53 protein-coding genes, 3 pseudogenes and 1 riboswitch (2 of these 57 running past the window's edge) are annotated in these 57671 nt (G+C 38.6%); of the genes and pseudogenes, 12 read left to right on the top strand and 44 right to left on the bottom strand.

Going from position 1 to position 57671, the window contains the following annotated elements; all coding sequences use genetic code 11:
- The 5 genes from SMIDD28_RS09820 to SMIDD28_RS09840 all read right to left on the bottom strand — a co-directional run.
- Window positions 1-15, bottom strand: partial view of a hypothetical protein gene (locus SMIDD28_RS09820; RefSeq protein ID WP_061425801.1) — the 5' end (the start) only. Its footprint begins 189 nt before the window's first position; the window shows 15 of its 204 coding nt (coding positions 1-15); it begins with the start codon at window positions 13-15; its stop codon lies beyond the left edge, outside the window.
- A gap of 190 nt (window positions 16-205) precedes the next feature.
- Window positions 206-910: an MIP/aquaporin family protein gene (locus tag SMIDD28_RS09825; protein WP_061425802.1), complete on the bottom strand. Its 705-nt coding sequence runs from the start codon at window positions 908-910 to the stop codon at window positions 206-208.
- A 69-nt stretch (window positions 911-979) separates the two neighbouring features.
- Complete coding sequence (gene glpO / locus SMIDD28_RS09830; protein ID WP_061425803.1) at window positions 980-2806, bottom strand: type 1 glycerol-3-phosphate oxidase; 1827 nt, start codon at window positions 2804-2806, stop codon at window positions 980-982.
- Between the two features lie 41 nt (window positions 2807-2847).
- Window positions 2848-4356: a glycerol kinase GlpK gene (glpK, locus tag SMIDD28_RS09835; protein ID WP_000076788.1), complete on the bottom strand. Its 1509-nt coding sequence runs from the start codon at window positions 4354-4356 to the stop codon at window positions 2848-2850.
- Window positions 4357-4515: 159 nt separating this feature from the next.
- Complete coding sequence (locus SMIDD28_RS09840) at window positions 4516-5943, bottom strand: AcpB/EbpR/MafR family transcriptional regulator (protein WP_061425804.1); 1428 nt, start codon at window positions 5941-5943, stop codon at window positions 4516-4518.
- Between the two features lie 164 nt (window positions 5944-6107).
- Between SMIDD28_RS09840 and hslO the strand changes: the two genes are divergently transcribed.
- The 3 genes from hslO to SMIDD28_RS09855 are packed head-to-tail and all read left to right on the top strand — an operon-like array spanning window position 6108 to window position 8500.
- Window positions 6108-6980, top strand: a complete 873-nt coding sequence (hslO, locus tag SMIDD28_RS09845; protein ID WP_061425858.1) for an Hsp33 family molecular chaperone HslO — start codon at window positions 6108-6110, stop codon at window positions 6978-6980.
- The gene (dusB, locus tag SMIDD28_RS09850; RefSeq protein ID WP_000183308.1) at window positions 6967-7947 is read left to right on the top strand and encodes a tRNA dihydrouridine synthase DusB; all 981 of its coding nucleotides are present in this window, start codon (window positions 6967-6969) and stop codon (window positions 7945-7947) included. Before hslO ends, dusB begins: the two co-directional genes overlap by 14 nt.
- A gap of 1 nt (window position 7948) precedes the next feature.
- Complete coding sequence (locus SMIDD28_RS09855) at window positions 7949-8500, top strand: cysteine hydrolase family protein (protein ID WP_061425805.1); 552 nt, start codon at window positions 7949-7951, stop codon at window positions 8498-8500.
- 297 nt (window positions 8501-8797) lie between these two features.
- Here the strand turns inward: SMIDD28_RS09855 and SMIDD28_RS09860 are convergent, their stop codons facing one another.
- From SMIDD28_RS09860 to SMIDD28_RS09885, 6 genes are all read right to left on the bottom strand, one after another.
- Complete coding sequence (locus tag SMIDD28_RS09860) at window positions 8798-11065, bottom strand: ABC transporter permease (protein WP_061425806.1); 2268 nt, start codon at window positions 11063-11065, stop codon at window positions 8798-8800.
- A complete protein-coding gene (locus SMIDD28_RS09865; protein ID WP_033689553.1) occupies window positions 11062-11739 on the bottom strand; it encodes an ABC transporter ATP-binding protein in 678 nt (225 codons plus the stop codon). The genes SMIDD28_RS09860 and SMIDD28_RS09865 overlap by 4 nt, the downstream gene beginning before the upstream one ends.
- Before the next feature lie 8 nt (window positions 11740-11747).
- Window positions 11748-12524 (bottom strand): AAA family ATPase, encoded by a 777-nt coding sequence (locus tag SMIDD28_RS09870; protein ID WP_061425807.1) that lies wholly within the window; start codon window positions 12522-12524, stop codon window positions 11748-11750.
- Window positions 12524-13420 (bottom strand): AvrD family protein, encoded by an 897-nt coding sequence (locus SMIDD28_RS09875; RefSeq protein WP_155719333.1) that lies wholly within the window; start codon window positions 13418-13420, stop codon window positions 12524-12526. The genes SMIDD28_RS09870 and SMIDD28_RS09875 overlap by 1 nt, the downstream gene beginning before the upstream one ends.
- Before the next feature lie 380 nt (window positions 13421-13800).
- Window positions 13801-14406 (bottom strand): response regulator transcription factor, encoded by a 606-nt coding sequence (locus tag SMIDD28_RS09880; protein ID WP_033689555.1) that lies wholly within the window; start codon window positions 14404-14406, stop codon window positions 13801-13803.
- A complete protein-coding gene (locus SMIDD28_RS09885; RefSeq protein ID WP_061425809.1) occupies window positions 14384-16144 on the bottom strand; it encodes a sensor histidine kinase in 1761 nt (586 codons plus the stop codon). The genes SMIDD28_RS09880 and SMIDD28_RS09885 overlap by 23 nt, the downstream gene beginning before the upstream one ends.
- A 129-nt stretch (window positions 16145-16273) precedes the next feature.
- Between SMIDD28_RS09885 and SMIDD28_RS09890 the strand changes: the two are divergent.
- A pseudogene (locus SMIDD28_RS09890) lies at window positions 16274-16501 on the top strand (tRNA dihydrouridine synthase DusB); the annotation flags it as partial.
- 70 nt (window positions 16502-16571) lie between these two features.
- Here SMIDD28_RS09890 and SMIDD28_RS09895 read toward each other — a convergent pair.
- Complete coding sequence (locus SMIDD28_RS09895; RefSeq protein ID WP_061425811.1) at window positions 16572-17246, bottom strand: hypothetical protein; 675 nt, start codon at window positions 17244-17246, stop codon at window positions 16572-16574.
- Between the two features lie 278 nt (window positions 17247-17524).
- Here SMIDD28_RS09895 and SMIDD28_RS09900 point away from each other — a divergent pair, with 278 nt between their 5' ends.
- Window positions 17525-17755, top strand: a complete 231-nt coding sequence (locus SMIDD28_RS09900) for a hypothetical protein (protein WP_061425812.1) — start codon at window positions 17525-17527, stop codon at window positions 17753-17755.
- 72 nt (window positions 17756-17827) lie between these two features.
- Here the strand turns inward: SMIDD28_RS09900 and SMIDD28_RS09905 are convergent, their stop codons facing one another.
- From SMIDD28_RS09905 to SMIDD28_RS09990, 17 genes and pseudogenes are all read right to left on the bottom strand, one after another.
- Window positions 17828-18601 (bottom strand): NUDIX domain-containing protein, encoded by a 774-nt coding sequence (locus SMIDD28_RS09905; protein WP_061425813.1) that lies wholly within the window; start codon window positions 18599-18601, stop codon window positions 17828-17830.
- Window position 18602: 1 nt separating this feature from the next.
- Window positions 18603-19382: a nicotinamide riboside transporter PnuC gene (gene pnuC / locus SMIDD28_RS09910; protein ID WP_061425814.1), complete on the bottom strand. Its 780-nt coding sequence runs from the start codon at window positions 19380-19382 to the stop codon at window positions 18603-18605.
- Window positions 19383-19391: 9 nt separating this feature from the next.
- The gene (locus tag SMIDD28_RS09915) at window positions 19392-20450 is read right to left on the bottom strand and encodes an AAA family ATPase (RefSeq protein WP_061425815.1); all 1059 of its coding nucleotides are present in this window, start codon (window positions 20448-20450) and stop codon (window positions 19392-19394) included.
- 147 nt (window positions 20451-20597) lie between these two features.
- On the bottom strand, window positions 20598-23030 hold the full coding sequence (locus SMIDD28_RS09920) for an ATP-dependent Clp protease ATP-binding subunit (RefSeq protein WP_061425816.1): 2433 nt from the start codon (window positions 23028-23030) through the stop codon (window positions 20598-20600).
- Window position 23031: 1 nt separating this feature from the next.
- Window positions 23032-23490: a CtsR family transcriptional regulator gene (locus SMIDD28_RS09925; protein WP_001211277.1), complete on the bottom strand. Its 459-nt coding sequence runs from the start codon at window positions 23488-23490 to the stop codon at window positions 23032-23034.
- Window positions 23491-24278: 788 nt separating this feature from the next.
- Window positions 24279-25004, bottom strand: coding sequence for an ABC transporter ATP-binding protein (locus tag SMIDD28_RS09935; protein WP_061425818.1), 726 nt, complete (start codon window positions 25002-25004; stop codon window positions 24279-24281).
- Window positions 25004-26010: pseudogene (locus tag SMIDD28_RS09940) on the bottom strand (ABC transporter substrate-binding protein). Before SMIDD28_RS09940 ends, SMIDD28_RS09935 begins: the two are co-directional and overlap by 1 nt.
- A gap of 37 nt (window positions 26011-26047) precedes the next feature.
- On the bottom strand, window positions 26048-26806 hold the full coding sequence (locus SMIDD28_RS09945) for an ABC transporter permease (protein WP_196756377.1): 759 nt from the start codon (window positions 26804-26806) through the stop codon (window positions 26048-26050).
- Window positions 26769-27059: a thiamine-binding protein gene (locus SMIDD28_RS09950; RefSeq protein WP_004235758.1), complete on the bottom strand. Its 291-nt coding sequence runs from the start codon at window positions 27057-27059 to the stop codon at window positions 26769-26771. The genes SMIDD28_RS09945 and SMIDD28_RS09950 overlap by 38 nt, the downstream gene beginning before the upstream one ends.
- Before the next feature lie 68 nt (window positions 27060-27127).
- Window positions 27128-27230: riboswitch (TPP riboswitch) on the bottom strand.
- An 82-nt stretch (window positions 27231-27312) separates the two neighbouring features.
- Window positions 27313-28431, bottom strand: a complete 1119-nt coding sequence (gene cbpD, locus SMIDD28_RS09955) for a choline binding-anchored murein hydrolase CbpD (protein ID WP_061425819.1) — start codon at window positions 28429-28431, stop codon at window positions 27313-27315.
- Window positions 28432-28519: 88 nt separating this feature from the next.
- Window positions 28520-28786, bottom strand: coding sequence for a Veg family protein (locus SMIDD28_RS09960; RefSeq protein ID WP_001278169.1), 267 nt, complete (start codon window positions 28784-28786; stop codon window positions 28520-28522).
- A 1-nt stretch (window position 28787) separates the two neighbouring features.
- A complete protein-coding gene (dnaB, locus tag SMIDD28_RS09965) occupies window positions 28788-30140 on the bottom strand; it encodes a replicative DNA helicase (RefSeq protein WP_061425820.1) in 1353 nt (450 codons plus the stop codon).
- A 43-nt stretch (window positions 30141-30183) separates the two neighbouring features.
- Window positions 30184-30636, bottom strand: coding sequence for a 50S ribosomal protein L9 (gene rplI / locus SMIDD28_RS09970; RefSeq protein ID WP_000864214.1), 453 nt, complete (start codon window positions 30634-30636; stop codon window positions 30184-30186).
- Entirely contained in the window at window positions 30633-32606 is a 1974-nt protein-coding gene (locus tag SMIDD28_RS09975) for a GGDEF domain-containing protein (RefSeq protein ID WP_061425821.1), read from the bottom strand. Before SMIDD28_RS09975 ends, rplI begins: the two co-directional genes overlap by 4 nt.
- Window positions 32607-32741: 135 nt before the next feature.
- Entirely contained in the window at window positions 32742-33290 is a 549-nt protein-coding gene (hpf, locus tag SMIDD28_RS09980) for a ribosome hibernation-promoting factor, HPF/YfiA family (RefSeq protein WP_000599100.1), read from the bottom strand.
- Window positions 33291-33369: 79 nt separating this feature from the next.
- Window positions 33370-34032 (bottom strand): ComF family protein, encoded by a 663-nt coding sequence (locus SMIDD28_RS09985; protein WP_061425822.1) that lies wholly within the window; start codon window positions 34030-34032, stop codon window positions 33370-33372.
- On the bottom strand, window positions 34029-35327 hold the full coding sequence (locus tag SMIDD28_RS09990) for an ATP-dependent helicase ComFA (protein ID WP_061425823.1): 1299 nt from the start codon (window positions 35325-35327) through the stop codon (window positions 34029-34031). Before SMIDD28_RS09990 ends, SMIDD28_RS09985 begins: the two co-directional genes overlap by 4 nt.
- 56 nt (window positions 35328-35383) lie before the next feature.
- Here SMIDD28_RS09990 and SMIDD28_RS09995 point away from each other — a divergent pair, with 56 nt between their 5' ends.
- The 3 genes and pseudogenes from SMIDD28_RS09995 (at window position 35384) to cysK (ending at window position 37231) form a co-directional block, all read left to right on the top strand.
- Window positions 35384-36019: a YigZ family protein gene (locus tag SMIDD28_RS09995; protein WP_061425824.1), complete on the top strand. Its 636-nt coding sequence runs from the start codon at window positions 35384-35386 to the stop codon at window positions 36017-36019.
- A gap of 93 nt (window positions 36020-36112) precedes the next feature.
- Window positions 36113-36208: pseudogene (locus tag SMIDD28_RS12360) on the top strand (PH domain-containing protein); the annotation flags it as partial.
- A gap of 96 nt (window positions 36209-36304) precedes the next feature.
- Complete coding sequence (gene cysK / locus SMIDD28_RS10000) at window positions 36305-37231, top strand: cysteine synthase A (RefSeq protein ID WP_000029885.1); 927 nt, start codon at window positions 36305-36307, stop codon at window positions 37229-37231.
- A gap of 120 nt (window positions 37232-37351) precedes the next feature.
- Here the strand turns inward: cysK and tsf are convergent, their stop codons facing one another.
- From tsf to yfmF, 12 genes are all read right to left on the bottom strand, one after another.
- A complete protein-coding gene (gene tsf / locus SMIDD28_RS10005; protein WP_033689577.1) occupies window positions 37352-38392 on the bottom strand; it encodes a translation elongation factor Ts in 1041 nt (346 codons plus the stop codon).
- A 78-nt stretch (window positions 38393-38470) separates the two neighbouring features.
- Window positions 38471-39250 (bottom strand): 30S ribosomal protein S2, encoded by a 780-nt coding sequence (rpsB, locus tag SMIDD28_RS10010; protein ID WP_014017378.1) that lies wholly within the window; start codon window positions 39248-39250, stop codon window positions 38471-38473.
- Window positions 39251-39476: 226 nt separating this feature from the next.
- The gene (gene pcsB / locus SMIDD28_RS10015; RefSeq protein WP_061425825.1) at window positions 39477-40655 is read right to left on the bottom strand and encodes a peptidoglycan hydrolase PcsB; all 1179 of its coding nucleotides are present in this window, start codon (window positions 40653-40655) and stop codon (window positions 39477-39479) included.
- A 93-nt stretch (window positions 40656-40748) separates the two neighbouring features.
- Window positions 40749-41243, bottom strand: a complete 495-nt coding sequence (gene mreD / locus SMIDD28_RS10020; RefSeq protein ID WP_049511280.1) for a rod shape-determining protein MreD — start codon at window positions 41241-41243, stop codon at window positions 40749-40751.
- Window positions 41243-42061, bottom strand: a complete 819-nt coding sequence (gene mreC / locus SMIDD28_RS10025) for a rod shape-determining protein MreC (protein ID WP_061425826.1) — start codon at window positions 42059-42061, stop codon at window positions 41243-41245. Before mreC ends, mreD begins: the two co-directional genes overlap by 1 nt.
- Window positions 42062-42120: 59 nt before the next feature.
- On the bottom strand, window positions 42121-42915 hold the full coding sequence (locus SMIDD28_RS10030) for an energy-coupling factor transporter transmembrane component T family protein (RefSeq protein WP_061425827.1): 795 nt from the start codon (window positions 42913-42915) through the stop codon (window positions 42121-42123).
- Window positions 42908-43747 (bottom strand): energy-coupling factor transporter ATPase, encoded by an 840-nt coding sequence (locus SMIDD28_RS10035; RefSeq protein WP_061425828.1) that lies wholly within the window; start codon window positions 43745-43747, stop codon window positions 42908-42910. The genes SMIDD28_RS10030 and SMIDD28_RS10035 overlap by 8 nt, the downstream gene beginning before the upstream one ends.
- A complete protein-coding gene (locus SMIDD28_RS10040; RefSeq protein ID WP_061425829.1) occupies window positions 43732-44559 on the bottom strand; it encodes an energy-coupling factor ABC transporter ATP-binding protein in 828 nt (275 codons plus the stop codon). Before SMIDD28_RS10040 ends, SMIDD28_RS10035 begins: the two co-directional genes overlap by 16 nt.
- The gene (gene pgsA / locus SMIDD28_RS10045) at window positions 44556-45101 is read right to left on the bottom strand and encodes a CDP-diacylglycerol--glycerol-3-phosphate 3-phosphatidyltransferase (protein ID WP_000712127.1); all 546 of its coding nucleotides are present in this window, start codon (window positions 45099-45101) and stop codon (window positions 44556-44558) included. The genes SMIDD28_RS10040 and pgsA overlap by 4 nt, the downstream gene beginning before the upstream one ends.
- A gap of 10 nt (window positions 45102-45111) precedes the next feature.
- A complete protein-coding gene (rodZ, locus tag SMIDD28_RS10050) occupies window positions 45112-45954 on the bottom strand; it encodes a cytoskeleton protein RodZ (protein WP_061425830.1) in 843 nt (280 codons plus the stop codon).
- A gap of 41 nt (window positions 45955-45995) precedes the next feature.
- Window positions 45996-47279 (bottom strand): EF-P 5-aminopentanol modification-associated protein YfmH, encoded by a 1284-nt coding sequence (gene yfmH, locus SMIDD28_RS10055; protein WP_061425831.1) that lies wholly within the window; start codon window positions 47277-47279, stop codon window positions 45996-45998.
- On the bottom strand, window positions 47276-48526 hold the full coding sequence (gene yfmF, locus SMIDD28_RS10060) for an EF-P 5-aminopentanol modification-associated protein YfmF (protein WP_061425832.1): 1251 nt from the start codon (window positions 48524-48526) through the stop codon (window positions 47276-47278). Before yfmF ends, yfmH begins: the two co-directional genes overlap by 4 nt.
- A gap of 158 nt (window positions 48527-48684) precedes the next feature.
- On the opposite strand from yfmF, the gene yaaA reads away from it, so the two are divergent.
- A complete protein-coding gene (gene yaaA / locus SMIDD28_RS10065; protein WP_061425833.1) occupies window positions 48685-49053 on the top strand; it encodes a S4 domain-containing protein YaaA in 369 nt (122 codons plus the stop codon).
- 2 nt (window positions 49054-49055) lie between these two features.
- Window positions 49056-50153: a DNA replication/repair protein RecF gene (gene recF, locus SMIDD28_RS10070; protein ID WP_061425834.1), complete on the top strand. Its 1098-nt coding sequence runs from the start codon at window positions 49056-49058 to the stop codon at window positions 50151-50153.
- Window positions 50154-50201: 48 nt separating this feature from the next.
- Here recF and guaB read toward each other — a convergent pair whose 3' ends face one another.
- A complete protein-coding gene (gene guaB / locus SMIDD28_RS10075; RefSeq protein WP_061425835.1) occupies window positions 50202-51680 on the bottom strand; it encodes an IMP dehydrogenase in 1479 nt (492 codons plus the stop codon).
- Window positions 51681-51831: 151 nt separating this feature from the next.
- On the bottom strand, window positions 51832-52857 hold the full coding sequence (gene trpS, locus SMIDD28_RS10080) for a tryptophan--tRNA ligase (protein ID WP_061425836.1): 1026 nt from the start codon (window positions 52855-52857) through the stop codon (window positions 51832-51834).
- Between the two features lie 205 nt (window positions 52858-53062).
- Here trpS and SMIDD28_RS10085 point away from each other — a divergent pair, with 205 nt between their 5' ends.
- Window positions 53063-54685 (top strand): ATP-binding cassette domain-containing protein, encoded by a 1623-nt coding sequence (locus SMIDD28_RS10085; RefSeq protein WP_061425837.1) that lies wholly within the window; start codon window positions 53063-53065, stop codon window positions 54683-54685.
- Between the two features lie 61 nt (window positions 54686-54746).
- Complete coding sequence (locus SMIDD28_RS10090) at window positions 54747-57290, top strand: YfhO family protein (protein WP_061425838.1); 2544 nt, start codon at window positions 54747-54749, stop codon at window positions 57288-57290.
- 28 nt (window positions 57291-57318) lie between these two features.
- Here the strand turns inward: SMIDD28_RS10090 and SMIDD28_RS10095 are convergent, their stop codons facing one another.
- Window positions 57319-57671, bottom strand: the 3' end of a protein-coding gene (locus tag SMIDD28_RS10095) for a YhgE/Pip domain-containing protein (protein WP_061425839.1). 2290 nt of this gene lie beyond the right edge of the window; only the last 353 of its 2643 coding nucleotides appear in the window; its start codon lies beyond the right edge, outside the window — the gene reads right to left on this strand; it ends in the stop codon at window positions 57319-57321.

Genomic DNA, 57671 nt, shown 5'->3' on the forward strand with positions numbered 1-57671 from the left:
TGACCATTTCGGCACGTTGCTTGCAGGTGCTTGCTTTTTGCCGCCTTTTTTGAGCGTTTTGGCTTGTTGTTCAGCTTTCTGACTGTAGTTGACCTCGTGGAATTTTCGTGCTTGATATGATGCGTTTTATTATGAGAAGATTTACTTCATTTTTTGCTGAAATTGGGCTCTTGCCCAAGCTCTATCAACATAGTTGTTTTCCAAATTAGAAAAGTGAGAACACAAGCACGGCCAAGGCTGCTCCGATAACTGGTCCTACAACTGGAATCCAAGCATAAGACCAGTCTCCATCTCCCTTGTTTGGAATTGGCAAAAGGCTGTGCATGATACGAGGTCCAAGGTCACGCGCAGGGTTCAAGGCATAACCTGTTGTCCCACCTAGTGATAGACCGATACCGACAATCAAAGTCCCCACTGCGAAGGTTCCGATTCCTGCTTGAAGGTCATAAAGTCCCAAAGCAAAGATTGTTAATACCAATACAAAAGTTCCTAGGATTTCACTAATCAAGTTTGATACAGTATCCTTGATGGCTGGACCAGTACTAAAGGTTGCCAGGATATTTCCTGCATTTTCTTCTGCCTCATAATGCGGTTTGAATTGCAACCAAACCAAAATCTGACCGAGCATAGCCCCTGCGAACTGGGCTAAGATATAAGGCAAAACGGAAGCCCAAGGCAAACCACCTTTCAAGGCCACACCAATCGTCACAGCTGGGTTTAAATGAGCTGGACTGAGCTTGCCAGATATAAATACTGCAACCGCAACTGCAATCCCCCAACCCATAGTAATCACAATCCAACCTGAGCTATTGCTCTTGGTTTTAGGAAGAACCACACCAGCCACAACACCATTTCCTAGAAGAATCAGGATTAAAGTCCCCAAAAATTCTCCAAATAATTCATTCATCATCTTTCTGTCTCCATTAAAAAGAAGGGGCGGGCGATAAGGAGTCCTGCCCTCCACCTCTTTTATTTTTTCTTAATTTTTTAATTCTGCTAAATCGTTGTTAGCGAGGGCTGCTTCGACGTCAGCACGGTAAGCTGCTTTTTCTTCTTCTGACCAGTCATAGAATCGTCCCATTTCATCCAAAACTGGCTCAACGATGCTATCCAAGCTATCACGCATAAAGAGCATATGGTTGGTACGACGAAGGAGGAAGTCAACCGGGCTAAGAGCCAACTCATTGCGCATTGCATAGTGAAGGGACAAGGTATCTGCCAAGCTGAGTCCTGGTGCTTGTTCCAAGCTGTGAGCAAGGGCAAAGACCTTCGGTGCATTTGAACCGTAAAGATTTGCTAGGTAATGAGCTTCCTTGCTATCCAAACCACGTGATACTCCAAGTTGCGCAAAGGCTTCGATTTCTGAGTCCACATTTGCTGGGTTCAATTCTCCACCTGAAACAGGGTAAGTCTTAGAATTGATGAGTTTAAAGCTACGGTCAAATTCTGCTTTGAGGATGTCAACCACGCGCTCCATAGCACCTTCAGCCATCTTACGGTAGTCTGTGATTTTACCACCAGCAAGAGTCAAGAGACCATTATCATCACGGTCCAAGCTCGAACCACGAGAAACTGCAGATGGGTCCAAATGTTTCTCAGAAGTACTGCTTTCAAGCTTGCTGACAGCAGACTCAACATCTTCACGCGTTTTTTCTTTAGAGAGATAAGATTCAACAGTCGCGATCAAGTTGTTAAAGCTTTCATCACTGATTGTTCCGTTATTTCCGCCATTGTAGTCAGAAGCGCTATTGCCTGCGATCAATGGACGAAGACCTGCCCAGCTGCTTTCAATATCATCAATGGTGATGTTGGCTTCTGGGAAACGGTTGTTGACAATGCCAAGTAGGTAATCTACATCTTCTTGAGTTACTTTTGGATGTTCTAAATCACCTGTGTAGTCTGTATCCGTTGTACCAAAGTAAGTCTTGTTTTCACGTGGGAGAACAAAGACCATACGGCCATCACCCAAACCTGTGTCAAAGTAAACTGGCTGTGAAACCTTGATCTTGCTTGAATCCACTACCAAGTGAACTCCCTTAGTTGGACGCATTTGTGAGAATTGTGTTCCCTTATTAGACAAATTGCGTACCTTATCACTCCAAGGACCTGTCGTATTGATAACCAGACGGGCCTTGATTTCAAAGACTTGGTCTGTCAAGAGATCACGAGCTACAACACCTGTAATCTTGCCACTTTCGTCAAAGAGGAAGCCTTCTGCCTTAACGTGGTTGGCAATGAGAGCACCATCTTGGTTGGCACGTTTGATGTTTTCAATCACAAGACGCGCGTCGTTGTTACGGAAGTCAAGGTAAACCCCACCTCCTACCAAGCCTTCTTTCTTCAAGTTTGGCTGGCGTTCCAAGACTTCTTCCTTGCTCAATACCTTGTTTGCAGCTGGTGTGTTGTTAACTCCTGCCAAAAGGTCGTACAAATCCATAGCTACTTTCAGACGGAAGAGGCTAAAGGTCGCTCCATCTTCATCGTAAACTGGCAAAAGCATTGGGTCCGGTTTTGGAATGTGAGGTGCAATTTGTTGTACCACTGCACGTTCTGAAACAGTATCTGATACCACTTCTACGTCAAATTGTTTGAGGTAACGAAGACCTCCGTGAACCAATTTTGTTGAACGGCTGGATGTTCCTTCTGCGAAGTCCTGCATTTCAATCAAACCAGTTTCAAGACCGCTAGCTGCCGCCTGCAAGGCTACACCAGCACCAGTGATTCCTCCACCGATAATCAAGAGGTCCAGGGTACGTTCTTGCATTTTTTTAATTGACAATTCACGTGTTTTCTTTGAAAATTCCATATTTACACACTTTCTAACTAAGTCGCTCTATTCTTCCAGTATTAGTCGTCTACTTCCGCAAAGACTTGCGTTGCTTTTACAGCCTTCTTCCAGCCCTTGTAGAGTTGTTCCTTGCGAGATTCGTTCATCGATGGCTCGAAGAGCTCTCCTGTCTCGTTCAAGAGTTTCAACTCATCCAAGTCTTTCCAATAGCCCACTGACAAACCTGCTAAGAAGGCTGCCCCCAGAGCTGTTGTTTCCAAGTTTTTGGCGCGTGCGATATCGATTCCCAAAATGTCAGCTTGGAACTGCATGAGGAAGTTATTCATGGCTGCACCACCATCTACCTTCAAGACTTGGATAGCTGTCTGAGCATCCACTTGCATGGTGTCGATGATGTCACGGACTTGATAAGCGATTGACTGTAAGGTAGCCTTGATAAAGTCTTCTTTGCTTGTTCCACGAGTCAAACCAAAGACAGAACCACGAGCATTTTGGTTCCAGTATGGGGCACCTAGACCTGTAAAGGCTGGCACGACATAAACTTCATCGTTGTTGTGCGAATCACGAGCGTATTTTTCAGACTCTGGTGAATTTTCAACCATGCGAAGTCCGTCACGAAGCCATTGAATGGCACTTCCTGCGATGAAGATAGAACCTTCTAAGGCATAATAAACCTTGCCGTTGATTCCGTAACCAATGGTTGTCAAGAGGTTGTTCTCAGACAACTGCATTTCTTCACCAGTATTCATGATGATGAAAGATCCTGTTCCATAAGTATTCTTGACCATACCTGGTTCAAAGGCCAACTGTCCAAAGAGGGCCGCTTGTTGGTCCCCAGCCATACCTGAGATTGGCACTTGTCCACCGTAGAAATGGAATGGAGCTGTCTTACCATAGATTTCAGAGTTAGAACGAACTTCTGGCAGCATAGCCTTAGGAATGTTGAGAATTTCCAAAATCTCATCATCCCATTTGAGTTCTTTAATGTTATAAAGCATGGTACGAGCTGCGTTTGAGTAGTCAGTCACGTGAGCCGCACCGTCAGTCAATTTCCAAACCAACCAAGTATCAATGGTACCAAAGAGCAATTCTCCTTTTTCTGCTCGCTCTTGAGCGCCTTCTACATGGTCCAAAATCCAACGAACCTTGGTAGCTGAGAAGTAAGCATCGATGATCAAACCAGTCTTTTCATGGAATTTTTCCACATAACCTTGGCTTTTTAGTTGTTCAGCCAGAGGTGCTGTCTGGCGTGACTGCCAAACGATAGCATTGTAGATAGGAAGTCCTGTTTTCTTATCCCAGACAACAGTTGTTTCACGCTGGTTGGTAATCCCGATTGCTTCGATTTGATTTGGCTTGACACCACTTTCGATGAAAGCTCCAGCAATAACTGACTGGACGGAGTTCCAAATTTCATTGGCATTGTGCTCAACCCAACCTGCCTGAGGGAAAATCTGGGTAAACTCTTTTTGACTCGAGCTGACCTTTTCTCCTTTTTTGTTAAAAATAATGGCACGAGAGCTTGTAGTCCCCTGGTCAATGGCCATGATGTATTTTTCTTGTGACATGTGCTGTCCTCCTGATAAAGATCTTGAGGTTGTTTCCTCTTTACACTTACTAGTATACAAAATAAAGCGCTTTCTTGTTCATCAACTTTTTTTAATTTTTTAAAAAATGTGAGGAGATTGTGTGAATTTCACAAAAAAGGCCTGGAACCACCAAGCCTTTTAACTAAATAATAACTGGCGAATCGCTACCAAATCTTCCAAATCCAAGTCGTTTTTTAAATAATAAACTGGGGTCTGTTCCTTCTTATGAATCGGGTTATTAGTAACCAGCAAATCATAATGTCGAGTTCGGTCATAGGCTTCAATGGTAATAAAACGATTGTATTCCAAATACCGTTTCAAAATGGCTGCCATCCTTGAAAAAACAAGAAAACCAGATGTCAAATCCAGACCAATCCGCATATGCTGACCGCCATTTTCAGCCATATATTCGATTAACTGGAGCCATTCCCAGAGAATTTTCTTATCCAAATCCGTCCCCTGCTGAAAGGCAGGTAGAGCATGAAAAATCTCCTCTGCCGTTCCCCTAAAATCATGTTCCATCAACAAATAAGGATGACGATTCTCTAACTGATACTTGTAGCGATCCTGTAAAATATAGCCCTTATAGAGATAGGCTTGAGCACAAAGCTGACTAAGTTCATAGGTGACATGGTCCTCTGTATAGTCCCCCAATAGTTCCTCCTTCTTCATTTCTTGAATCAACTGCGTCAGCAAATCTGCCAACTGCCCTCCAAATCCAAGAATATACTCCATAGTATGAAGAGGAAGAATACGATGAGATAGGAGGAAGGAGAAGAAAATCATCATCTCGCCATCCTCAGTTCCGAGAGGGATGTGTTGCCCAGCGAAAAAGGACGGAGCCTTTCTCAGCAAACGAAGGTAGAAAATATTGTCAAAATACCCTCGCATTTTTTCTTCTATGACTTGAAACTGACAGGCATTAACCCGAAGACGTTGTTGACTGATGTGAGCCCAGAGAATCAAATCTAATTTCTGCCCCGAAGACAAACTTGCACCGCAGATTTCTTCTAGTGTAGCAATTTCCTGTTTTCTCTCTGATTTCTGCATGTGACCTTCCCATTCCTGACTAGACCAGACCTTGCGAAAAAGACAGAAATAGAAATAGCGAATCTGATGCTCTGGACCTCGCCACCGTCCATTTTGGATAGATAAATCAAATTCTGACAAAATCTGATTTAAACCAGCCAAGTGGCGGCCAAGCGTAGCCTCGCTAATCATCAATTCTTGAGCCAACTGATGGGCTAAAAACTGTTGGTGGTAAAGAAGATAGACCAAAATCTGGTATTTAACAGCATTCTCCAAAAACAAGCTCCGAATATCTCTCCCCTTGGTAGCTGCACCGATTGACAGGCGCAGATTTTCATCTTCTAAGTGAATAGTCAGCTCTAAGCCACTATCCAAAGCCTTTTCATTAAGCAGGGTGACATATTTGGTTAGAGTTGCTTTTGAAAATCCTGTTTCCTCCATTACAGCCTTGACGGTCGTCTGAGACTCTTGTAATAAAAAGGAAAGGATTGAAAATTGGCCAGATTCAGCCTTTTCCATCAAGTCTCCTAAATACATTTGTTACCCCTTTCATTTTCTACCTTAAGCATAGCATAAATCTTACAAATGCTGAAATAATCTGTTTCTCTTTTTATTTTCCTGCTAATTTCCTAGTCCATTATCCTGAAAATCAGCAAACACACGGCTCCCCCTTTGGGCATTTTTATGCTAAAATAGTAGCTATGGATAAAATTATTAAAACAATATCAGAAAGCGGAGCCTTTCGTGCTTTTGTCCTTGACAGCACAGAAACCGTCCGCACTGCTCAAGAAAAACATCAAACCCAAGCCAGCTCAACTGTAGCACTTGGTCGAACTCTTATCGCCAGCCAGATTCTCGCAGCCAATGAAAAAGGAAATACTAAACTAACAGTGAAGGTACTGGGATCTAGCTCTCTAGGTGCTATCATCACCGTCGCTGATACCAAGGGGAACGTCAAAGGATACGTTCAAAATCCTGGTGTTGACATCAAAAAGACTGCAACTGGTGAAGTTCTAGTCGGACCTTTTGTTGGAAATGGTCAATTTCTCGTTATTACAGACTACGGCACTGGAAATCCTTACAACTCTATGACTCCCCTCATTTCTGGGGAAATCGGTGAAGACCTTGCCTTTTACCTGACTGAAAGCCAACAAACGCCTTCAGCAGTCGGCCTCAATGTCCTTTTGGACGAGGAAGACAAGGTCAAGGTTGCAGGTGGTTTCCTAGTCCAAGTCTTACCAGGAGCCAAGGAAGAAGAGATTGCTCGCTTTGAAAAACGCATCCAAGAAATGCCAGCTATCTCAACCCTTCTGGAAAGCGACGACCATATCGAAGCCCTCCTAAAGGCTATCTACGGTGACGAGGCCTACAAGCGTCTTTCTGAAGAAAAAATCCGTTTCCAATGTGACTGTAGCCATGAACGCTTTATGAACGCTCTTGCCAGCCTTCCAAGCTCAGACTTACAAGAAATGAAAGAGGAAGACCACGGGGCAGAAATCACTTGTCAATTCTGCCAAACGACTTACAACTTTGATGAAAACGACCTGGAGGAACTCATTCGTGACAAATCTTAATACACCTTTTATGATTGGCAATGTTGAGATTCCCAATCGTACCGTTTTAGCGCCTATGGCTGGCGTGACTAACTCAGCCTTTCGTACTATTGCAAAAGAGCTCGGAGCTGGACTCGTTGTCATGGAAATGGTCTCTGACAAGGGAATCCAATACAACAACGAAAAAACCCTGCACATGCTTCATATCGATGAAGGCGAAAACCCTGTTTCTATCCAACTTTTTGGCAGCGATGAAGACAGCCTAGCACGCGCAGCAGAATTTATCCAAGAAAACACTAAAACCGATATCGTAGATATCAACATGGGTTGCCCAGTTAATAAAATCGTGAAGAACGAAGCTGGCGCTATGTGGCTCAAGGATCCTGACAAGATCTACTCTATCATCAACAAGGTCCAGTCTGTCCTTGATATTCCACTTACTGTCAAGATGCGTACCGGCTGGGCTGACCCATCTCTAGCAGTAGAAAATGCCCTCGCTGCTGAAGCTGCAGGTGTTTCTGCCCTCGCTATGCACGGCCGTACCCGTGAGCAAATGTATACAGGTCACGCAGACCTTGAGACCCTGCACAAGGTTGCCCAAGCTCTGACCAAGATTCCCTTCATCGCAAATGGTGACATCCGTACAGTTCAAGAAGCCAAGCAACGCATAGAAGAAGTTGGTGCTGACGCAGTCATGATTGGCCGCGCTGCCATGGGAAATCCTTACCTCTTCAACCAAATCAACCATTACTTTGAAACAGGAGAAATCCTACCTGATTTGACCTTTGAAGACAAGATGAAAATCGCCTACGAACACTTGAAACGATTGATTAACCTCAAAGGAGAAAACGTAGCAGTTCGTGAATTCCGTGGACTCGCTCCTCACTACCTCCGTGGAACATCTGGCGCTGCCAAACTCCGTGGAGCTATTTCACAAGCTAGCACCCTAGCAGAGATTGAAGCACTCTTGCAGTTGGATAAGGCTTAAAATGGTTCATACTGCTCTACTGATTATCGATATGCAAAAAGCATTTGATAGACCTATTTGGGGAGAACGAAACAACCCTCAAGCTGAACATCAAGCACTGAGAGTACTGGAATACTTTCGTAAACACGGTCTTCCAGTCTTACACATTCAACATATTTCTGACAATCCCCAATCACAATTTCATAACAAACAAAATCAGGTGTTTAAAAGTGGATTTGAGCCAGTCACCTCAGAACCTGTCTTTCAAAAAACGGTTAATAGCGCCTTTATTGGGACAAATCTTGAAACATATTTACGAAAAAATCAGATTGGTCATTTAGTCATTGTTGGTTTGACCCTGCCTCATTGTGTATCTACTACGACACGAATGGCAGCAAATCTTGGTTTTGAAGTCACTTTACTAGCAGATGCTACTGCCAGTTTTACCCTATCTAACAAAAACGGTCAAACCATCTCTCCTGAGACTATCCATGAGATTAATCTCCTTTCTCTACAAGATGAGTTTGCTCAAATTCTTACTACAGAAGAATTTTTAACCCAAGTACAAGTATAAAATAATCCGTCAACTCTTATTTGAGCTGACGGATTTTGAATGCAGTAATGCAGTGAACCGAAACACAAATAGGTAAATTTGGAGCTTATACTCTTCGAAAATCTCTTCAAACCACGTCAGCGTCGCCTTACCGTATATAGGTCACTGACTTCGTCAGTTCTATCTACAACCTCAAAGCAATGCTTTGAGCAGCCCACGGCTAGCTTCCTAGTTTGCTCTTTGATTTTCATTGAGTATTAGAACCGATGATTAACAATTATTTATAAATGTCTATAGATTCAGTCAGAACTAACTCTACTAGTCTACCCCCTTTAGAGCACTAATCATGTCAATCTTTCTCATACGAAGACTAATAAAATAAGCAGTCCCTAAAGATGTAAACCAAACCAATAACGTAGCAAAAGCAAGAACATACATACTGACATAAGCGGTATACTCAATTCGAATCGTCGAAAATGTTGCTACATATTCCTTCAAAAACCATATGCCTAAAGGAATTCCTACTAGCCACCCAATAAAGGTAGTTAGTATAGCCTCAAAAAGAGTTAGCTTCTGTAGATATTGATTAGAAAATCCTAATACTTGCAATGTAGCATAGTCTCTCATTCTCTCTACAAAGTTTAAAGAACCCAGATTATAGAGAACAATAATAACAAGTAATAAGGCAAAGCCAATAATCATTAGAAATACACTCATCAAACTAGATACAAAATCATAGGCATTTTTTTCTTGGCTCCCTTTTTCAATGACAGATAGAACACCTTTGTCTTGCTTAATAGTATCTTCGTCCACCTCCGGCCCAACTAATAAAGTATGTGGAGTAAAATCTCCCCCTGCTTTTGCAAAGACTCTAGCATGAAGATAAGCCCCTTGATTGGTTTCACTTGTGACAATCCCTTTTACTTCAAACTTGTAAGTATGACCATCTTGATAGGGAGTCACATTTAAAAAATCTCCGACTTTAATACCTGCTAAACGGGCAAATGATCTAGTTACATACAAACCATCATCTTTCAAAGAATCAGCACTCTCTGTTTTTGCTTGGATCATATCTCCATCATCAAATATAATCAATAAATGATTGTAGCCATCATCTGGATTAAAATGTGCTTGTGAAATTTGTACACCTTGCCCACCATATCTGGACTTAGAAGTGGTATAATCCGCTACGGTCAGTCGTTTTGAATAAGAAAAATCTTCATTGTATGCCTTATCAACAAGATGATTCATAGATACAGGCATACCAATTCCAGCAATCAGTAACATCATACTTCCTGCAACTCCCACGATTCCCATCAAAACTCGAATACGATTAAACGAGGCATCCCGAATTGCCCATCTTGAAGGATAAGAAATTCGTTGCCAGATAGAGGAAAATCTTTCCACAAAGACAGATTTAGTAAGTTTTTCTTTACCTCTTAAAAATATTGCTGGTAAGCCTCTAGCTGACTCTCTAGAAGCTAAATAGGCAGCTAAAACACAAATAATAATGACTACAATACCAACGACTATTGATGAATATGAATAAGAGATTTGCCAATTTGGAAGTGTAAACATTGACTTTTGAGTTTCTAGTACAAACCATGACATCAATGGAGAAATAGCAAAGCCTGCGAAACTTCCTAATAAACTTACTACTAAGCCAAATAAAATATAATGTAAACTGATGGCTTGATTTGAAAAGCCTAAAGCCTTTAATACAGCAATCTCTTTTGTTTGGCCATCAATCAAACGCTGAATAGTTGTAAACATAGCCAAAATAGCTAACAGAATAAAGATAAAAGAAAATAAGTAAGATAAGTTTCTAATTTGCCCCACTCGATCAGTAGCTTCTGATATTTCAGTTAAACTTTTTTGATCTTGATAAGAAACTAAATCGCTCCCTAAAATAGACTCTAAATCTCCTCGCAAATCTACCTTAGAACCATAAATTTCTAAGGCATTATCTGACGATAAACCCAGAATTCCTTTTGCAATTTCATTATCGGCAATATAACCGTAGGCATCATTGTCAGGATTTGGAGCGATATATTCCATGCTACCTGTAAAATAAATCTTATCTGTCGCCTGAACAAATCCTACAATTTCTAAATCTATCTGTTTCCCCCTTGATGAAATAGAAATTGAATCTCCAATCTGTAAATGATTCTTCTTCGCATAATTCCCATCAATCCAAATCGAATCTTGTTTTCCCTCAGAAAAAGGACTTCCTTCTGTTACTGTAACCAGTTGATTATCTGTAATCGTTTCAAGATTGATTCGTCCGTCAGTCTTGTCTAAACGAACAATATTAGCAAAGCCTTTCTTTTTACTGACAACTTTTTCAACAGAAGATAAGAGTTCAACCTGCTTAATTTTTGATTCATCAATTTGTCTCGCTTGAACCCAAACAACAGGAAGTTCAGATTGTTTCAAATAACTCTCTAGACTCTTTTCAAGTCCATGCCAAGCTCCTTGTAGCCCTACAAAGATTAATACACTTAATAGAGACATCAGAAAAACAGAGAAAAATTGTTGCCAATTTTGCCGAAGATCTCTTAATAATTTTATATGAAGATACCTCATCCCAGCACCTCTTCATTATTCTCTATTTTTTCAATACTTCCATCTTTCAAATATATAACTCGATCTGCAAATTTAGCAAACTCTCTATTATGTGTAACCATTACAACTGCAGCATTCCCATTTCTAGAAACTTCCTTCAATAAAGTTAAAATACTATCACCTGTCTTTGAATCTAACGCTCCTGTAGGTTCATCACACAATAATAGACTAGGCTCTTTAGCCAATGCCCGTGCAATTGATACACGTTGCATTTCACCTCCAGAAAGTTGATTAGGAAAATTATTTTTTCTATGAAGTAAACCAACTTGATCTAAATACATATCAATTTCTTTATTGTTTTTCACTAAATTGGCTGCAATACCTATATTCTCCTTGGCCGTTAAACTTGGAACTAAGTTATAAAATTGAAAAACAAAACCAATCTTATCTTTTCGATAAGCAGATAATTCCTTATCCGTAAACTTTGTTACTAGTTCCTCATCAAATATAAAGGTTCCTGATGTCGCACGATCCATCCCACCAAGTAAATTTAGTAACGTACTTTTCCCTGAACCTGATGGACCTAAAATAACTGTAAATTTCCCTTTCTCAATGGAAAAACTAACTTGATCTAAAGCACGAACTTCTTGCTCCCCCACCTTATAAATCTTACTAACATTTTGAAACTGAATCATACATACTCCTAATATCTTGTCATAAATTTTATTTTTTCCTTTAATGTAGGCTCTTCATACTGCTCTATGATACGTTTAGATACTGCTTCCCTGTTTTCTCGTATAACCTTTTCAGCTAAGGAAATAGCCTCATCTACTGGAACAACTATTGGCAACTCATAATGTTGAATGATCTGATTTAACCGTTCTTTCTGACTACCTTTGACACAATAAGGTGTCAGACCCAAATTCCTATAAGCTTCATATAATTCCTCATCTGATAAATTTCGATACTCTTCAGATACTGGTCTATGCCCATCTGGATCCATTTCAAACTCTACTGGTAGATGGACAACATCTGTATACCACAATTTCGCATGATTCTTAGAGACAACTCCATAAGCAGTCAAATATTTTTTGAAAAATGTTCGACCAGGAAGACCTAAAATAGATTTCATCAATCGATGAATGAATGCTGATCCTGGGTTAATTCCTACCCTCATTCGAACAGTCCCGTAAATCCATTCATTCAATACTGACCCATCTGATAGAAAACTTCCATGTTCCTTGTATAAAATTCCTTCTGTACGAATTCTCTCTTCAAAACGCTTTAACCCCAGTGCCATTAACTCAGTTGATGACATATCCTGAAATCTTCTTCCAGGATATAAATCTGTCAAAATTTCCCTCGCAGATAAAGCGTCGATTAAGGGAAGTCCCGTTGCAATCGAAAGAGCTGTAGCAGTTGTTGTCTTACCTGTAGAATAAGTGCCTGATATGACTAACCTTAATTCTCTATTTCCCATCACTGTCCCCCTCCATCAGGTAATTTTTGAGCTATTTTACTTTTAAAGACTACCTTATGATCTACATCATACCCAGACATTTCGTAGACTTTCCAATGCTCTTCTCTAATTTTTAATAATCTATTTTTTGAAACACTACCACTAAGCTCTACTACTCCGTTCAAAATTGGTGAATTCAAGTCTGCACTCACTTGCTTCATCCACATGGTATTGCTCTCTTCTCGAGATATCTCTTCTATATGGTAGGCTAACATCTCTGCCATTTGAGAAAAAATAATCAGAAGTTCTAACAAACTATAATACTTCTTTTCTAGACTACCTACACCACTATATTCAATATCTTTGATCAGTACTTGCTCTGCCTTACAAGATATACTATTATCTGAAAACTCAACATCGTATATATCATGTTGTCTATCTCTCAAATGAGTTGATAAAAAATCTCTACCTTGTTCTCCTATAGTAACTACATTTTCCTTATATTCTAATAATTGATAGCCTAAACAAACTTTCATATCCATTACCAAGCAATCAAATTCAATTACTTGGTTCGTCATTTTGAAATTTTGTAATTCTAATTTTAAATTTACCAATTCTTCTATAGCTTTTATCCCTGACTTTATCTCAAAATGGCTTAACCTATACTGATTTAAGCTCACTCCCATTCTTTTCAGTATTTCACTTCCAAATAAATGAGCTAATACTATTCCATTTAATGTACTCAGGTGCTGCTGTATCATTTCAGATTGTTTACTAGACCATAAACCTTCCTGATGAAGAGACCCAACCCCTTCTAAAATATTTTTCAACTTAACTTCATAAGTCGTTCTCTTATGTCCTCTACCAAAATAGCGATTTTTATTGTCTCCAAGTAAATAATCTACTGTTATACTCAATGAAAATCAAAGAGCAAACTAGGAAACTAGCCGCAGGCTGTACTTGAGTACGGCAAGGCGACGTTGACGTGGTTTGAAGAGATTTTCGAAGAGTATTAACATCATAAGTCGTTCTCTTATGTCCTCTACCAAAATAGCGATTTTTATTGTCTCCAAGTAAATAATCTACTGTTATACTCAATGAAAATCAAAGAGCAAACTAGGAAACTAGCCGCAGGCTGTACTTGAGTACGGCAAGGCGACGTTGACGTGGTTTGAAGAGATTTTTGAAGAGTGTTAGCATATCCTTCTCCAATCTTTTAAACTGATTCTATCTTAAACAAAAAAAGACAAGAAAGAATCCGTAATTTACGAAAACCTTCTTGCCTTTTTAGGATAAATTATAAAGATACTAGATTTAATCGAATAGCCTCACGTACAGCTCCAACTCTACTCGTCACTCCCAACTTTGAACAAATATTTGAAACATGGGTATCTACTGTTCTCCTGCTGACAAATAAACTATTTGCTATCTTTTCATTAGAATATTCTTTTACAATAAGTTCCAATACACTTAACTCCGTATCTGTCAATAGATTATTTTCTTGCTTTTCTAACAAACCATCTGGGATAACATGATTGCCCTTATAAACAGCATAAATTGCACTTTTAACATCCAAATAAGAACTTTCTTTGGGTAAAAAAGCTTGAATCCCAAAGTCCATCGCTCTCTTATGTAACAAAGTATCATAAAATCCTGATAAAAGAACTATCTTGGGAACTGTATTCAGAAATCTATTTATTTGACTAATAACATCAAATGCCGTTACTCCTTTCAGCATAAAATCCATAACTAGCACATCTACCTTTTCATGCTTGAGACAAAGAAGTAAATCTGCTACTTCTGTATAGGAACCAACAATTTTAAAATCATCTTCCTTTAAAAAATAGTTCTCCAATCCTTGTAATACTAAACTGTGATCATCAATCAAAACCAAACGAATCATTTTTCTTCCCTTCTATAGGTATTCGTATCTTCACACTTGTAGGTTCTATATTTATCTGAACAGTTCCCCCCAATAAATGAACCTTCTCTACAATTCTATTTAAACCAAAATGATGTTCATTAGACTGATGGTTTTCCTTAAAAATACCATCATCTATAACTTCAATTGATAAAATCTTTTCTTTTGTAGATAAATCTACAGTAATTTCTCTAGCATTCCCATGAAGAATACTATTATTTACTAGTTCTTTAACTGTCCTTAATACAAACGTGCCCACTTTATCATTAACTTTTTCTTCATCTATTGAAAAAGTTGTCATAATCGAAACAGTTTCCATCTTCATGAATTGGTTTAATATGCTAGTAATAGATTCTTTCAGCCCTAATTCATGCACCATTAAAGGATAGATATTGGAACATAAATCTCTTAATTCAAAGACAATATCATCCAACATCTCTAATAAAGCTCCCCTATTAATTTGTTCACTAATTTCTAACTGCTTTTTATAATAAATAACCTTCTGAATTGTAGTATCATGTATAAACGTTGCAATTTCTTCCCTCTCCAATTCACTAGCTACAAAAGTATGAAAACTACTAAAGATTCCCTCCATTTTATGGCTAATCAACATCATTTTCCTTATTTCAGGTAACAAAGCTAGCGAAAAGAGAAAAGTGTAAAGAACGAAAAAAATTGGAGAAAATTCTCTTAATAACAGACTAAAAAGAATAATTATACTAGTGAAAAAAACGGCAAATATCAAGTTATATATGAATGGATTCCACTTCCAAGCAACATATATCAGTCGCTCTAGTATCAAGTTATTTACAATAGAGAACAAAATAAGCAACAATAAAGGAATACTATAAATAAACGAAACTTCCTTACCAATCGGAAAAATATATCCAAAAAATAAAGGAAATAAAGCCAGAACTGCTAAAAATAAGGTATGAATTGGCAACATTTCTCTTATCTGAGAGTAATTTATAAGCATCTTTAACAGTAGGATAACTAAAAAGAAAAATACTAAATAAAATACCCCCCTAGAAAAAAAGATGGTCAAAAAATCAATGGGCTGTATAAGATTATAAACAAACAAAAGTTGAGTGATGAGTGAATAGCCCAGTATAATACGAGAAAAGTTAGAAATTGTTGAACCTTTTATCTTTAAGACTAACACTCTAATGAAGATATCCATGAATAATGGAAATAAAGTCAAGTATGAAATTAATAGACTACGACCAAATACATCTCCTATACTTGATGGAATAATCGATAATAACATCAGACTAGTATAAATAATAAAATAAAAATATCGTTTCCCAGTTTTTCCTCTACTTCTGCCTTTTATGTATAAGCAAAATAACAGTAGAATCAGAAAAGCAATGATTGATAAAACAAGAAAGATAATTTGGCTTGTTCTTTCAGATTCTACTATTAAAATCTTTGAGATTCCTTGATTTAACACTGTCACAGAATGAAGAGGCTCAACAATTAAAAATCGAGATAACAAGAAATCACTATCTGGACTCTGACCGTCTATTTGTATAATTGATGACCCTATTATCTCTTGATGATTCGCAAAGCTTCCCAGATCATGGACTTGTCTAACTATCCACTCATTATCATGTTTATCTACGGTGATTCCACTGTACGTTCGGTTAAATATTGAAAACGAAAAATAAAAAAAGAAAATAAATAACAAAACAAAAGAAAATCGAAACATTTTTGACTTCATTATTTGTAACAATCCATATTTCACTTGATATTGATGTTTATTCTACCATTTTTTCATTCAATAAGATAGGTTTTATAGTTAAATTCATTCTTTTTTCTTTCGAGATATAACTAATACAATCTTCTGCCAGGAGAAATCCTACCTGATTTGACCTTTGAGGACTAGATGAAAATCGCCTACGAACACTTGAAACGCTTGATTAACCTCAAAGAGGAAAACGTCGCAGTTCGTGAATTCCGTGGCCTCGCTCCTCACTACCTCCGTGGAACATCTGGCGCTGCCAAACTCCGTGGAGCTATTTCACAAGCTAGCACCCTAGCAGAGATTGAAGCCCTCTTGCAATTGGAGAAAGCTTAATAGACAAAAACCCGTAACTATCTTAAAGGTTACGGGTTTTTGATTGTAAAAATTCAAATACTGAGAGCTATTATTGATTCAAAGCAACACTAGAAACCTTACCATCCGCTCCTGTTGTAATTTGGATGACTTTTCCTCCACCAATTTTGGCATTATACTTACCATCGTCAAGAGTATAAGAATAGCCTTTGATAGAGTAATTTTCTTTCTTTCCATCAGCAGATTCTACTGTAAATTGACCACCTGATGAAACTGTAATGGTTTCGCCATTAGCTCCCTTCCAGTTACCCGCTGCAGCTGAGAAATCTCCGTCTACCATGGTTAAAACACCCTTGTAGCGTTTATTTTGCTCTGCTTGCTTATCTTGAAGTTTGCGGTCAGTTGTAGAATCATAGCTTGATTGGTTAGACTGGGCTTGAGAAGCCTGTTGAGTTGACGGAGCCTGAGCAGGAGTTTGTTGACTAGCTGCCTGTTGATTAGACACTTCTTGACCTTGTCTTTGCTCAGGTGTCGCACTTGCTGAAGACTGATCAGTAGACGCCTTGGCCTTTTCAGATGAAGCTGAACTTGAGGACTTCTGAGTCTTGCTTTCTTTGCTAGCAGAAGCTGCTGAGCTTGATGATTGGCTTGTCTTAGCAGAACTACTTGCTTGAATTGTTTCCTTTTTATTTCCACAAGCTCCTAATAGCAAGGTAGAAGCCAATACAGTTGCTGCCATCAATTTGATATAGGTTTTCTTTTTCATTTTTCTACTCCTTTGTAATGTTTTAGAAATATAATGAAATCTTTTTGTAATATAATTGTAACATTGAGATTTAGATATGTCAACAATTTATCTAAACTATTTTAAAAATCTCACATAATTTAGATACATTTACTCCTCCTACTCTTCTATTCGTAATAAAACAGAAAAACAGGAGATTTTCCTATTAAAAATTTGAATTTGTTTTTGTGTAATCGCTTGCAATTTTAAGTACAAAGGAATATAATAACAGTGAAATAGAATATAGGAGGTGCACTCTTATGCTAAATAAGTATTATAAGTATCTTCCTTGGTTGATTTTAGATGCTTTCGCTTCTTACGGGGCAGCTACTCATTACGCTCAAACAACATTTGATTTTTTCTTCTTAACTATCGTTTTTATGATTGTCTACGTGGCTTTATTGTATTTACACGAAACCTATTTAAAATATAAATACAAAGATTTATTCATTCACATCATGAGCAACTCTAAGAAAGATATCCATCCCTAAAAACATTCGCAACAGCAAAGCCATCTCATGATGGTACATAAAGAGGTCGGGAAATTTTCCCGACCTCGCTTTTTATTTCAATCGATAGGTTTTTCTTGGTTTCTTTTTAGGCACTCGTTTGAGTCCAACTTCTTCTACATATTCTCCATATTTTACAAGAAAGTTATTGCTGACGATTGGACGACCGGGGTTGATAAGATTGACCAGTTCAGTTCCTTCGTAGACAGTGAACTCCTCCTCCAGCAGATAAAGGAAGGTCGGATTCCAGTCGAGACGACCTTTGATCCGTTTGATAGACTCTTGGATAATGGCATAATGGTCAAAAGCGAAGGCTTGCTCCTCCAACTCCACTCCCTCTAGGTAGCATTTGCCTGTCTGAAAATCGACATCTACGAAAACAACATCCTTGGCATCGTCTCCTGCTTGAACAAGTTCTAATGCACGACTAGGCAAATAAACCAAGTGGGCAATGGTCACTGTCCAGCCCCGTGGGTCACGGCCTGGGGTCGATACGGTCATCAATTGCTCGATTTTTTCCAAAGGAAGATCGAGATTGACTTCTTCTCTTACCTCACGCTGACAAGCATGCGCAGCATCTTCGCCCTTGTCCATAAATCCTCCAACTAAGGCCAAACAGTTTTGATAAGGGTGAGCCTTGCGGCGAATTAATAAGAGCTTGATCTTTCCTTCGACAAAGCAGTAGGCTACCATATCCACCGTCACACTTGGTTTTTCGTATTGAGGAAGTTCCTGCTTGTAGTACCAATCCAAAAACTCCTCCTGACTTGCATGAATTTCAAAATATTCTCTCTCTGTCATCCCTGCTGGAATCATCGTGTCCGCCATTTTATGCCTCCTTACGAACTGCCTTGGTCCATTGGTACCAACCTACTAGACTATTGAGTGTGTAAACCCAGTACATCCCTTGGATATGGATATTTTCACCCCACCAGAGGTAGATACTAAAAAGATTGGTTGCAATCCAGAAAATCCATTGCTCACGGTAGAGACGTGTCATCAAGAGTTGACCTACACCATTGGTCGCATCGGTAACACTATCGCGGAAGGGGCGAGCACTATGGATACTTTGGTAAGCTAAGCCCATACCAATCCAAATGATAGCAGTCAAGGCTAAGTACTTGAGCCAGTCAAGCACAGATAATTTCTTGGCTTCAAAGTGAGATTCTTCTGCTTTTCCTTGGTCATTGATACGGTTGGACAGCCAAGCATAGAGACCAATCGGCTGCATGACAAAGAAGTAAACGGTCGTCAAAACTTCGCCATAAAAAGTCGCATTCATGGCCAAAATCAAATAGATAGCAGAGTTAATAGCTCCAAAGAGATAATTGCTTGCACGCCCTTCTGCTACCAAGATAACACAGACAATCCCAGTCCAAGATGCAAACAAGCTCATCCAGTCATGACTTTCTGTATTTTGCGTGAATTCCAAGATCAAGGGAACACTTGACAGGACGATGAGATACAACCACTGGAAGAGGCTACGGCCGACAAATAGATCTTTCCAGAGCAAGTGCATGATTCCTACAAAACCGATCTTACGAGCTTCCGCATGGACGTTTTTAAAGTTTTCGATAAATTGTGTGATTTTTTCAGTTAGTTTTTTCATATTTTTCTCCTAATCTGCTTGGTAAATGGCATCAATAGCCACTTTTGCTGCTTCATAATTTCCTAGATAATCCTCAGCTAGATAAACTAGTGGAATGTTTGCTAAGTAGCGCTCCCTCATCTGATCCAAATGCTGGGAAAAACTATGACGAATATGGTCTTCTGCCATGGTCATATCTCTAAAACCGTCATTGACATAGGAGCCGACAGGTTGCACAAAGAGAATCAAGTCCCATTTTTCCTTAGCCAAGATCGAGGCAAAGAGATTGTCAAAGGTTTCTCCTGATAAGTCCCCTTGGTCCTCAGTCTCCATGTAATAATCATAGTAGCCCTTGGTTACTAAGGAGTTGGTGTCTGCTATCACCAGTCCCCTATTAGCATTGCTATCGATTAACTTAGAGGTCTGGTCATACTGCCCCAACAGGAGATAATAGTAATCCTTTGGAGTCAATTCATCGTCGCGGACATTGTTTTTGATCTGGTACTCACGTGCGTATTCCAGACTGACGGGTGCATCGTAATACCTTGCCAAATCCTTGGCTAGAGTGGTCTTCCCATTGCTAGCACTTCCCATAATCAACACTTTCTTTGTAAACTGACGTCGGAAGGGTTGAGCAATATATTTCCAATATTTGCTTGGATTTTCTCGAATCATAGTCGCTGAAATACCAAACTTTCTTTCTTGCAAGACAGTCTCAAAGCCACGATTTGATAATTCTTGCTGGTAGTCTGCTTCTCCCACAAAGAAGATTAGTTCTTGCTGGGTTTCATCATAGGAAATCTCCGCTAACATTTGGTCCAACCACTCCTGCCAGCCCATAGGGTAACGGGGAAGATTGGTCTCATCTAACTTGCAAACGGAGGTCAACTCGTCATCACGAAAGGCCTCTCGGATATAGCGGAATCTTTTTTGAAGCGTTAAGCCTACCTGCTCCCCTCGGTCTCCCTCATAGCCTGAAACGACAACCCAGACCTGGTCACACTGCCGCTTCGCTCGCTGGATCAGATCGATATGACCTTGATGAAGCGGAGCAAAGGTTCCAAATACCACTGCTGTTTTCTTTTTCATAAACGCATTGCCTTTTTATAGTTTTTGATATTTTTGTTATACATGTTTTTATTGTAAACTATATTTTTGTTTTGTCAATAGTTTTTTATTGTTTTTTATAAAAAAGTAGCAAAAAAGAGAATCAAGATTGCTCCTGATTCTCCATTTTTATGCAATATCAAATTTTAACTGGCCTGCTTTAACACCAATCTTAAGTGTGCTGCCTGCCACCAAATCTCCCTTAAGAAGAAGTTCTGCCAACTTGTCTTCCACTTCTGTTTGTAGGGTTCTGCGAAGTGGACGAGCTCCCATCTCTGGGTCATATCCTTGATTTGCTAACAATTTCAGAGCTGAAGCTTGTAATTTCAAGTCAATGCCTTTTTCAGCCAAACTTGCCACTAAAGGTTTGACCATAATCTTCACCACTTCCTGCATATGGTCACTAGACAGGCTATGGAAGACCAACTTTTCATCAATACGGTTAATAAACTCAGGTCTATAAGCTTTTTTCAGCTCTTCAAACATGCGTTTTTCCATATTTTCCTGATCAAAACGAATGTCCTTTGCCCCAAAACCAACTGTCTTGTCATCACGAAGGGCTGTCGCACCAAGATTTGACGTCATGATGATAATGGTATTTGAAAAGTCAACCTTGCGGCCCTTGCTATCGGTCAAGACACCGTCATCCAATACCTGCAAGAGAACATTAAAGATGTCTGGGTGAGCCTTCTCTACTTCGTCAAAGAGGAGAACGGAATAGGGTTTGTTGCGAACCTTCTCGGTCAACTCCCCACCTTCTTCATAACCCACATAGCCTGGAGGAGCTCCATTGAGACGGCTAGCTGCAAATTTCTCCATATACTCACTCATATCAAAGCGGATAAGGGCTGATTCGTCGTCAAAAAGAACTTCTGCCAGAGCCTTGGCCAATTCAGTCTTCCCAACACCTGTCGGTCCTAGGAACATAAAGGAACCAATCGGACGCTTGTGACTGCGAATCCCTGACTGGTTGCGGCGAATCGCACGGCTAATACTTGAAACAGCTTGATCTTGACCGATGACACGTTTGTGCAGTTCAGCTTCCAAGTTTAAGTATTTCTTGGCATCAGTCTGAGTCAGTTTTTGAACGGGGATACCTGACAAGCGACTCAAGGTGGTCAAAATATCAGACTCTGTCACCAAGTCTTTATAGACAGGTACTTCCTCTTCTTTTGCGATTAGCTGGGCTGCCTGTTTCCACTTGCCATCCATCAAGGCCTTGTCAGCTGGACTCAAACCTGAATCGTCTGCTTTTACATGCTTTGCCTTATTTTGCACTGTTGCTGCTGCCTCATCCAAGAGATCGATAGCAGAGTCTGGCAAATGGCGACTAGTCAAGTAACGATGGGCCATCTTAACGGCTGTTTCAACCGCTTCATCTGTGATTTGCACACGGTGATGTTTCTCATAAGTCGCCTTCAAGCCTTGCAAAATGGTCATGCTGTCTGCTACACTTGGCTCTTCAATCGTCACTTTGGCGAAACGACGAGAAAGAGCTGCGTCTTTTTCAATGTGTTTTTGGTATTCTTCCTGAGTTGTAGCACCAACCGTTCTCAAAGTTCCACGCGCCAAGGCTGGTTTCAAGATATTGGCCGCATCCAGAGTTGAGTCAATCCCACTACCAGAACCCATGATAGTGTGGAGTTCGTCGATAAAGAGGATGACTTGACCATCTTCTTCAATATCCTTGATGATATTGTTCATGCGCTCTTCAAAGTCACCACGGAAACGTGTCCCTGCAACGACATTCATCAAATCAAGCTCTAACACGCGCATCTTAGCCATTTCCGCAGGCACATCACCGCTAGCAATACGCTGAGCGAGCCCAAGCGCCAAGGCTGTTTTCCCGACACCAGCATCCCCAACCAAGACAGGGTTGTTCTTAGTCTTCCGACTCAAGATTTGAATCATACGCGAGATTTCCTTGTCCCGACCGATGACTGGTTCTAACTTGCCAAAACGCGCTTGCTCTGTCAAATCATGCGTATAGTCCTCGAGACCACCACTCGGAGTCTGCGGCATGCCCATCATATTGGCCATGGAATTTTGCTTGTCAGCTACTGTACGATGGCGTTGGCGTAAAGCCTTGAGATCTTCACGAGTCCAGCCTGCACGCTCTTCTAGATTTCGACGAAGAGCAGCAATCTTGACCTGATCTTTCTTGTCTTCATAAGAAAAACCAGCCCTCTCCAAGATACGAGTCGCCAAGGCATTGCCATCATGCAAAATCGCATAGAGGACATGCTCTGTCCCCAGCACCTTAGCATGAACCACTGACGCCACATATTCCGCTTCATCAAAAAGGACCTGCAAACGATGAGAAAACGGCAATTCCATAAAGGTTTCATCCTGGCTATAGTCCGTTTCAGTCAGTTCCAAAGCGACCTCTTCTAAACGGTCCATTTCATATGGATAATCATTTAAAGTTGCCCCTGCCACACTATAACTGTGATTGGACATGGCAATCAACAAGTGCCAAGACTCTAGATAAGCAGCTCCAAAATGGCCAGCAACCATGTAGGCACTTTCGATACATTCATTCAATGCTTTTGAATAGTTCATCTTACTTCCCTTTTCTATCTACCTCTTGTATGACCTGTCGTAGCATATTAGCTCGAAGGACTGGAGCTTCTTCTCCTAGAACGCGATCCAAAGCTACTGATACTAGCAAATTCATCTCCTGCTTGGTCATCAATTCCTGCTCAACCAAAAGCTGCAGAATATCTTCATAAATTTCTTGACTGACCCGCTCACCAATCGAATAAAGCAGCTCTCGGAGCATTTCATGATGACTAGAAAACTCAATCCGTCCTATACGAATGTAGCCTCCGCCACCACGCTTACTTTCAACCAAGTAGCCTCTACTTTCCGTAAAGCGTGTCTTGATCACGTAGTTAATCTGACTAGGAACAACCTGAAAAGTATCTGCCAACTGACTCCGTTGCAACTCCACAATTCCAGATTGATCTAAAATCGCCTTGATGTAGGCCTCAATATGATCCGATGTATTTTTAAATCTCATTACAAACCCACCTCTCTCTTTAAACCTTGACTATCTTTGACTATACTATCATTTAACACTCTATAAGTCAAATTTTTAAGGCTTAACCATTGGAAATACTGACTTTTTTAAAAAATACTTTGGCATTAATTCGCCTTAGTTTTTCTTGAAAATTCCACAAAAAAACTCAAAAGTTAGATACTATAATCCGACTTTTGAGTTGTAGCTTATTACGGTCTATTTTTAATTTCGTATAGAAACGCTAACACTAGGACCACTATACCCAGAACGGCAATCATTCCAAATCCCAGAATAGCTAGTGAAATCGAAGAACTTACATAAAGTACAAACAAAGCAGTTAGGAGACCAATTATTAAAACTGCTTTTACAATGCCTTTTATATATATTAAATTCATATATCACCTCTAAAAAAATAATAGAAGTCATTTTCTAAAATAGTAACATCTCTTAAAGCAATTGATTAAAAATATTTTTAGTTTTTAAGTTCATTAATTTACTTTTTTCTGGTTTTGTTTTTGTCGCTACTCTATTTTCTATAGGCACTGTGCTATTAATTTTTTGTGAGATATTATTATTTTTATTACTAATCTAATTTTTGATGATATATTGCTTTTAAATATGATTTATAGTTTTTTGAATAGAATTATTGATTCTTAATTATTACGTTTAACAGAGTTGTTAAGATTATAGATAGTATAACTTCTCTTTTCATTATAAATGAATTATTTTCAAAATGCAAATACGATATCTGATTTTTTATCCTTCATTTACTCTCCCTATTTCTCTACTTATTCTAAGCCTAATTCCGCTAAAATTTGACGTTTGTAGGCAATCTTTTGGACTTCCTTGTCCTCATCTTCAGACCAATCTAGTTTAATTTCTGAAACAATCTGGCCAGGGCGATTGTTCAAGATATAGATGCGGTCGCTGAGATTCAGCGCCTCCTCGATACTATGTGTGATGATCAGGGTCGTTAGTTGCAACTGCTTATGAATCTCAAGGTACCAGGCGTGGAGTTCCATCTTGGTCATCTCATCTAAGGCGCTAAAGGCCTCATCCAAGAGAAAGAGCTTGTGCCCGAAAAGGTAGGTCCGAAGCAAGGCCACACGCTGACGCATCCCACCACTCAACTCATGAGGATACTTATCCCGCACGGCCGTCAACTGGAAGGTAGCAAGTATTTCATCTGCGCGAGCAATGGCTTCTGCCTTATCCACCTTTTGAATCAAAAGAGGCAGTATGATATTGCCAAGCACCGTCTTATGCTCCAAGAGCAGATCCTTTTGTAGCATATAACTCACGCGCCCCTTGGGATTTTCCTCACCGTCCAGAACGATTCGCCCTGACTGGACTTCTAAAATCCCAGCGATTAGGTTAAAGAGAGTGGTCTTTCCAACACCGCTTGGGCCTAGGATAGAAACCACTTCACCTGAAGTCACCTGCAGGTTGATGTCCTCTAAAATCCCTTCCTGACCATAGGCATAGCTGACCTGTTCTAATCTAATTTCTGTCATTATTTCACAAATTCATTAGTGAAGCCTTTGTCTGTCAAGTCTTCTTTAAGGATACCATTTTCTTTATCCCATTTGTAGAAGGCGTTCCAGCGAGCTGCATCAAATTGACCCCATTTTTCCTTGTCGCTTGCGTATTCTTTTGACAAGTATTTTTGAGATTCGATGACAAAGTCACGTTTTTCCTTGAGTTCAGGTGCATTCTTGATGAGGATATCGGCTGCTTCCTCTGGATGCTCCATGGCATATTGGTAGCCTTTTTTAATGGCTTGGATGACTTTGCGAGCTTCTTCTTTGTTACCTTTCAAATAGTCGTTGTTTGCAATGATAACTGGTGAGTAGTAGTCAAACTCCTTAACGTAGTCTTTCAAGTACATGAAGTTAGCGTCTAGGCCTTGAGATTTGGCAAGGATACCATCCCAACCATAGTAGATCCAGGCAGTGTCAAAGACGCCATTGGCAATCGGTGTGATAGAGTTTGAATCGTTATTTGGTACCTTTTCGACCTTCTCAAAGTCTCCACCTTGTGATTCTACCAAGGTTTTCAACATAGCAAGTCCGTTGGGTCATTCCAAGTTCCGTATTTCTTACCAACCAAGTCCTTTGGACTGCTTACATTGTCAGATTTACGAGAGATGATTCCTGATGTATTGTGCTCTACGATAGCTGCAACAGCAGTAATTCCTGCACCTTTTTCTAACTTCTTAGCCATGTAATCTTGGAAATACACTGCAAATGGTGCCTTGCCATTGATAACCAAGTCAGAAGAACTTTCTTCTGGTGGCAATTTCAAGTCAACATCCACTCCAGCTTCTTTGAAATAACCTTTTTCCTTGGCAACATAAAGCCCTGTGTGGTTGGTATTTGGTGTCCAGTCTAGGATAAAGTCAATTTTCTTGACTTCTGCTTCTTTGTTGTCCTTAGAAGCAGTTCCTTGACCACAGGCCACAAGCACAACAGCTACAAGAGCTGTTAAAACAGTTAAAAACACTTTCCATGTTTTCTTCATTTCAATTTCCTCTTTTCTTTTTTGAAACATTCTTATCTCACGAACGTTTCCATTTAATAACATATTTTTCACTAATATCGACCAACTTCATACCAAGAAGACTGATAACCGATACCAGAATAATAATCGCGAACATGGTATCATACTGAAACAGTTTCTTGGACTGAATCATGTAGACACCTAGTCCTTCAAAGCCTCCCAACCACTCAGATACCACTGTTGTGATAAAGGCGTAGGAGACACTGACCCTCAGACCTGCATAAAAGTAAGGCAGGCTGACTGGAATTTTAAAATGCCACAGGATTTGCCAAGGCTTGGCCCGCATCAGACTAAACAAGGTCAGCATATCCTTGTCACAATGCCTAAAACCGTCCAAAATGCTGACGATGATGGGGAAGGTTGTCGTCAAGATAATCAAGACAATCTTGGGCAAAATCCCATAACCGAGCCACAATACCAGGATAGGAGCTATGGCAATGGTCGGGATAGTCTGAACGACCACCATCATAGGGTAAATCAGGTCATTGAGCCAAGTCAAACTATCCATGAGCACAGCCATGAGACAGGCAATCAAGACTCCCAAAATCAGTCCCAATAAAGCCACTCTCAAGGTCGCCCAGCTATGGTGCCAGAGAAATTCTCTATCACGCACAAAGGACTGGAGAATTTCAAAAGGTGTCGGCAGGATAAACTTGGGGAGAAGTTTAAGAAAACCTGCTAACTGCCAGATTGACAAGACCCCTAGAAAACCCAATAGACTAATGTGTCGTCTCAGTATACTTTTCAAGTTTCTCATCAATACTTAAAATCTCTCCTACATTTATTTTGACATTGGCAAAGACATTATCTGCCTCCTGCCCTGCCACTTCCAGCGCTTCTTTGAGAATGCGCATGAGCTCATCAAACTCCCCTTCCAAGACCGTTTCAAATGGTGTCACCACCATGGTCACTTCTTGAGCTTGCAGATAAGCAATGACCTGATCGATAACAGCTATCCGATCAATCCCCTGCGATAGGGGTAAAACTTGCAAGGCAATGCTTGCTTTCATAAAAACCTCCTCTTCTCATTTTCCTTTGACAAAAAGAAAAACCTTTACCATATATGGAAAAGGTGCAGAATAGACTAAGTATCGTTCCCTACGCTGGCATTACCCAGATCAGGTGCGGTCGAAGTTTAACACTTCCTCTCAGACTGTACACAGACTCCCATATATTACATAGATATATGATAGCGCAAAATAAGAAAAATGTCAAGGAAACTGCTTACAGAAAAGAGCAGGAAAAATTTCCTACTCCAATTTTCTATACTCGTTCTCCATCACTGTTTACTCTGTAGCCATCCACCGTCGTATTGACAGCTAAGGCGCCTGAAGAGTAAGAATAATACCACTTACCAGAAACTTGATACCAGCCTGTTTTCATTGCCCCTGAACTATCCAGATAATACCACGAGCCATTTTCCTTTAACCATCCTGTCTGCATTTCGCCAGATGATTTCAAATAATACCAGCTAGAACCATCTTTCAGCCATCCCGTTGATTTAGAACCATTTGATTTGAAGTGATACCAACTACCATTTATTTTTTTCCAACCAACAGTCAATCCATTATTTGAGCTATAATTAGAGCTATTCCCTGATTGGTTCTGATAATTTTGTGAAGAAGCCACTCCTTCTAGCTGGATATAACGACGACTTCCGTTATAAGATGTATAACTCAACCACTTGTATCCATCTTTTTCGAGAATTTGATCATAATGAACAGTCTCCCCAGGATAATAGTAATCAATCGCAGTTGCGCTAGCTAGAGGCTGATTTTTGATAGCAGCCTTAGACTTGAAATAATGTGTTCCTCCTGTTGAAGCTGAGGTTTGACTATTCCCAACACTGCCACCAGCCAAATCTTTAAAATGAATAAATCCTGTCATCGTATTTGCTTTTATAATTCGTTTATTATAGGCTTCTGTATAACCATAGTTATATTCCTCGATCTCAATCTGATCTCCCATTACATTTGACACCCAGGCAACATGCCCATAAGTTCCTGCAGTAGACCAAGCAATGGAGCCAATCGTCGGTGTATTATCTACACGATAGCCTTCACGACGAGCACGATGCCCCCATTCATTCGCATTTCCATAAGCCCTTGGAATCTCAAAACCATTGACATTACTCAAACGAAAGGCTGCAAAAGAAGTACACTGACGAGAATACATGCGCCACTGATCAATCTCCTGACTCCCATTTTTATAGTAAGCAGGATAATCATCCCCACGCGCAATCGATCCATTTCCTCCAGAATAGGCATATACACTATCACTCGCTGCTAGCATCAATCCTACTACTAAAAAAGGAACAACCTTTTTAACTGATTTTCTCAAAGAAAATCCTGTCTCTGTTACTTTGAATGGTAAAACTTTCATTCTTCCTCCTTGAAAAATAATATAAATCGAAGATTACCTTCACTTAAACTATTCGGAAAAAAAAGAAAAAGTGAGAAAATTTCTCACTTTAGTCCAGATAATGAATCAAATTCTTTTCAGTAAGGATATCTGAGTAAGTAAAGGATTCAACGTAAACATTAGCTTGTTTATCTCCTTCCACATTCCCAAATTCCACGATAAATAGGGATGGATAAACTTCAATTAGCTTACCTAATCTATTTTTTTGGCGCTTACGACCATTCTCCAAAGTCATTTCTACGACTTGTCCCTCATGTGCCTTGATTTCTTCTTTGATTTTTTTCATCTTGGCTACATCTGTAAATGCATCTGACATCTTATGCCTCCCTCTTTGAGATACTTGAAAATTTATTGTATTCTTTTTGGAAAATTAATTCCACCGTTCCACGAGCTCCACTACGGTTTTTCTCGATAATAACTTCTACCTTATTATTTGGTATGCCTTCCTCTTCTGCACCACCACGCTCATAGTAATCGTCACGATAGAGAAAAGCTACGATATCAGCATCCTGCTCAATAGACCCAGATTCACGAATATCAGACAAGACCGGTCTCTTGTCCTGACGTTGTTCTACACCACGAGAAAGCTGACTTAGAGCAATTACTGGAACTTTCAGTTCCTTGGCTAGGATTTTCAACTGACGTGAAATTTCTGAAACCTCTTGTTGACGATTTTCCCGACCAGTTCCCGTGATAAGCTGCAAGTAATCTATCAAAATCAAACCAAGATTACCCGTTTCTTGAGCAAGTTTGCGTGAGCGAGAACGAATCTCTGTAATCCGAATCCCTGGCGTATCATCGATATAGATACTTGCATTCGCTAGATTCCCTTGAGCAATGGTATATTTTTGCCACTCCTCATCAGTCAATTGACCCGTACGGATAGAATGCGATTCTACCAAACCTTCTGCCGCCAACATACGATCCACTAGACTTTCCGCACCCATTTCGAGTGAAAAAATAGCAACCGTTTTGTCCAACTTGGTCCCAATATTCTGAGCGATATTCAAGGCAAAGGCTGTCTTACCAACCGCCGGACGGGCTGCTAGGATAATCAACTCCTCCTCATGAAATCCAGTCGTCATACGATCCAAGTCACGATAGCCTGTCGCAATACCTGTAATATCGGTCGTTTGTTGCGAGCGAGCTTCCAGATTTCCAAAGTTGACATTCAACACATCTCGAATATTCTTAAATCCACTTCGATTAGCATTTTCGCTGACATCAATCAGACCTTTTTCTGCCTGAGCAATAATTTCATCAGCTGGTTGCGAAGCCTCGTAAGCTTGATTGACAGACTCTGTCAACTTGGAGATTAATCGCCGTAGCATAGCCTTTTCTGCAACAATTTTAGCATAATACTCCGCATTAGCAGAAGTTGGCACAGAATTGACAATTTCAACCAGGTAAGACAAGCCACCAATATTCTGTAAATCGCCTTGATTATCAAGAATAGTACGAACCGTTGTTGCATCTATGGCATCGCCACGATCGGATAAATCAACCATGGCTTGGAAAATCAAGCGATGGGCATACTTAAAAAAGTCCCGAGACTCAATATATTCTCGCACAAAAACAAGCTTACTCTCATCAATAAAGATAGCCCCTAAAACGGATTGCTCAGCTAAGATATCTTGAGGTTGTACTCGTAACTCTTCTACTTCTGCCATCAGACTTCCCTTCCTTTTACAATCTTGTCAAGAAGATGTAAATTTATCCTTCTTTCACACGAAGATTGATTACACTTGTGATATCTTGATAGATTTTCACTGGCACATCAATCAAACCAACCGCTCGAATCGGAGCTTGTACTTGAATATGACGTTTATCAATTTTAATTCCAAATTGCTTTTGCAATTCTTCTGCAATCTTCTTATTCGTAATTGAACCAAAAGTACGGCCATCTGGACCAACTTTTTCAACAAATTCTACAACAGTTTCTTCTGCTTCAAGTTGTGCTTTAATTGCTTTTGCTTCTGCAATCATCTCAGCGTGAGCTTTTTCTTCAGATTTTTGTTTACCACGAAGCTCACCTACCGCTTGAGCAGTCGCTTCTTTAGCTAGGTTCTTTTTGATAAGAAAGTTTTGTGCATATCCTGTTGGTACTTCCTTAATTTCGCCTTTTTTACCTTTTCCTTTAACATCTGCTAAAAAGATGACTTTCATTCTTCTTTCTCCTTTTCCTTTATTTCGTTTAATACAATTTCTGTCAGTTTTTCACCTGCTTTCGACAAGGTTAAATCCTTAATTTGAGCTGCTGCTAAATTAAAGTGGCCTCCACCTCCCAGCTCTTCCATAATTCGTTGTACATTCAGTTTACTACGACTTCGAGCTGAGATAGAGATAAATCCTTGTGTATTCTTCGCAAGAACAAAACTCGCTTCAATACCTGACATAGCTAACATGGCATCTGCTGCCTTACTAATAACAACTGTGTCATAGCATTTCGAGTCCTTAGCCTCTGCTATTAGTACATCTGAACCTAATTTACGCCCCTGTAAAATAAGTTCATTTACCTCACGATATTCTTCAAAATCTGTCGCAGCCATTTCCTGGATAGCAATACTATCACTTCCTCTCGTTCTAAGATAGCTAGCAACATCAAATGTCCGACTAGTCACCCGTGAGGTGAAATTTTTAGTATCTAACATCATACCAGCCATCAAGACGCTTGCTTGCATACGACTCAAACGATTTTTCTTAGAATTCTGGAACTGTAGCAATTCCGTTACCAACTCACTAGCACTACTTGCACCACTTTCAATATAAGTAATAACTGCATTATCTGGGAAATCCTGATCCCTTCTATGGTGGTCAATAACAATAGTTTGGGTAAACAAATCATAAAAATCTTTTGATAAAGTTAAAGCTGTCTTTGAATGGTCTACAAGAATCAACAAAGAACGATTGGTCACCATCCCCATTGCATCCTTAACAGACAACAACTTCGTAACTCCTTCTTTTTCTAAGAATGAAACAGCTCGTTCAATATCTGGTGACATTTGTTCTTCGTCATAAATAGCATAGCTATTTTCAGTCACATTGCTGGCAAACAACTGCATACCTACAGCAGAGCCCAAAGCATCCATATCTAGATTTTTGTGGCCAACTACAAAAACCTGATCCACACTCCGAATCTTATCTGAAATAGCTGTCATCATAGCGCGCGTACGAGTCCGTGTACGCTTGATTGAGGCAGCAGACCCACCACCAAAATAAACTGGATTTTTCGTTTCGTCATTCTCCTTGACAACCACCTGGTCTCCACCACGCACTTCAGCCAAGTTCAGGTTGAGCAATGCAACTTTCCCTATCTCATCATGATTTCCATCACCATAAGAAAATCCCATACTTAAGGTCAAAGGCAGCTGTCTCTGTTTCGCCTCTTCTCTGAAAGCATCAATAACAGAAAATTTATCATTCATCAATCCCTCAAGTACCGTATAATCCGTAAATAGATAAAAACGGTCCATACTCACTCGACGGGAGAACATGGCATGTTTTCCAGCAAATTCTGAAACAAAATTGGCTACAAAACTATTAATATGACTGATATCAGACTCCGATGTTTCATCTTCTAAGTCATCGTAGTTGTCAACAGAAACAATCCCAATCACAGGTCGACTTGTCACTAACTCAACAGTCGCTTCGTATTCTCCAGACACATCAAAGAAATAAAGAACTCCAGATACCTTGTCCATATGAACCGAATAACGGATTTCACCTAAGGTGGCATAAGAACCTGGATTCCCCACAGACGCCTTTATAATTGTTTGAATTAATGCAACATCAATCTCGCCCACTTCATTAGTCAAAATCAATTCAGCATAAGGATTATACCATTCAACTTCACCTGACGACAAGTCTAATTTAATAACTCCAACAGGCATCTGTTCTAACAAGGTTGTCAAACTTTCTTCAGCTTGGTGGTTTACATACTGGATTTGTTCTACTTCACTCCTTGAGTAGTAGTCTCTCTGATGAATGAATAATAAACTATATGAACCCAAAATAAGTAGGAAAAGAAATAGCGTTACCAGTGTATTCGTTACAAAAACAAGTTGCACAGATAGCACTCCGAACGCCACTATTCCTAATATTAAGGGGAAAATAGGACTTACATAAAATTTTTTCATTCCAAACCTCTTGGCACCCATTATACCATAATAACCACCAAAAAGCGACTTTTTAAAAGTGTAATCAGTAATTCTATCAATTATAAGAAAAAGGAGGTTTACAATTCAGTAAACCTCCCTTTACACATATTGAAATTAAGATTCTTTAACTTCTAACAAACCAATTTCGCCATCTTCACGACGATAAATCACATTAGTTGTTTGATCTTCAACATCCACATAGATAAAGAAATCATGTCCCAACAAATCCATCTGTAGAATAGCTTCTTCCAAATCCATTGGTTTTAAATCAATTTGTTTTGAACGAACAACTCTAGATTGGACAACATTTGGATCTTCCACCAAAGCATCTGTAAATAATTGACTAGTTGCTACCTTATTTTTATTTTTACGCTCGATTTTTGTTTTATTTTTACGAATCTGACGTTCAATTTTATCGGTTACAAGGTCAATTGAACCATACATATCTTGAGACACATCTTCTGCACGAAGAGTAATTGAACCAAGTGGAATCGTCACCTCCACTTTAGCAGTTTTTTCACGATACACCTTCAAGTTAACTCGAGCATCCAACTCTTGTTCAGCTTGAAAATACTTTTCGATCTTTTCGAGTTTAGAAACTACATAATCACGAATTGCTTCTGTTACTTCTAGGTTTTCACCACGGATACTATATTTAATCATATGAGTACCTTCTTTCTAAACATTTTTGTTTTTCTGATTTCATTATAACGCTTTCATTTTATTTTTGCAAATTTTTTCCTCATCTTACAAGGGAAAATGTTTTTACATCCTTAGCACCAGCTTCTTCCAACAGTTTCTTAACACGATTTATAGTTGCTCCTGTAGTATAGATATCATCTATAAGTAGGATTTTTTTAGGAATAGTGACTCCACTTTTAATAAAGAAAGGAAGTTCTGTCCCCAAGCGCTCTGAGCGACTTTTAGAAGAACTGGCTCTCTCTTCTCTTTTCTCTAATAAATCCAGATACTCAAAGCCTGCTGCCTCTACCAAGCTCTCAACCTGATTAAATCCTCTGTTAGCATATCTATCAGGACTTAGGGGAATTACAACAAATTGATACTCTTTGTACTTTTTCAACTCCTCACTTAAAAATGAAGCGAAAACTTTTCTTAACAGGAAATCCCCATCAAACTTATACCGACTGAAAAAATCCTTCATAGCTTGATTGTAAGTAAAAATCGCTCTATGACTGACTTCAACTCCTTCTTTACACCAAAGTTGACAATCTTGACACTTTGTTGACAAACCTGTTTTCATACAATTTGGACAGTTCTCTTCCCCAATTCTTTCAAAAGTAGAATCACAGTCTGAACAAAGACAAGAATCATCATTCCTCAGAAGTAATAGACTACTAAAAGTTAAAACAGTCTTCATAATCTGCCCACATAACAAGCACTTCATAGACCAGCCTCCTTATTCATCATCTGAATTTCCTTAATCGCCTTCTTGATTGAAGCATTTAACCCATCATGGAAGAAAAGCAAATCTCCTGTCGGTCTATCCATACTTCGCCCAACTCGTCCACCAATCTGAATCAAGCTAGACTTGGTAAAAAGGCGATGATTGGCCTCTACTACGAAAACATCCACACAAGGGAAGGTAACCCCACGCTCCAAGATTGTCGTACTGATAAGTATTGTCAGTGCTCCATCTCGAAAAGCTTGTACCTGCTCTAATCGATCTTCTGTGATAGAAGAGACAAATCCAATTTTCTCATTTGGAAATTGCTCCTGTAAGATTTCTTTTAACTGCTCCCCTTTCTTAATTTCTGAAGCAAAAATGAGTAACGGATAAGCTGTCTTTCTCTGCTTATCAATATAGGACTTTAACTTTGGCGACAAACACTTCTTATCTAAATAGCGATTAAAATCCGATAACCAAACTGGCTTAGGAATAATCAATGGATTCCCATGGAACCGTCTCGGTAAACTCAGTCTTTTTAGTTCTCCTAAACGGACCTTTTTATCTAACTCATCGGTAGAAGTTGCTGTTAAAAAGATTCTCAAGCCATTCTCCTTTACACTATTCTTGACAGCATGGTAAAGCGTAGAATTGTCAACATAAGGAAAGGCATCCACTTCATCCACTATCAGCAAATCAAAAGCTTGATAAAACTTCAATAACTGATGGGTCGTCGCAACAACTAGTGGTGTTCGAAAATACGGCTCTGATTCTCCGTGTAGTAAAGATATCTTGCAAGCAAAATCCTGCTGCAGGCGCTTGTACAGCTCCAAACAAACATCTATGCGAGGACTAGCCAAACAAACTGCACCACCCCTATTAATCACCTTAGCCACAACTTGATAAATCATTTCTGTCTTTCCAGCCCCTGTCACCGCATGAACTAAAGTTGGCTCTTGCTTGTCTACTGCTTGAATCAGTCCCTCTGATACCTTCTCTTGAAAAGGAGTTAATTGACCACGCCACTTAAGAACATCTTGCTTCGGAAAATCCTCCTGCGGAAAATAGTATAAAGATTGATCACTCCTAACTCTCTTCATCAGTAAACACTCCCTACAATAGTAAGCACCGATGGGCAAATACCATTCATCTAAAATAGCACTATCACAACGTTGACAGAAAAGTTTCCCCTTCTCCTTTCTCATTGCTGGAAGTTTCTCTGCTAACTGACATTCCTCTTTAGTTAATTCATTCTCAGTAAACAAACGACCGAGATAATTTGGATTTACTTTCATACTTCTTTATTCGTAAAAACCTAGCGCTTTAGATGATTTTTTAGTACAATTAAATCATGGAATTTAGAACAATTATAGAGGACGGACAAGTCCAAGAAGAAATCAAAAAATCCCGCTTTATCTGTCATGCCAAGCGTGTTTATAGCGAAGAAGAGGCTCGTGACTTCATTACTGCCATCAAGAAAGAGCACTACAAAGCTACGCATAACTGCTCTGCCTTCATTATTGGGGAACGTAGTGAAATCAAACGGACAAGTGATGATGGTGAACCTAGTGGTACTGCTGGCGTTCCCATGCTTGGGGTACTAGAAAATCACAATCTCACCAATATCTGTGTGGTAGTGACACGCTACTTTGGTGGTATTAAACTAGGCGCTGGAGGACTGATTCGTGCTTACGCCGGCAGTGTCGCCTTAGCTGTCAAAGAAATTGGCATCATTGAAATAAAAGAACAAGCTGGCATTGCTATTCAAATGTCTTACGCTCAGTACCAAGAATACAGTAACTTCCTTAAAGAACATGATCTCATGGAACTGGATACAAACTTTACAGATCAAGTCTATACGATGATTTATGTTGATAAAGAAGAAACAGAAACTATTAAAGCTGCACTTGTAGAGTTTTTTAATGGAAAAGTCACTTTAACTGATCAAGGTTTACGAGAAGTTGAAGTTCCTGTAAACTTAGTGTAAATAATAGATAATGCAGTGTTTCACTGACATTCTCACCACTACTTTAATTAGCAACATAAAAAGATACTTGCCAAGACCCACTAGAAAATGAAGCAATTCAAAAAGAAAACAGATATCGTTCCACTTTACACCTATTTACTAGAATTAGCTTATCACAATCGCTTGAAAATTAACTGCTTAGACCTATGATATAAAAAAATCCTATCACTTCGATAGGATTTCTATATTTTACAAATGGTATAGATAGCGTTATACTAGAAATATCTTATACAAAGAGGTATTCATATGTCTATTTATAACAACATTACTGAATTAATCGGTCAAACTCCGATTGTTAAACTCAACAACATCGTGCCAGAAGGGGCTGCAGACGTCTATGTAAAACTTGAAGCATTCAACCCTGGTTCTTCTGTAAAAGATCGTATTGCTCTTAGCATGATTGAAAAAGCTGAACAAGACGGTATTCTGAAACCAGGTTCTACAATTGTTGAAGCAACAAGTGGAAACACTGGTATTGGACTTTCATGGGTAGGTGCTGCTAAAGGATATAAAGTTGTCATCGTTATGCCTGAAACTATGAGTGTAGAACGACGTAAGATTATCCAAGCTTATGGAGCTGAACTCGTCCTAACTCCTGGTAGCGAAGGAATGAAAGGTGCTATTGCTAAAGCTCAAGAAATCGCTGCTGAACGTGATGGTTTCCTTCCTCTTCAATTTGACAATCCAGCTAATCCAGAAGTACACGAAAGAACAACAGGAGCTGAGATATTAGCTGCTTTCGGTAAAGATGGATTAGATGCCTTTGTTGCTGGAGTTGGTACTGGTGGAACGATTTCTGGTGTTTCTCATGCACTCAAATCAGCAAATTCAAGCATTCAAGTTTTTGCAGTAGAGGCAGACGAATCTGCTATTCTATCTGGTGAAAAACCTGGACCACACAAAATTCAAGGTATCTCAGCTGGATTTATTCCTGATACACTGGATACAAAGGCTTATGATGGTATCGTTCGTGTAACATCAGACGATGCACTAGCACTCGGCCGTGAAATTGGTGGAAAAGAAGGATTCCTTGTAGGTATCTCTTCAGCTGCAGCTATCTACGGAGCCATCGAGGTTGCCAAAAAATTAGGTACAGGTAAAAAAGTTCTTGCTCTAGCACCAGATAACGGTGAACGTTATCTCTCTACAGCACTCTATGAATTTGAAGTGTAGTCTCCTAAATACACTTAGCCCTTATTATAGGGCTTTTTATTTATACCTTAAAAATAGGAACATCTCCCTATAAAAAGCGACTGCATAGAAAAAGGAAGCAATTTGGCTTCCTTTTTCTTATTAGTTATTCAAGGCTGCTGCCATTGTAGCTGCAACTTCAGCTTCGAAGTCATTTGCAGCTTTTTCGATACCTTCACCAACTTCAAAGCGAGCGAACTCAACTACTGAAGCGTTAACTGATTCAAGGTATGCTTCAACTGTTTTGCTGTCATCCATGATGTATACTTGTGCAAGAAGTGTGTAAGCTTGGTCAACTTTAGTGTTGTCAAGCATGAAGCGATCCATTTTACCTGGGATGATTTTGTCCCAGATTTTTTCTGGTTTACCTTCTGCAGCCAATTCAGCTTTGACGTCAGCTTCAGCTTGCGCAATCACTTCATCAGTCAATTGAGCTTTTGATCCATACTTCAAGTGTGGAAGAGCTGGTTTGTTAACCATTGCACGACTTTCATTGTCTTGGTCGATTACGTGGTTCAATTGTGCCAACTCATCTTTAACGAATTGCTCATCCAATTCTTTGTAAGAAAGAACTGTTGGTTTCATCGCTGCGATGTGCATTGACAATTGTTTAGCAAGTGCTTCGTCTCCACCTTCAACAACTGAAATAACACCGATACGTCCACCGTTATGTTGGTATGCTCCAAAGTGTTGTGCATCTGTTTTTTCAATCAATGCAAAGCGACGGAATGAGATTTTTTCTCCGATAGTTGCTGTTGCAGATACGTATGCAGCTTCAAGAGTTTCACCTGAAGGCATTGTCAAAGCAAGTGCTTCTTCATTATTAGCAGGTTTTCCTTCAGCAATAACTTTAGCTGTAGTATTTACCAATTCAACGAATTGAGCATTTTTCGCAACGAAGTCAGTTTCAGCGTTTACTTCAATAACTGCTGCAACATTACCGTTAACGTAAACACCAGTCAAACCTTCTGCAGCAACACGGTCAGCTTTCTTAGCTGCCTTAGCCATACCTTTTTCACGAAGCAATTCAATCGCTTTTTCGATGTCACCGTCTGTTTCTACAAGCGCTTTTTTAGCGTCCATAACACCGGCACCAGATTTTTCACGCAACTCTTTTACAAGTTTAGCTGTAATTTCTGCCATTTTGATTCTCCTATATTTTTTAAAAATAGGAGAGCCGGGCTAAGCCCCGCCCTCCTAGGTAATTACTATTTACATGAATTAAGCGTTGTCGCCTTCTACAACTTCAACGATTTCTTCAATTGAATCTGCTTGAGTTTCTGAAGCTGCAAATTCTGCTTCAACCGCTGCTGCATCTTCACCTTGACGTCCTTCGATGATAGCGTCAGCCAATTTAGCTGTAATCAATTTAACAGCTCGGATAGCGTCATCGTTAGCTGGGATGATTACATCGATATCATCTGGATCAGTGTTGGTGTCAACCATCGCTACAACTGGGATTCCCAATTTCTTAGCTTCTTTAACAGCGATTTGCTCTTTATGTGGGTCAACTACGTACATAACATCTGGGATACGAGGCATATCTTCGATACCACCCAAGAATTTTTCAAGACGTGCACGTTGTTTGTTAAGAAGTGCAACTTCTTTCTTAGGAAGAACTTCGAAAGTTCCATCTTCTTCCATACGTTTGATCTCTTTCAAACGAGCGATACGTTTTTGGATTGTTCCCCAGTTTGTAAGAGTTCCACCCAACCAACGGTGGTTAATAAAGTATTGACCTGAACGTACTGCTTCTTCAGCAACTGCATCAGCTGCTTGTTTCTTAGTACCAACGAACAATACAACTGCATCGTTAGCTGCCGCATCACGCATGAAGTCGTATGCTTGGTCAGCGTATTTTACAGTTTGTTGCAAGTCGATAACGTGGATTCCGTTACGCTCTGTAAAGATGTATTTAGCCATCTTAGGGTTCCAGCGACGAGTTTGGTGACCAAAGTGTACACCAGCCTCAAGAAGTTGTTTCATTGAAATTACTGCCATGAGTATTTCTCCTTTTTGTTTTTTTCCTCTTCTTGACTTCAACTTGCAAAACGACCCAAGGGCAACTGCTTCACAATTCATCAAGAATGAGTATTATCGTTCACACGACAATTTTCATTTTACCATACTTTTCCAACATTTTCAAGCTATTTTGATATAATTTTTAATAGGGATTGTCCCTAGTAAAATCTGAAAAAGAGGGCTCTATTCGAGTCCCTCTCTCTAATTAGTCTGCATAAATATATGTCACAAAACCTTCAGAAGTCGTTGTTGGATTGAACCATCCACGGTGATTTCCAATTGTACGATTCCCAGCATAATTTGATTCAGATACTTGGATACGTGTTGTTGATTCAACAGCTGTAACAACCGCTACGTGACCATATCCACCATCATTCCAACATGCAATTGCTCCGACTTGAGGTGTTGAACCTGTACGGAAGCCTGCTGCTGCTGCACTTGTAGCCCACTGTGCTCCATTACCCCAGTAGTCTCCAGCCCAAGGTGCCAAGGTTTTTACTCCCCATGTACATTCACCAATTGGATAAGTTGAGGCATTTGTGTTATATGTTGGACGTACTTTAGCCTGAACAGGTGCTACTGCAGATTCAGATACTGCTTGTACCTGTGCTGTTAGGTTTGTATTACCTGAAGCAAGTACTGATTGTTGTTGGCTAGCTTGTTTTTCTTTATAAGCCGCTTCTGCTGCTGCTGCTGCACGAGCCTCTGCCTCAGCAGCTGCTTTTTGTTCTAATAGACTTGCTTTTTCCCCTTCAGCTGTCGCTTTCTCAGCAGCAAGACTCAATTCAGCAGCCTTTAGTTCTGCCTGTTTCGTAGTCAATGCTTGAGCATCATCAGCTAATTTTTGTTGATTAGCAATTACAGTATTGATAGCATCATTATTTGCTACTTGTTTTTCAGAAATAGCTTTTTTATCTGCCTTTTGTTGTTCTAACATTTTGTTATTCGCAGATACGATTTCACTCATTGCAGCAACACGTGAAATAGCTTCTGTAATTGATTTTGAGTTTACGATTGTATTGATGTAGCTAGTTGCGGCTCCATTTGTTTGAGCACTACGAGCTTGTTTTTCCAAAGATTGGTTACGAGAAACAATGTTTTTAGAAAGTTCTGTAATCTCACCCTCGAGTTTCTTAGATTCTGCTTGTAATCTATCATTTTCAGCTTGCAAGTTAGATTGCTCAGCTTGAATAGCTGATACTTGCTCCTGAATTTGGTCAACTTGTTTTTGGGCTTCTTGTTGTTGTGCTGTTAAGTTACTAATTTTATTATCTTGAGCAGCAATTTTGTCATCAGTAGTTTCTGCATGCGCAGTCGTCAATACTGCTGCCTGGGAAACCATTACTGTACTTAATAAAAGTGACGCTAAGATTTTTTTCTTCATATTACGTAGATACTCCTTCTTTTAAAGACAATACTAGTATACCAAAAAAAACTCCAATAAATATTACGCCTTTGTTACATTTATATGTCGTTCTTATAGATAATATTTTTCAAAAATAAATTGAAAAACAGTAATCCATAAAAAATTTAAAATCATCGTCGGTACCAAGCTATAGACTATAAAAATCGACATGTTATCCACTGTCAGCCCTACCATAAAAGCCAAAAGATAACTACCCATTTCAAACAGGAATGTCAGGACAATCATGGCTAGCATTCGTGTCCAACGATTCAACAAAATAACACTATTCAATTTATGAAGAAAGGCTCCCAACAAGATAAATAAGAGAGTTGCAATCCCTATTAAATGGAAAAAGTAAACATCGTAAACCAAGCCTATCACAAAACAATAGACTAGGTAGAGATACTCTGATACTTCTATCGTCTCAAATAAGAGAAATAAAAACAGAAAATGACTAGCCAAATGTACATGGGGGAAAAATGAGCCCAGAAGCTGGCTAATATGGGCGTCAATTAGAACAAAGAAAGGAAGTAATAAAAACACTCCAACCCGCTTCAACTGTCTCATCATGAATTCCCCACTAATTCTATCACATCCACATTATGAGTATCTGCACTCAATTTAACAGTTACTTCTCGCGTCAAATAGTCTGTACTATGCGTTGTGGCAACCACTTCACCAACAGGAATATCCGCAACGTTAAAGTTTCCTAATCCACCCGTTGTCACCTTATCGCCTGTACTAATATCGCTATTGCTATTTAATTGGCTAATTTTAAGAACTTCATTTTCCTTGTCGTAGCCAACAATAATTCCATAAATTGTGGTAGTGCCGTGTTGAATTTTAACAGAAATCTTATCAGCATTTTCCGTATTTGTCAGAAGGTTGACTATAGTAGAGTTGTCCTCTACTTTTGAAACACTCCCAATCAAGCCACCATTTGCAATAGCTAACATATTCTCAGAAGCCCCTTTTGATTTCCCTGCATCTAAGGTCAACTCCTGCTTCCAAGATACTGGAGAACGCATAATAACATCTGCTGCTAAAGTCTTTGTGGCTTGCAATTTAGACTTCATATCAAGCAATTGACGCAATTGTTCATTTTCCGTCTTTAAACTTTCCGCCTCATTTGATTTAACTTCTAATTGGTAAATCTGTTTCTTCAAACTTTCATTTTCATTATATGTTCGTGTCAAATGTGCCAAATCTGATTTGACAGAATCAAACCACCGAAAAGGTTTTTGCACAACTCTATCAACCAATGAAATTCCATCTCCTAATTTTGTCACAATTGTACTTGAATAAGTCGTAGCTAAGAGAGCTGAGACAAGCAGAACAGTGACAAAAATAATAATGACATATTTTGATTTTTTAAAACGGTTCATATCCCTACCTTTATATCAAAAACTGTTACAGTAACTTTTTTATCAATTCCTGAAATCTACTAAGATTTTAAGAAAAATAAACAACAACCAAGTACGAGAACAACAAGAATTGCTAGCGTATCCTTTCGAGTCCATTTCAATTGTCTGTATTGACTTCTACCTTTTCCACTCTGATAACCACGCGCTTCCATGGCGATAGCCAAGGAATCTGCACGTTTTAAACTTGTCGCAAAAAGAGGAATCAAAATAGGAATCATAGCCTTTACTTTTTGAACGATACTTCCTTCACCAAAATCCACTCCACGCGCTTTCTGTGCATTCATAATCCGCGTCGTATCATCCATCAAGGTTGGGACAAAACGTAGACTCATGGACAGCATCAATCCAATTTCATGAACTGGAACTTTCACACGCTTTAAAGGTGCTAATAAAGCTTCGACAGCTGAGGCCAAACTTAAGGGCATGGTCGTTAAGGTTAACAAAGTTGAAAAGAAAATGATCAATACAAAGCGACAAAAAATAATTCCAGCTTGTTGCAAAGCATAATCCGTGATTCTCACAAACGAAAACTCAAATAAAACATTCCCATTAGAAATGAAAAAAAGTTGAAAAAAAGTTGTGAAGGCAATCAAGAAAAACATAGATTTCAAGCCCTGAATAAAAAATGAAAGAGATACTCCTGACAAGGCAATAAATATCCCTGTTGCTATAAAAAGAATCAAATTCGTCAAGGGATTATTAGCCCAAAAAACGATCAAAATCAGTAGCATCATAGCCAGCAATTTGCTACGTGGATCCAACCGGTGAACAATCGAATCCCCTGGGATATAACGCCCCAAAATCATACTATCCATTTAGCGACTCCTTGAACTCCTCTATCTTAATCGGTAATCGTTTAAATGATACGCCTCTATCAGCCAATCGTTTACAAAAGGCCGTAATTTTAGGTACTCCCAACTGCACTTCTTCCATAAAGACAACATCTTGAAAGATATCACTTGGCTTACCACCCTTAACTAGACGTCCCTTTTCCATCACATAGACTTGGTTCGCATATTCGGCAACATCATCCATCAAATGCGTTACCAAAACAATAGTCATCCCTGACTGGTGGAGTTTTTTGAACAGAGTCATCAACTCTTTTCTCCCTAGAGGATCTAGGCCTGCTGTGGGCTCATCTAAAACTAATATAGCTGGCTCCATGGCAAGTATGCCTGCAATGGCGACACGTCTCATTTGTCCACCTGACAGCTCAAATGGGCTGCGATTAAAAAGTGATTCATCAATTCCAACCAGAGCCAGTTTCTCACGCGCAATCCGCTCCGCATCTTCTTCAGAAACTCCAAAATTTTGCGGTCCAAAAGCAACGTCCTTCAAAACCGTTTCTTCAAAGATCTGATTTTCAGCAAACTGAAACACCAAGCCAACCTGTTTTCTAATTTGACGAATATCTTTATTTTTAGAAGTCGAAGTGATTAAGGTATCAAAAACTCGTACACTCCCTTGACTTGGCACCAATAAACCATTTAAGAGTTGTAAAATAGTTGATTTACCACTACCTGTGTGCCCGATTAAAGCTGTATAAGAACCATCTTCAATCGTCAAAGAAACATCCGACAAAGCTGCTGAAGCTAAGGGAGTACCTTCTTGATATGTAAAACTCACATTTTCTAGAGCAATTCCCATAGCTTATCCTCTAGCTCACTTTCTGTCAAATAATTTTCAGGTAAATCATAGCCATTCTGGCTCAAAGAATATTTTAATTGATTAGCAAAAGGATTGTCTAATCCAATTTGATCCAAATCATTTCGAGAGAAAAGTTCTCTTGGGCTACTGGTTGATTCAATTTCCCCTTTTTTCATGACCAACACACGATCACTCATGGCAACTTCTTCCAAATCATGGGTAATGGAAATGACCGTCATATCATAGTCTTTCCGAATTCCTTTTACTGTCTCAATCAGTTCTCTACGTCCCTCAGGATCCAACATACTTGTTGCTTCATCTAAGATTAAAATAGCTGGTCTTAGGGCTACAACACCTGCAATGGCCACACGTTGCTTTTGGCCACCTGATAGACGCGCCGGCTCTCTCTTTTTAAAGTCCAACATGCCAACTAAAGCCAGAGCTTCTTCCACTCTCTTTTTCATTTCTTGACGAGAAAGTCCCTGATTTTCCAAACCAAAGGCAACATCATCTTCAACAGTCGCTCCAACAAATTGATTGTCTGGATTTTGAAAAACCATACCGATTTGACGACGTATATCCCAAACATTTTCCTCAGTCAACCGTTGGCCATCTATTACAATCTCTCCAGATTTCGCTTCCAGTAAGCCATCAATCAATCGAACCGTCGTTGATTTGCCACTACCATTATGTCCTACAATCGAAAGCCATTCTCCACGTTTCACGTGAAACGTAATATCCTTCACATCATAGTATTCTTGACTTTCCTTATAACGAAAAGAAAGATTTTTTACATCAACTACTGATTTCATTTCGAACCAAATGTCCCTTTAAATACATAGGCACTACCCTTGAAATAATCATAGCCAGAGTAGATAGTGAAAAACAAGGCTACATAAAGTAGAACTTGACCAAGCAAAGTCCAGTGTAATAGCAAGAAAATAATCGCAAACATCTGACTGAAAGTTTTAATTTTTCCAGGCATTGCTGCTGCTAAGACTGTTCCGCCAGTTTCAACCAGTAAAAGCCTTAAACCTGTCACAGCCAACTCACGACAGATGATCACTGCAACAATCCAAGCCGGAGCCATACCTAGCTCAATCAACATAATAAAAGCCGACATAACTAGTAGTTTATCCGCCATAGGATCTGCAAATTTACCGAAATTACTGACTACATTCCATTTACGAGCTAAATATCCATCTAAATAGTCGGTAATACTGGCAATAGCAAAGATAATAGCTGCCACTATATGACTCTCTATCGAATTTCCTATCGTTAAAATAAAGATAAAAATAGGTATAAAGAGAATTCGACCTATTGTTAAGAGATTGGGAATTTGTTCTTTTTTCATTCGTTTTTCCTTAATTTTTAGTAAAGGTTACAGTGATTTGTCCAGTCTGCGCTGTTAACTTCGATAAATCAACAGTCTGATTATCTACTGTCAAAGCAACACCTTTTACAACACCTAACGTAATTGTTACAGGACTTTTAGTTGCAACTGTTGCTTCTGCACTTTTATTATCCGGTGATAAGGTTACACCGCCCTCAAGTTCGCTTTCTGAAACGCTGACCCAACTTGTAACATCTGAAACTGCCAATTGAAATTTAACTGTTTCCTTACTTGTCTTATAAGCGATTTCTACATGATTTCCTTCGCCTGATACACTTATAGCTGATTCTATACTAGAAGAACTGCTAGATGAACTACTACTTGATGAGTGAGGAACAGAGCTAGTTGAACTTATTGAACTTGTTGATTGAACCACACTGTAATTAGAAAGAGAAGGCCCCTCTGGTTGAGTTTGAATATAGTTCCAAACATAATAGGTCACAAAAATTAAAATCGATAAAGCAAAAAGGATAAAATAAAATAAAGGTAAAAAGGATGTTTTTTTCTTCTTTTTCTTACTTGAACGTCTACGACCTGTCAACTCATCTTCATCAACATCTACTTCCTCATAAGTAATCATACTCCCAGAATCATAAGCATCCAAAACAATTTGATCATCTAATTCAACAGCCCATGCATATTTTTTCAAGAAAGAACGCGTGTAAAAAGGACTTGGAAGTTGATCGAAATCGTCTGCTTCCATTGCTTCCAACATATCTAACTGGATGTCTGTCTTTTTCTGCAATTCATCTAAACTCAATCCCTGATTGATTCTAGCTAATCGTAAAACCTCTCCAATTGTTTTTTTTCTCATACTTGTCATCCCTTCTTTCTAGTGTCTATTATGATAGGTTACTACGATGGGAATATTGTAAAATCAACTATGTCACCATCATCTATTAAATGATGTCCAGCATCAAGGACATCCTCTAAAGTAATTTCCTGTAAAATTTTCGGCAAATCAAAAATTGTCTCACCATTTTCAAAAGCATCATATTGCGTTGCAATAAATTCAAGAGAGTTCACGCTACTGAAAAATTCTCCAAACATCTCTCTTTTTATAATATCTAAATGATCCTCTGTAATATCTAAATCCTTTGTAAAATTACGAATATCCTTCCTAAACTGATGAGATAAAGCAACTGGCTCTTTTGTATCCATTGTCAGCATGACAAAATGAAAACGACTTGTTACTTCAATTTCAGGAGATAAGGAAGCATCTATTTTACCTGATTCATATAACTTTTGAAAACGATCCGAAGTCCAACCAAACATCATTGCAAACAATAATTTTAATAAAACATGATGTCGATAGCAATCCGCCTCAGCAACTTCTCGATTACCTCTAATCCCAATCGCTAGTTTGGGAGAAGATACTTTCATTCTCATACTGTCTGTTTGCTTTACAGGCTGTAAAAGAAGCTTTTCTCTTGCTACTTCCTGAACATCTAAATCTTTCAGCTCTTTTCTTTCAAAGTAACCCTGAACTAGCTCTACATCAAAATCACCAACTAAAAACAGAGACATGTTTACAGGTTTGTAAAACCTTGTAAAATTTTCTTGCAAATTAGTTAGATTGACTTGGGAAATGGACTCCTCACTTCCAACTATATCCGTTGCTAAAGGTGTGCCAGGATATAAATTTGCTAAAGTTGAAAAGAACAAACACGAATCTGGATCATCTTGATACATTTCTCGTTCTTGCTGAATAATATCCTGCTCTCTTAAAATGGAATCTTCAGTAAAATGTGCTGATGTTACCAATTCATCAAGTAACTCTAAATTTTCTAAAAAATGATCCGTTGCTGAAAAAAGATAGCTTGTTTTTGTAAAGCTTGTAAAGGCATTACTATCTGCACCTAGACTCGTAAAAGCCGACATCAAGTCGCTAGAATCTTCTCTCTCAAATAATTTATGTTCAAGAAAATGAGCAATTCCTGCAGGATATTCTTTTACATCTCCGTCAACTTCTGTGACAAGCGTATCTACCGAACCAAACTGTACAGTTACACTCCCGTAAACCTCTTTAAATTCCTTTTTAGGCAAAAGAGCAACTGTCAATCCATTTGACAAACGAGTTCGATAAATCATTTCTTTTACAGCTGGATAGTATTTTTCTTCAAAAACAACCTTTGTCATTCTATTCCTTCCATAAAGTAAATCGCCTGTAGTTTCACATTAGTAGCTGCTCTACAAATAGCATCTTTGTCAACTTGCTCGAGTTTTGCAATCCAACCTTTAAAGTCTGCTGAGGATTTTCCAAGTAAGGCATTTTGATAAGTACGTTCAATCAATGAACCTTGATTATCTTGAGAAAGTAATAAAGACCGACGAATCATTTCTTTGGTCTGCTCTAACTCAAGTTCTGTAAAATATCCTTTTTTTAAATCAAGCAGTTGATTATTCATCATTTTACGAGCCTGGTTCCGATTTTCTCGATCGATACCAGCATATATCCTCAAGAATCCACTAAATAAATCGAGCTGACTTGAAATAGTATAAGCCAATCCAGCATTTTCACGGACATTTGTAAATAGTTTAGAGTGAGCAAATCCACCCAGTAAACCATTCATTACAATCATGGGTAAATGTTGCTCATCGCCATATTCAGAAGGGCAATGATAACCTAATTCCAAAATGGATTGTCCCACATTTTTCCGAACCATACCTTCTTGCAGGATATTGGAATAAGGCTGACAATACTGAACCGTCACATCTCCTTCTCGACCTTTAAAGCCAAATGATTCTAATACATTTTGAATTTCAACTTCATTAAAATCACCTAGGAAAAAGAAATCGATTCGATCATTGGCCAAAAATTCTTGGAAACAAGAATAAGAACTTTGTGGAGTTTCATCTAAAATACGATTTCGTAAATCACTATATTCCAATTGGAGACGTTCATCATGAAAAAACAATTTATCCAATTCTTTATGTGCAAAATAAAAAGAATCATCCATATCAGCTGCTAAACTTGCTAGCAATTGCTTTTTCTCAATTTCAAATAAGGACGGATCAAATCCATTATCAACTAGCATGGGTGAAAAAAGAGTTTCTTTTACTAGTTCCAAAATCTGAGAAGTTAGCACATTTTTCCTACTTAAAAACTCATCACGAACATAGGTAAATGTCAATTCTACAATATGACTTTGCCCTCTTCTGAAACAATTAGTTGACATATCTGTGCCGTATAGACTGGCTAAATGTCTCCTCAAATCTTGAGAAGTGGGGTACATCTGATTAGCAGTCTCTAGCATACTCGCACTCAACATGCGACCTGCAATCGTATCAAGGGATAATGGAGCGGTAAAACGCACGGCGATTTTGTTCGTTTTAAACTTTTTTGATTGGATAAAATGTGTTGAAATTCCATGCACTAACTCCATGATTTACCTCCTTATATACAGACTTCTATTATACCACGAAAACCTGAAATTTTCTTGTTCTCTGTAACACTTTTGAAATAAAAATCGCTTACATTTCTCCCTATTTCTCTCACTATTTTTAGGAAAATATGGTATAATACCAAAGATTGAGGTGAATTATGGAATACAAATTATTTGAAGAATTTATTACCCTCCAAGCACTACTCAAAGAACTTGGAATTACACATAGCGGAGGAGCTATCAAATCATTTCTCTCTGAACATTCTGTTTACTTTAATGGGGAATTAGAGAGTCGTCGCGGTAAAAAACTTCGTATTGGCGATAAAATTGACATCCCTGACATGAATATTGACATCTTGTTGACACGACCTACTTCTGAGGAGCAAGATGAATACCAAGCTGATAAAGTTGAAAAAGAACGAATCACTAAACTCGTCAAAGAGATGAATAAGGGAGTAAAAAAAGACAAATCGAAACCTGCTTCATCACCAAAAAGCAAACAAGCTCCGCGATTCCCTGGTAGATAATCATGTGGCTACAACACCTATCTCTCAAGACTTTTCGTAACTATAAAGAGACGAAAATAGACTTTAATCCTAAATTAAATGTCTTTTTAGGACGCAATGCGCAAGGTAAAACAAATATGTTAGAGGCTATCTATTTTTTAGCCTTAACACGTAGTCATCGAACTCGAACAGATAAAAATCTCATTCATTTTGATGAGGAACAACTCCATCTTTCAGGTCTTGTTCAGAAAAAAACTGGATCTATTCCTCTCGAAATCGAACTAACACAAAAAGGACGTGTGACAAAAGTGAATCACTTAAAGCAGGCACGACTTTCAGATTACGTAGGACACATGAATGTTGTCTTATTTGCTCCGGAAGATTTACAACTAATTAAAGGAGCACCTTCGATTCGACGAAAATTCATTGATATGGAGCTTGGGCAAATTAAACCAATCTATTTATCAGATTTAACCAATTATAACCATATCCTAAAACAAAGAAACACTTACCTAAAATCAGCTCAAAAAATAGATGAAACCTTCCTTTCAGTCTTAGATGATCAGCTAATTGATTATGGATGTCGTGTAATGAATCACCGCTTAGATTTCATAAAAAAACTAGAATCATTTGGGCGTAAGAAACATTTTGAACTCTCTAATCAGATTGAAGAGTTGTCAATATCCTATCAATCTTCTGTCAAGCTAATTGACAAAGAAGACTTATCAGAATCTTTCAAAATTGCTTTAGAAAAAAGTAGGTCCAGAGATTTATTTAAAAAGAATACTGGTGTTGGGCCTCATCGAGATGATATTTCTTTTTATATAAATGAGATGGATGCTAGTTTCGGAAGTCAAGGCCAACATCGTAGTCTCGTCCTTTCTATAAAATTAGCAGAAATCGAATTAATGGAAAGTATTACTACAGAATCTCCGATATTATTGCTTGACGATGTTATGAGTGAACTTGACAACACTAGACAGTTAAAATTATTAGAAACGATTTCTCATTCAATCCAAACCTTTATCACAACAACAAGCTTAGATCATCTTCAAAATCTGCCAGAAAATCTAAGTATCTTCACTATTCAGGATGGTAAAGTTACTGTAAATGAAAATTGACAACATTGTAAAAGAACTCCTGTTTTTACTGGAGTTCTTTTCATTTTTTTACATAGAATAATTTGGTGCCTCATTCGTAATTTGTACATCATGAGGATGGCTCTCTTTCAAACCAGCACCAGACATTTCAATAAATTGAGCATTATCGTGTAGTTCTTTAAGGTTAGCTGCACCACAGTAACCCATACCAGAACGAATACCACCAATCATTTGGAAGACAATATCAGCTGCAGCACCTTTATAAGCAACACGACCTTCAATTCCTTCTGGAACGAGTTTGTTTGCTTCATTGACAGAACCTTGGAAGTAACGATCGCTTGAACCTTTCTTCATAGCAGCAATTGATCCCATACCACGGTAAGTCTTAAACTTACGTCCTTGGAAGATTTCAGTTTCGCCTGGAGCTTCATCAGTTCCAGCAAACATTGATCCAAGCATAACTGCATTTCCACCTGCAGCAAGGGCTTTTACAATATCTCCAGAATACTTGATTCCACCGTCAGCAATGATCGTTTTACCATATTCACGCGCAACAGCTGCAGCATCATAGATAGCTGTTACTTGCGGAACACCGACACCAGCAATCACACGAGTTGTACAGATTGAACCTGGCCCAATACCAACCTTGACAACGTCTACACCTGCTTCATAAAGGGCACGTGCACCTTCAGCAGTAGCAATATTTCCAGCAATCAAAGTACGATCTGGGAAATGAGAACGAATCTCAGCAATTTTACGCAAGACACCTGCAGAATGACCATGTGCAGTATCAATAACAATCGCATCCGCTCCTGCTTCAAAAAGAGCCTCTGCACGTTCAAATGTATCTGAAGTAACACCTACTGCACCTGCAACTAGTAGACGACCAAACTCATCTTTAGCAGCATTTGGAAACTCAATAACTTTTTCAATATCTTTGATAGTAATCAAACCAGAAAGACGACCTTCTTCATCTACCAAAGGAAGCTTTTCAATACGGTGTTCTTGAAGAATACTCTCAGCTGTTGCAAGCTTTGTACCCACAGGAGCAGTAACAAGATTTTCACTGGTCATATGATTTGAGATTGGTTGGTTATAGTCTGAAATAAAACGAAGATCTCGGTTTGTCAAAATACCAACCAATTTACGATTTTCAAGTGTTTCAACAACTGGAACACCACTAATACGGTAACGACCCATAAGCTCATCTGCTTCAGCAATTGTATGTTCAGGTGTCAAAAAGAACGGATCAATAATAACTCCATTTTCAGAACGTTTTACCTTACGAACCTCGTCTGCTTGTTGAGCAATTGACATGTTTTTATGGATAACTCCGAGACCGCCTGCACGAGCAATAGCAATAGCCATTTGACTCTCTGTTACTGTGTCCATAGCAGCGGTAATAATTGGGATATTTAAAGTCAAATTATCTGCCAATTTAGTTGTTAAATCTGCATCGTTAGGCAACACATGACTTTCAGCTGGAATAAGCAATACATCATCAAAGGTAAAACCTTTTTTCAAAAATTTAGTGTCCCAATTAGACATTCGAAGTTTCCTCTTTTCTTTCTTTTTGAGCTTGACTCTTTTTATATTGTATCTATCATACCATTCTATAAAAATTTGTCAATTGTTACAGGGGTAAATAAAAAACTATCTTTTCTTCGAAATAGAAATGATAGTTTCTTATAATATAAAATTAATTAAAATATTGAAGCCCCATTGCTCCCTTGACTTCAGATAATGTTTTTCCTGCAACTTCTCGTGCATGTTGACTACCTTTTTGAAGCATATTATAAACTTCCCCCATATCCTTGGCAAACTCAATACGGCGCTCACGAATCGGACCTAGTTCTCTTTCTAAAATTTCAAGTAGATAACGCTTGGTCCTCACATCACCAAGACCTCCTCGTTGATAGTGTTCTTTCATATCTGCTATTTCTTTAGCATCCTCAGGGCGACTAAAAACATCTAGATAATGGAAAACCATATTCCCTTCGATTTTTCCTGGATCCTCAACTTTAACATGATTTGGATCTGTATACATGCTCATTACTTTCTTACGTAAAGTATCCGCATCATCAGCTAGATAAATACCATTATTGAGAGACTTAGACATTTTAGCATTCCCATCTAGGCCAGGTAGACGACCTGCTCCCTCATTTTCTGGATAAATACCTTCCGGTTCTACCAAGACATCACAGTTATATGCATTGTTAAAAGAACGAACAATTTCACGAGTCTGCTCAATCATTGGTTTCTGATCTGTCCCAACAGGAACATAATTAGCCTTGAAAGCTGTGATATCAGCTGCTTGAGCTATTGGATAGACCAAGAATCCTGTCGGAATACTTTCTCCAAATCCTTTCTGTGCAATTTCTGTCTTGACAGTTGGATTACGCTCCAGACGTGCTAATGAAACTAGATTCATATAGTACATAGATAGTTCAGCCAACTCTGGAATCTGGCTTTGAATAAAGATTGTCGATTTACTTGGATCCAATCCAACTGCAAGATAATCCAAAGCCACATTTCCGATAGACTCTACAATGGTTTGAGGATCTTTGGCATGATCTGTCAAAGCTTGTTGGTCAGCCAAGAACACAAACATGTCATACTTATCCTCTTCCTGTAATAATACTCGATTTTTGAGACTTCCAACATAATGCCCAATATGCAATTTTCCTGTTGGACGGTCTCCTGTTAAAATAATGGGTTTAGTCATTTTATTCTCCTTCGATATAGTCCCTTCAATTATAGCATTTTTTTAATGAAATAACTGCAATTTATTAAAATAAATCAACCTTGCTATTTACGGATTCGTGTAAAGCATAATGTAAATGTAATTTACACAAAATTGACAGATAAAAATTTGAATATTTCCGTATTTTCTAGTAGAATAAATATATTACACATATAGGAGAAAAACGTTGCTTACAGTATCTGATGTTTCACTACGTTTTAGTGATCGCAAACTTTTTGATGATGTCAATATCAAATTTACAGAAGGAAATACTTATGGATTAATCGGTGCTAATGGTGCCGGAAAATCAACCTTTTTAAAAATTTTAGCTGGAGATATCGAACCTACTACTGGTCACATCTCTCTTGGTCCAGATGAACGTCTCTCTGTTCTTCGTCAAAATCACTTTGACTATGAAGATGAACGTGCCATTGATGTTGTTATCATGGGAAATGAAAAACTTTATAGCATCATGAAAGAGAAAGATGCCATCTACATGAAGGAAGATTTCTCAGACGAAGATGGAGTGCGTGCTGCCGAACTCGAAGGAGAGTTTGCCGAGCTTGGAGGCTGGGAAGCAGAGAGTGAAGCCTCTCAACTCCTTCAAAACCTAAATATCCCAGAAGAATTGCACTATCAAAATATGAGTGAATTGGCTAACGGTGAGAAAGTAAAGGTTCTCCTCGCCAAAGCACTTTTTGGTAAACCAGATGTTCTTCTCTTGGACGAGCCAACTAACGGTTTGGATATCCAATCTATTACTTGGCTAGAAGACTTCTTGATTGACTTTGATAACACGGTTATCGTGGTGTCCCATGACCGTCACTTCTTAAATAAAGTATGTACACACATGGCCGATCTTGATTTTGGAAAAATCAAACTCTATGTTGGAAACTATGACTTCTGGAAAGAATCCTCAGAACTTGCTGCTAAATTGCTAGCAGACCGTAATGCTAAAGCAGAAGAAAAAATTAAACAATTGCAAGAATTCGTTGCTCGTTTCTCTGCAAATGCTTCTAAATCAAGACAAGCAACATCACGTAAGAAAATGCTTGATAAAATTGAACTTGAAGAAATTGTGCCATCTAGTCGTAAATATCCATTTATCAACTTTAAAGCGGAACGTGAAATTGGTAATGACCTCTTGACAGTGGAAAATCTAACTGTAAAGATTGATGGTGAGACTATTTTAGATAACATCAACTTTATCTTGCGTCCAGGTGATAAGACAGCGCTTATTGGACAAAATGACATCCAAACGACTGCATTAATTCGTGCAATCATGGGGGACATTGACTATGAAGGAACTGTCAAGTGGGGAGTAACTACTAGCCGTTCTTACTTGCCAAAAGATAACTCGGCCGATTTTGCAGGGGGAGAATCGATTCTTGACTGGTTGCGTCAATTCGCAAGTAAAGAAGAAGATGACAATACTTTCCTACGTGGCTTCCTCGGCCGTATGCTCTTCTCTGGAGATGAGGTTAACAAACCTGTCAACGTCTTGTCAGGGGGGGAAAAAGTTCGTGTCATGCTTTCAAAACTCATGCTCTTAAAATCAAATGTTCTTGTCCTCGATGATCCAACCAATCACTTGGACTTAGAATCTATCTCAAGCTTGAATGATGGATTGAAAAACTTTAAAGAATCAATCATCTTTGCCAGTCATGACCACGAGTTTATTCAAACTCTAGCTAACCATATCATTGTCTTATCTAAAAATGGCGTCATTGACCGTATCGATGAAACCTACGATGAATTCCTAGAAAATGCAGAAGTACAAGCAAAAGTTAAAGAACTTTGGAAAGACTAAATAAAACTTCAAAACTCAGTTGGGTTAACCAGCTGAGTTTTCTAACATTTTATGAGGTAACATGAAATTATTTTTTAAAACATATTGGACCTATTTTGTTTCTTTCATCATTCCCGTAATCATTATGATAGGAGTATACCTATCTCAAGGTATCTACTGGAATAGTGACACCTCTCCTCTATTAGGAGATGGGTTTCATCAATACGTTATTTTTGATGTAGCTTTACGAAATATCCTATATGGAAATGGTAGTTTGTTTTACACCTTTACAAGTGGCCTCGGATTGAATTTCTATGCCCTATCTAGTTATTACTTAGGTAGTTTCTTTTCACCACTAGTTTACTTTTTTGATCTAACTAATATGCCAGATGCTGTCTATATGACAACTCTCTTAAAATTTGGATTGATTGGACTGTCAACTTACTTTAGTTTAAATAATTTATTTCAATCGATTCCTAAGCCTTTAAAACTAGCCTTATCTACTTCATATGCTCTGATGAGTTTCTCTGTCAGTCAATTAGAGATAAAAACCTGGCTAGATGTTTTTATCTTGATTCCTTTAATTATCACTGGTTTACATCTACTGATAACTGAAAAGAAATTCCTATTGTACTTTACAAGTCTGTCAATTTTGTTTATTCAAAATTATTATTTTGGCTATATGACAGCATTGTTTCTTATTTTCTGGTATCTCTGTCAAATTTCGTGGGACTTTAAAACCCGAAAATCATCTTTTCTTGATTTCATAATCATCTCCATTTTAGCTGGTATGGCTAGTTTGATTATGACTCTTCCCACTCTGTTTGATTTACAGACACATGGGGAAAAATTAACTGAAGTTACAAAGTTTCAAACTGAAAGTAGCTGGTATCTTGATCTCTTTGCTAAGCAATTCATCGGTTCCTTTGATACAACCAAGTATGGGGCTATTCCAATGATTTTTGTTGGACTACTTCCCTTTATTTTGACCATTTTATTTTTTACGCTGAAATCCATTAAGTTTCACGTGAAACTTATCTATGCAATTTTCTTTGCATTTCTAATTGCTAGCTTTTATATTGAAGCTCTTGATTTATTTTGGCAAGGCATGCATACTCCAAATATGTTTTTACATCGCTATGCTTGGATTTTCTCTACCTTGTTAATTTACACAACATCGGAAGTCTTAAATCGTCTGAAAGAACTTAAAGTCTGGAATTTTTTAGTTTCGCTTTTTCTCCTAGTAACAGGATTTTTAGCTACCATCTATCTAAAATCACATTATTCTTTTTTAACAGATTTGAATATTCTGCTGACTCTTGAATTTTTAGTTGTCTATTCTCTTTTACTCCTTGCAGTTATCAAAAAGTTTATCTCTGTAAAACTGTTTGCCTTTCTAATCTCTTTATTTATAATGGTTGAAATGAGTTTAAATGCTTTATCTCAAATAGACGGAATTGCTAAGGAATGGGGATTTGCTTCTCGAAGTGCATATAGTAGAGATATCCCAGCTATGGAATCTTTCTCAACATATATCGGGAATCAATTTACTCGTAGTGAGAAACTAGAAACTCAAACAGGAAATGACAGTATGAAATTCAACTACAATGGAATCTCTCAATTTTCATCTGTTCGAAATCGTTCAGCAAGCTCTACTTTGGATAAACTTGGGTTTAAATCATCTGGGACCAATCTCAATCTCCGTTATGCCAATAATAGTATTTTGGCTGATAGTTTATTTGGTATCCAGTACAATATCTCAGAAAACCCTATTGATAAGTATGGTTTCCAAGTTGTATATCAAAAAGATAATCTTACCCTATATGAAAATCAATACTCTCTTCCAATTGCATTTGCTAGTCAATCTGTTTACAATGATGTCAAGTTCAATGAACACACTTTGGATAATCAAGCCTCGTTTTTAAATCAACTTGCTAACGTCGATTTTGATTATTTTTCTCCAATCCCTTATGACAAAACAGAAAATACTGATGATTTGATTAGTGTTACAAGTTCTTCAAATGAGGATGCAGCAATCCAGTATCAAATTGAAGTACCAGAAAACAGCCAAGTTTATCTTTCTTTCACAAATCTTCACTTTTCTAATGATAAACAAAAGAAGGTTGACATCCTTGTAAATGGTGAAAAAAAGACTTTTACAACTGATAATGTCTTCTCCTTCTTTAGTATAGGCTATACAAAAGAGAAAAAAACGTTCAATATCAATGTTAGTTCCCCTGGAAATTCACAAGTATCATTTGAATCTCCTACCTTCTATCGTTTAGATACCAAAACTTTCACCGAGGCAATTCAAAAAATTAAAGAACAGCCTGTAACAGTATCAACTTCTAAAAACAAGGTTTTTGCTACATATGATGTTCAACAAGATACATCTATTTTCTTCACCATTCCTTATGACAAAGGTTGGTCTGCCTACCAAGATGGTAAAAAAATAGAAATTAAACAAGCTCAAACTGGCTTTATGAAAGTTGATATTCCTAAGGGGAAAGGAACTATTACACTTTCCTTTATTCCCAATGGTTTTATTACTGGAGCAATTTGTTCCTTTACTTCTCTCTTACTATTTGGAACCTATAATCACAGACGAAAGTCATCTAAGGCATAAAAAATCGACCAATTAATCGGTCGATTTTTTAATCTTCTTCCATTTTCTTAGGTTGATAGGCTAGCATACCTAAACCAATAAATAGGGCTAATATCACAACAAGGAAAATGACTTGATGATGAATATTTCCTGTCATAGAGATTGTTTGTCGTAATCCAGAAACTGAATAACTCATTGGTAACCAAGGATTGATGGCTCTAAAGAAATCATTTGTCAAAGCAAGTGGGTAAGTACCTGCACTTGATGCTAACTGTAATAAAAGCAAAATAAGAGAAAAGAAAGCTCCTATACGGCTATTCCATGTTGTTAAAGCAGTCACCATGGACATGAATACTAAACTTGTTAGGATAATGAGAATAAATGTTCTCATCTCATGATTAG

Origin of the sequence: Streptococcus mitis, assembly GCF_001579045.1 — a bacterium.
Classification (GTDB): Bacteria; Bacillota; Bacilli; order Lactobacillales; family Streptococcaceae; genus Streptococcus; species Streptococcus mitis_D.

What these genes read in the sequence shown, in the direction of transcription:
- SMIDD28_RS10040 (WP_061425829.1), bottom strand. Translation starts at nt 44,559, where the DNA reads ATGAAATCAGTAGTTGATGTAAAAAATCTTTCTTTTCGTTATAAGGAA.
- SMIDD28_RS09935 (WP_061425818.1), bottom strand. Translation starts at nt 25,004, where the DNA reads ATGACAGAAATTAGATTAGAACAGGTCAGCTATGCCTATGGTCAGGAA.
- hpf (WP_000599100.1), bottom strand. Translation starts at nt 33,290, where the DNA reads ATGATTAAATATAGTATCCGTGGTGAAAACCTAGAAGTAACAGAAGCA.
- pgsA (WP_000712127.1), bottom strand. Translation starts at nt 45,101, where the DNA reads ATGAAAAAAGAACAAATTCCCAATCTCTTAACAATAGGTCGAATTCTC.
- glpO (WP_061425803.1), bottom strand. Translation starts at nt 2,806, where the DNA reads ATGGAATTTTCAAAGAAAACACGTGAATTGTCAATTAAAAAAATGCAA.
- pnuC (WP_061425814.1), bottom strand. Translation starts at nt 19,382, where the DNA reads ATGAAAAAACTAACTGAAAAAATCACACAATTTATCGAAAACTTTAAA.
- dnaB (WP_061425820.1), bottom strand. Translation starts at nt 30,140, where the DNA reads ATGGCAGAAGTAGAAGAGTTACGAGTACAACCTCAAGATATCTTAGCT.
- SMIDD28_RS09900 (WP_061425812.1), top strand. Translation starts at nt 17,525, where the DNA reads ATGCTAAATAAGTATTATAAGTATCTTCCTTGGTTGATTTTAGATGCT.
- cysK (WP_000029885.1), top strand. Translation starts at nt 36,305, where the DNA reads ATGTCTATTTATAACAACATTACTGAATTAATCGGTCAAACTCCGATT.
- SMIDD28_RS09895 (WP_061425811.1), bottom strand. Translation starts at nt 17,246, where the DNA reads ATGAAAAAGAAAACCTATATCAAATTGATGGCAGCAACTGTATTGGCT.
- yfmH (WP_061425831.1), bottom strand. Translation starts at nt 47,279, where the DNA reads ATGACAAAGGTTGTTTTTGAAGAAAAATACTATCCAGCTGTAAAAGAA.
- recF (WP_061425834.1), top strand. Translation starts at nt 49,056, where the DNA reads ATGTGGCTACAACACCTATCTCTCAAGACTTTTCGTAACTATAAAGAG.
- SMIDD28_RS09915 (WP_061425815.1), bottom strand. Translation starts at nt 20,450, where the DNA reads ATGAAAAAGAAAACAGCAGTGGTATTTGGAACCTTTGCTCCGCTTCAT.
- SMIDD28_RS09880 (WP_033689555.1), bottom strand. Translation starts at nt 14,406, where the DNA reads ATGATTCGTTTGGTTTTGATTGATGATCACAGTTTAGTATTACAAGGA.
- SMIDD28_RS09995 (WP_061425824.1), top strand. Translation starts at nt 35,384, where the DNA reads ATGGAATTTAGAACAATTATAGAGGACGGACAAGTCCAAGAAGAAATC.
- mreD (WP_049511280.1), bottom strand. Translation starts at nt 41,243, where the DNA reads ATGAGACAGTTGAAGCGGGTTGGAGTGTTTTTATTACTTCCTTTCTTT.
- SMIDD28_RS09870 (WP_061425807.1), bottom strand. Translation starts at nt 12,524, where the DNA reads ATGGGAAATAGAGAATTAAGGTTAGTCATATCAGGCACTTATTCTACA.
- rodZ (WP_061425830.1), bottom strand. Translation starts at nt 45,954, where the DNA reads ATGAGAAAAAAAACAATTGGAGAGGTTTTACGATTAGCTAGAATCAAT.
- mreC (WP_061425826.1), bottom strand. Translation starts at nt 42,061, where the DNA reads ATGAACCGTTTTAAAAAATCAAAATATGTCATTATTATTTTTGTCACT.
- SMIDD28_RS09945 (WP_196756377.1), bottom strand. Translation starts at nt 26,806, where the DNA reads ATGAGAAACTTGAAAAGTATACTGAGACGACACATTAGTCTATTGGGT.
- SMIDD28_RS09885 (WP_061425809.1), bottom strand. Translation starts at nt 16,144, where the DNA reads ATGAAGTCAAAAATGTTTCGATTTTCTTTTGTTTTGTTATTTATTTTC.
- SMIDD28_RS09905 (WP_061425813.1), bottom strand. Translation starts at nt 18,601, where the DNA reads ATGGCGGACACGATGATTCCAGCAGGGATGACAGAGAGAGAATATTTT.
- SMIDD28_RS09950 (WP_004235758.1), bottom strand. Translation starts at nt 27,059, where the DNA reads ATGAAAGCAAGCATTGCCTTGCAAGTTTTACCCCTATCGCAGGGGATT.
- rplI (WP_000864214.1), bottom strand. Translation starts at nt 30,636, where the DNA reads ATGAAAGTCATCTTTTTAGCAGATGTTAAAGGAAAAGGTAAAAAAGGC.
- SMIDD28_RS09920 (WP_061425816.1), bottom strand. Translation starts at nt 23,030, where the DNA reads ATGAACTATTCAAAAGCATTGAATGAATGTATCGAAAGTGCCTACATG.
- cbpD (WP_061425819.1), bottom strand. Translation starts at nt 28,431, where the DNA reads ATGAAAGTTTTACCATTCAAAGTAACAGAGACAGGATTTTCTTTGAGA.
- SMIDD28_RS09960 (WP_001278169.1), bottom strand. Translation starts at nt 28,786, where the DNA reads ATGTCAGATGCATTTACAGATGTAGCCAAGATGAAAAAAATCAAAGAA.
- pcsB (WP_061425825.1), bottom strand. Translation starts at nt 40,655, where the DNA reads ATGAAGAAAAAAATCTTAGCGTCACTTTTATTAAGTACAGTAATGGTT.
- SMIDD28_RS09840 (WP_061425804.1), bottom strand. Translation starts at nt 5,943, where the DNA reads ATGTATTTAGGAGACTTGATGGAAAAGGCTGAATCTGGCCAATTTTCA.
- rpsB (WP_014017378.1), bottom strand. Translation starts at nt 39,250, where the DNA reads ATGGCAGTAATTTCAATGAAACAACTTCTTGAGGCTGGTGTACACTTT.
- SMIDD28_RS10030 (WP_061425827.1), bottom strand. Translation starts at nt 42,915, where the DNA reads ATGGATAGTATGATTTTGGGGCGTTATATCCCAGGGGATTCGATTGTT.
- yfmF (WP_061425832.1), bottom strand. Translation starts at nt 48,526, where the DNA reads ATGGAGTTAGTGCATGGAATTTCAACACATTTTATCCAATCAAAAAAG.
- SMIDD28_RS09925 (WP_001211277.1), bottom strand. Translation starts at nt 23,490, where the DNA reads ATGAGATTTAAAAATACATCGGATCATATTGAGGCCTACATCAAGGCG.
- SMIDD28_RS09825 (WP_061425802.1), bottom strand. Translation starts at nt 910, where the DNA reads ATGATGAATGAATTATTTGGAGAATTTTTGGGGACTTTAATCCTGATT.
- glpK (WP_000076788.1), bottom strand. Translation starts at nt 4,356, where the DNA reads ATGTCACAAGAAAAATACATCATGGCCATTGACCAGGGGACTACAAGC.
- SMIDD28_RS09865 (WP_033689553.1), bottom strand. Translation starts at nt 11,739, where the DNA reads ATGATTCAGTTTCAAAATGTTAGTAAGATTTATAAGGTGGGGGAGCAA.
- guaB (WP_061425835.1), bottom strand. Translation starts at nt 51,680, where the DNA reads ATGTCTAATTGGGACACTAAATTTTTGAAAAAAGGTTTTACCTTTGAT.
- yaaA (WP_061425833.1), top strand. Translation starts at nt 48,685, where the DNA reads ATGGAATACAAATTATTTGAAGAATTTATTACCCTCCAAGCACTACTC.
- trpS (WP_061425836.1), bottom strand. Translation starts at nt 52,857, where the DNA reads ATGACTAAACCCATTATTTTAACAGGAGACCGTCCAACAGGAAAATTG.
- SMIDD28_RS10035 (WP_061425828.1), bottom strand. Translation starts at nt 43,747, where the DNA reads ATGGGAATTGCTCTAGAAAATGTGAGTTTTACATATCAAGAAGGTACT.
- tsf (WP_033689577.1), bottom strand. Translation starts at nt 38,392, where the DNA reads ATGGCAGAAATTACAGCTAAACTTGTAAAAGAGTTGCGTGAAAAATCT.
- SMIDD28_RS09975 (WP_061425821.1), bottom strand. Translation starts at nt 32,606, where the DNA reads ATGAAAAAATTTTATGTAAGTCCTATTTTCCCCTTAATATTAGGAATA.
- hslO (WP_061425858.1), top strand. Translation starts at nt 6,108, where the DNA reads ATGGATAAAATTATTAAAACAATATCAGAAAGCGGAGCCTTTCGTGCT.
- SMIDD28_RS09860 (WP_061425806.1), bottom strand. Translation starts at nt 11,065, where the DNA reads ATGAGGTATCTTCATATAAAATTATTAAGAGATCTTCGGCAAAATTGG.
- SMIDD28_RS09985 (WP_061425822.1), bottom strand. Translation starts at nt 34,032, where the DNA reads ATGAAGTGCTTGTTATGTGGGCAGATTATGAAGACTGTTTTAACTTTT.
- SMIDD28_RS10090 (WP_061425838.1), top strand. Translation starts at nt 54,747, where the DNA reads ATGAAATTATTTTTTAAAACATATTGGACCTATTTTGTTTCTTTCATC.
- SMIDD28_RS09990 (WP_061425823.1), bottom strand. Translation starts at nt 35,327, where the DNA reads ATGAAAGTAAATCCAAATTATCTCGGTCGTTTGTTTACTGAGAATGAA.
- SMIDD28_RS09855 (WP_061425805.1), top strand. Translation starts at nt 7,949, where the DNA reads ATGGTTCATACTGCTCTACTGATTATCGATATGCAAAAAGCATTTGAT.